52 protein-coding genes (1 of these 52 only partly in view) are annotated in these 57671 nt (G+C 62.5%); all 52 read left to right on the top strand.

Features of this window, described 5'->3' with window-relative positions; translation table 11 throughout:
- The first annotated feature begins 8 nt into the window (after positions 1-8).
- Positions 9-749, top strand: coding sequence for a flagellar basal-body rod protein FlgF (gene flgF, locus IF103_RS16875; protein ID WP_023381562.1), 741 nt, complete (start codon positions 9-11; stop codon positions 747-749).
- Positions 750-796: 47 nt separating this feature from the next.
- Complete coding sequence (flgG, locus tag IF103_RS16870; RefSeq protein ID WP_023381561.1) at positions 797-1582, top strand: flagellar basal-body rod protein FlgG; 786 nt, start codon at positions 797-799, stop codon at positions 1580-1582.
- Positions 1583-1635: 53 nt separating this feature from the next.
- Positions 1636-2331 carry a flagellar basal body L-ring protein FlgH gene (gene flgH / locus IF103_RS16865; RefSeq protein WP_023381560.1) on the top strand — a complete coding sequence of 232 codons (696 nt, stop codon included), beginning with the start codon at positions 1636-1638 and terminating at the stop codon, positions 2329-2331.
- Positions 2332-2343: 12 nt separating this feature from the next.
- Complete coding sequence (locus IF103_RS16860) at positions 2344-3453, top strand: flagellar basal body P-ring protein FlgI (protein ID WP_027908229.1); 1110 nt, start codon at positions 2344-2346, stop codon at positions 3451-3453.
- A 12-nt stretch (positions 3454-3465) separates the two neighbouring features.
- Positions 3466-4635 carry a flagellar assembly peptidoglycan hydrolase FlgJ gene (gene flgJ, locus IF103_RS16855; protein ID WP_023381558.1) on the top strand — a complete coding sequence of 390 codons (1170 nt, stop codon included), beginning with the start codon at positions 3466-3468 and terminating at the stop codon, positions 4633-4635.
- A 12-nt stretch (positions 4636-4647) separates the two neighbouring features.
- Positions 4648-6696 (top strand): flagellar hook-associated protein FlgK, encoded by a 2049-nt coding sequence (gene flgK / locus IF103_RS16850; RefSeq protein WP_023381557.1) that lies wholly within the window; start codon positions 4648-4650, stop codon positions 6694-6696.
- A 13-nt stretch (positions 6697-6709) separates the two neighbouring features.
- Entirely contained in the window at positions 6710-8284 is a 1575-nt protein-coding gene (locus IF103_RS16845; RefSeq protein ID WP_023381556.1) for a flagellar hook-associated protein 3, read from the top strand.
- A 119-nt stretch (positions 8285-8403) separates the two neighbouring features.
- Positions 8404-11985, top strand: a complete 3582-nt coding sequence (locus tag IF103_RS16840; protein WP_202675501.1) for a glycosyltransferase — start codon at positions 8404-8406, stop codon at positions 11983-11985.
- 316 nt (positions 11986-12301) lie between these two features.
- Positions 12302-13075, top strand: coding sequence for a glucose-1-phosphate cytidylyltransferase (rfbF, locus tag IF103_RS16835; protein ID WP_023381554.1), 774 nt, complete (start codon positions 12302-12304; stop codon positions 13073-13075).
- Positions 13057-14139: a CDP-glucose 4,6-dehydratase gene (gene rfbG, locus IF103_RS16830; protein WP_023381553.1), complete on the top strand. Its 1083-nt coding sequence runs from the start codon at positions 13057-13059 to the stop codon at positions 14137-14139. The genes rfbF and rfbG overlap by 19 nt, the downstream gene beginning before the upstream one ends.
- On the top strand, positions 14136-14696 hold the full coding sequence (locus IF103_RS16825; RefSeq protein ID WP_023381552.1) for a dTDP-4-dehydrorhamnose 3,5-epimerase family protein: 561 nt from the start codon (positions 14136-14138) through the stop codon (positions 14694-14696). The genes rfbG and IF103_RS16825 overlap by 4 nt, the downstream gene beginning before the upstream one ends.
- Positions 14693-15916 carry a class I SAM-dependent methyltransferase gene (locus IF103_RS16820; protein WP_027908231.1) on the top strand — a complete coding sequence of 408 codons (1224 nt, stop codon included), beginning with the start codon at positions 14693-14695 and terminating at the stop codon, positions 15914-15916. The genes IF103_RS16825 and IF103_RS16820 overlap by 4 nt, the downstream gene beginning before the upstream one ends.
- Before the next feature lie 5 nt (positions 15917-15921).
- A complete protein-coding gene (locus tag IF103_RS16815) occupies positions 15922-16779 on the top strand; it encodes an NAD-dependent epimerase/dehydratase family protein (protein ID WP_202676175.1) in 858 nt (285 codons plus the stop codon).
- Positions 16769-17854 carry a class I SAM-dependent methyltransferase gene (locus IF103_RS16810; protein ID WP_023381549.1) on the top strand — a complete coding sequence of 362 codons (1086 nt, stop codon included), beginning with the start codon at positions 16769-16771 and terminating at the stop codon, positions 17852-17854. Before IF103_RS16815 ends, IF103_RS16810 begins: the two co-directional genes overlap by 11 nt.
- Before the next feature lie 6 nt (positions 17855-17860).
- Positions 17861-18595, top strand: a complete 735-nt coding sequence (locus IF103_RS16805; protein WP_023381548.1) for a cephalosporin hydroxylase family protein — start codon at positions 17861-17863, stop codon at positions 18593-18595.
- Positions 18596-18649: 54 nt separating this feature from the next.
- Positions 18650-21553 carry a TIGR00180 family glycosyltransferase gene (locus IF103_RS16800; protein WP_202675500.1) on the top strand — a complete coding sequence of 968 codons (2904 nt, stop codon included), beginning with the start codon at positions 18650-18652 and terminating at the stop codon, positions 21551-21553.
- A 146-nt stretch (positions 21554-21699) separates the two neighbouring features.
- On the top strand, positions 21700-22701 hold the full coding sequence (pseB, locus tag IF103_RS16795; protein WP_023381546.1) for a UDP-N-acetylglucosamine 4,6-dehydratase (inverting): 1002 nt from the start codon (positions 21700-21702) through the stop codon (positions 22699-22701).
- Complete coding sequence (pseC, locus tag IF103_RS16790) at positions 22698-23879, top strand: UDP-4-amino-4,6-dideoxy-N-acetyl-beta-L-altrosamine transaminase (RefSeq protein WP_023381545.1); 1182 nt, start codon at positions 22698-22700, stop codon at positions 23877-23879. The genes pseB and pseC overlap by 4 nt, the downstream gene beginning before the upstream one ends.
- Positions 23872-24597: a pseudaminic acid cytidylyltransferase gene (gene pseF, locus IF103_RS16785; RefSeq protein ID WP_023381544.1), complete on the top strand. Its 726-nt coding sequence runs from the start codon at positions 23872-23874 to the stop codon at positions 24595-24597. The genes pseC and pseF overlap by 8 nt, the downstream gene beginning before the upstream one ends.
- Positions 24594-26069 (top strand): UDP-2,4-diacetamido-2,4,6-trideoxy-beta-L-altropyranose hydrolase, encoded by a 1476-nt coding sequence (gene pseG, locus IF103_RS16780; protein WP_027908236.1) that lies wholly within the window; start codon positions 24594-24596, stop codon positions 26067-26069. The genes pseF and pseG overlap by 4 nt, the downstream gene beginning before the upstream one ends.
- 3 nt (positions 26070-26072) lie before the next feature.
- On the top strand, positions 26073-27125 hold the full coding sequence (gene pseI, locus IF103_RS16775) for a pseudaminic acid synthase (RefSeq protein ID WP_023381542.1): 1053 nt from the start codon (positions 26073-26075) through the stop codon (positions 27123-27125).
- A gap of 278 nt (positions 27126-27403) precedes the next feature.
- Entirely contained in the window at positions 27404-28348 is a 945-nt protein-coding gene (locus IF103_RS16770; RefSeq protein WP_023381541.1) for a ketoacyl-ACP synthase III, read from the top strand.
- Between the two features lie 53 nt (positions 28349-28401).
- Positions 28402-29694: a motility associated factor glycosyltransferase family protein gene (locus tag IF103_RS16765; RefSeq protein WP_202675499.1), complete on the top strand. Its 1293-nt coding sequence runs from the start codon at positions 28402-28404 to the stop codon at positions 29692-29694.
- The gene (locus IF103_RS16760) at positions 29691-29939 is read left to right on the top strand and encodes a hypothetical protein (RefSeq protein ID WP_104881400.1); all 249 of its coding nucleotides are present in this window, start codon (positions 29691-29693) and stop codon (positions 29937-29939) included. The genes IF103_RS16765 and IF103_RS16760 overlap by 4 nt, the downstream gene beginning before the upstream one ends.
- A 217-nt stretch (positions 29940-30156) precedes the next feature.
- Positions 30157-31011 carry a flagellin domain-containing protein gene (locus IF103_RS16755; RefSeq protein WP_023381538.1) on the top strand — a complete coding sequence of 285 codons (855 nt, stop codon included), beginning with the start codon at positions 30157-30159 and terminating at the stop codon, positions 31009-31011.
- A gap of 70 nt (positions 31012-31081) precedes the next feature.
- Positions 31082-31435 (top strand): flagellar protein FlaG, encoded by a 354-nt coding sequence (locus IF103_RS16750; RefSeq protein ID WP_023381537.1) that lies wholly within the window; start codon positions 31082-31084, stop codon positions 31433-31435.
- An 83-nt stretch (positions 31436-31518) separates the two neighbouring features.
- Complete coding sequence (gene fliD, locus IF103_RS16745; RefSeq protein ID WP_023381536.1) at positions 31519-32934, top strand: flagellar filament capping protein FliD; 1416 nt, start codon at positions 31519-31521, stop codon at positions 32932-32934.
- Positions 32935-33134: 200 nt separating this feature from the next.
- Positions 33135-33530 carry a flagellar export chaperone FliS gene (fliS, locus tag IF103_RS16740; RefSeq protein WP_027908237.1) on the top strand — a complete coding sequence of 132 codons (396 nt, stop codon included), beginning with the start codon at positions 33135-33137 and terminating at the stop codon, positions 33528-33530.
- 13 nt (positions 33531-33543) lie between these two features.
- Entirely contained in the window at positions 33544-33840 is a 297-nt protein-coding gene (gene fliT / locus IF103_RS16735) for a flagellar protein FliT (protein ID WP_023381534.1), read from the top strand.
- Between the two features lie 166 nt (positions 33841-34006).
- Positions 34007-35482, top strand: a complete 1476-nt coding sequence (gene fleQ, locus IF103_RS16730) for a transcriptional regulator FleQ (RefSeq protein WP_023381533.1) — start codon at positions 34007-34009, stop codon at positions 35480-35482.
- Positions 35483-35803: 321 nt separating this feature from the next.
- Positions 35804-37021 (top strand): sensor histidine kinase, encoded by a 1218-nt coding sequence (locus IF103_RS16725; protein WP_104883418.1) that lies wholly within the window; start codon positions 35804-35806, stop codon positions 37019-37021.
- A complete protein-coding gene (locus IF103_RS16720; RefSeq protein ID WP_023381531.1) occupies positions 37021-38397 on the top strand; it encodes a sigma-54-dependent transcriptional regulator in 1377 nt (458 codons plus the stop codon). Before IF103_RS16725 ends, IF103_RS16720 begins: the two co-directional genes overlap by 1 nt.
- A 107-nt stretch (positions 38398-38504) precedes the next feature.
- The gene (gene fliE, locus IF103_RS16715; RefSeq protein WP_023381530.1) at positions 38505-38837 is read left to right on the top strand and encodes a flagellar hook-basal body complex protein FliE; all 333 of its coding nucleotides are present in this window, start codon (positions 38505-38507) and stop codon (positions 38835-38837) included.
- A 16-nt stretch (positions 38838-38853) separates the two neighbouring features.
- Entirely contained in the window at positions 38854-40632 is a 1779-nt protein-coding gene (gene fliF / locus IF103_RS16710; protein WP_027908240.1) for a flagellar basal-body MS-ring/collar protein FliF, read from the top strand.
- Complete coding sequence (gene fliG, locus IF103_RS16705) at positions 40625-41644, top strand: flagellar motor switch protein FliG (protein ID WP_023381528.1); 1020 nt, start codon at positions 40625-40627, stop codon at positions 41642-41644. Before fliF ends, fliG begins: the two co-directional genes overlap by 8 nt.
- Positions 41645-41805: 161 nt before the next feature.
- Entirely contained in the window at positions 41806-42567 is a 762-nt protein-coding gene (gene fliH / locus IF103_RS16700; protein WP_023381527.1) for a flagellar assembly protein FliH, read from the top strand.
- Positions 42557-43915 (top strand): flagellar protein export ATPase FliI, encoded by a 1359-nt coding sequence (fliI, locus tag IF103_RS16695; protein WP_023381526.1) that lies wholly within the window; start codon positions 42557-42559, stop codon positions 43913-43915. Before fliH ends, fliI begins: the two co-directional genes overlap by 11 nt.
- 6 nt (positions 43916-43921) lie before the next feature.
- Positions 43922-44374 carry a flagellar export protein FliJ gene (gene fliJ / locus IF103_RS16690; RefSeq protein ID WP_023381525.1) on the top strand — a complete coding sequence of 151 codons (453 nt, stop codon included), beginning with the start codon at positions 43922-43924 and terminating at the stop codon, positions 44372-44374.
- Between the two features lie 132 nt (positions 44375-44506).
- Positions 44507-44812, top strand: a complete 306-nt coding sequence (locus IF103_RS16685) for an STAS domain-containing protein (protein WP_104881402.1) — start codon at positions 44507-44509, stop codon at positions 44810-44812.
- An 8-nt stretch (positions 44813-44820) separates the two neighbouring features.
- Complete coding sequence (locus tag IF103_RS16680) at positions 44821-46512, top strand: fused response regulator/phosphatase (protein ID WP_023381523.1); 1692 nt, start codon at positions 44821-44823, stop codon at positions 46510-46512.
- A 60-nt stretch (positions 46513-46572) separates the two neighbouring features.
- Complete coding sequence (locus IF103_RS16675) at positions 46573-46920, top strand: Hpt domain-containing protein (RefSeq protein ID WP_027908243.1); 348 nt, start codon at positions 46573-46575, stop codon at positions 46918-46920.
- Positions 46921-46992: 72 nt separating this feature from the next.
- Positions 46993-48312, top strand: coding sequence for a flagellar hook-length control protein FliK (locus IF103_RS16670; protein ID WP_202675498.1), 1320 nt, complete (start codon positions 46993-46995; stop codon positions 48310-48312).
- A 298-nt stretch (positions 48313-48610) separates the two neighbouring features.
- Complete coding sequence (gene fliL, locus IF103_RS16665; RefSeq protein WP_023381520.1) at positions 48611-49108, top strand: flagellar basal body-associated protein FliL; 498 nt, start codon at positions 48611-48613, stop codon at positions 49106-49108.
- A 9-nt stretch (positions 49109-49117) separates the two neighbouring features.
- On the top strand, positions 49118-50086 hold the full coding sequence (fliM, locus tag IF103_RS16660) for a flagellar motor switch protein FliM (RefSeq protein ID WP_023381519.1): 969 nt from the start codon (positions 49118-49120) through the stop codon (positions 50084-50086).
- Between the two features lie 47 nt (positions 50087-50133).
- Entirely contained in the window at positions 50134-50598 is a 465-nt protein-coding gene (gene fliN / locus IF103_RS16655) for a flagellar motor switch protein FliN (RefSeq protein ID WP_023381518.1), read from the top strand.
- A gap of 12 nt (positions 50599-50610) precedes the next feature.
- Positions 50611-51051, top strand: coding sequence for a flagellar biosynthetic protein FliO (gene fliO, locus IF103_RS16650; RefSeq protein ID WP_041925711.1), 441 nt, complete (start codon positions 50611-50613; stop codon positions 51049-51051).
- Positions 51051-51818, top strand: coding sequence for a flagellar type III secretion system pore protein FliP (gene fliP, locus IF103_RS16645; RefSeq protein ID WP_023381516.1), 768 nt, complete (start codon positions 51051-51053; stop codon positions 51816-51818). Before fliO ends, fliP begins: the two co-directional genes overlap by 1 nt.
- Before the next feature lie 21 nt (positions 51819-51839).
- Positions 51840-52109 carry a flagellar biosynthesis protein FliQ gene (fliQ, locus tag IF103_RS16640; protein WP_023381515.1) on the top strand — a complete coding sequence of 90 codons (270 nt, stop codon included), beginning with the start codon at positions 51840-51842 and terminating at the stop codon, positions 52107-52109.
- A 7-nt stretch (positions 52110-52116) separates the two neighbouring features.
- A complete protein-coding gene (gene fliR / locus IF103_RS16635) occupies positions 52117-52893 on the top strand; it encodes a flagellar biosynthetic protein FliR (RefSeq protein ID WP_023381514.1) in 777 nt (258 codons plus the stop codon).
- Positions 52894-52895: 2 nt separating this feature from the next.
- On the top strand, positions 52896-54038 hold the full coding sequence (gene flhB / locus IF103_RS16630) for a flagellar biosynthesis protein FlhB (protein WP_023381513.1): 1143 nt from the start codon (positions 52896-52898) through the stop codon (positions 54036-54038).
- A gap of 219 nt (positions 54039-54257) precedes the next feature.
- On the top strand, positions 54258-56387 hold the full coding sequence (gene flhA, locus IF103_RS16625) for a flagellar biosynthesis protein FlhA (RefSeq protein WP_023381512.1): 2130 nt from the start codon (positions 54258-54260) through the stop codon (positions 56385-56387).
- Between the two features lie 11 nt (positions 56388-56398).
- On the top strand, positions 56399-57671 hold the 5' portion of the coding sequence (gene flhF, locus IF103_RS16620; RefSeq protein WP_023381511.1) for a flagellar biosynthesis GTPase FlhF. The gene runs 35 nt beyond the window's last position; the window shows 1273 of its 1308 coding nt (coding positions 1-1273); it begins with the start codon at positions 56399-56401; its stop codon lies off the right edge, out of view.

The following is a 57671-nucleotide window of genomic DNA, read 5'->3' as shown; positions in this document are numbered from 1 at the left end:
GGATGACTGTGGACAAGATGCTTTACGTGGCCATGACCGGCGCCAGCCAGAACGCGCTGGCGCAGAAGGCCCATGCCAACAACCTGGCGAACGTTTCCACCAACGGTTTCCAGCGTGACCTGGAGCAGGCGCGCTCGATGCCGGTGTTCGGTGACAGCTTTCCGGCGCGTGCGTTCGCGATGACCGAGCGTCCCGCGACCGACTTCAGCGAAGGACCGATGGTCGAGACTGGGCGTGAACTGGACGTGGCAGTCGCGGGGCAGGGCTTCATCGCCGTGCAGGCGCCAGATGGCAGCGAGGCTTACGTGCGCACCGGCAGCCTGAACATCGATGCGCTGGGCGTGCTGCGCGCCGGCAACGGTATGCCGGTGATCGGCAACGGTGGTCCGATCGCCATTCCGCCAGAGCAGAAGGTGGAAGTGGGCGCCGACGGCACCATCAGTATCCGTGCCATGGGTGAAGACCCCCGGGTGATGGCCGAGGTCGATCGCATCAAACTGGTCAACCCCGACACCAAGGGCCTGACCAAAGGCCTGGATGGCTTGATCCACACCCAGAATGGCCAGCCGGCCGACGCCGACGTCAATGTGCGCGTGGTGTCCGGTTTCCTGGAGGGCAGCAATGTCAATGCCGTCGAAGAAATGACTTCGGTGCTCGCGCTGTCCCGTCAATTCGAACTGCACGTCAAGATGATGAACGCGGCCAAGGAAGGCGATGAAGCCATGGCGCGTGTTTTGCAAATCGGCTAATCACATTTGAAAGGGTGCCGTAAAACAGGCGCACGAGGAGAACACTGATGCTTCCGGCTCTTTGGGTCGCTAAAACCGGCCTGTCCGCCCAGGACACCAACCTGACCGTCATTTCCAACAACCTGGCCAACGTCTCGACCACCGGCTTCAAGCGTGATCGCGCCGAGTTCCAGGACTTGCTCTACCAGATCAAGCGTCAGCCGGGCGCGCAGTCCACCCAGGACAGCGAACTGCCGTCGGGTCTGCAGGTCGGTACCGGTGTGCGCATCGTCGGCACCCAGAAGAACTTCCAGACCGGTAGTCTGCAGACCACCGAGAACCCGTTGGACATCGCCGTCAACGGCCGTGGTTTCTTCCAGATCCTGCAACCCGATGGCACCGTTTCCTATACCCGTGACGGTACCTTCCACCTGAACTCTGATGGTCAGGTCGTCAACGCCGATGGCCTGGCGCTGGAGCCGGCCATCGTCGTGCCAAACGACGCCCAGACCTTCACCGTCGGCCAGGACGGCACCGTGTCGATCACCACCGCCGGCAACCCGGCCGCCCAGGTCATCGGCAACATTCAGACCGCTGACTTCATCAACCCGGCCGGCCTGCAGGCGATGGGCAACAACCTGTTCCTGGAGACCGCCGCCAGTGGCGCCCCACAGGTGGGTACCCCAGGCCTGAACGGTTTCGGTACCACCTTGCAGCAGACCTTGGAGAACTCCAACGTCAGCACCGTGGAAGAGCTGGTGAACATGATCACCACCCAGCGCGCCTACGAGATGAACTCCAAGGTCATCTCCACTGCCGACCAGATGCTGTCGTTCGTCACTCAGCAGCTGTAACGCCGGCTTCTGGTTCCTAGCTCCTAGTTCAGTTGCAGCATGAGGTAAGTGTCATGAATCGTTTGTTGTCCGTTTTCGCCCTGGGGGGGGCGGTGTTGATGGCAGGTTGTGTCGCTCCGACACCCAAGCCCAACGACCCGTACTACGCGCCGGTCCTGCCGCGCACCCCGTTGCCGGCAGCGGCCAACAACGGTTCGATCTACCAGGCGGGCTTCGATCAGAACCTGTACAGCGACCGCAAGGCGTTCCGGGTCGGTGACATCATCACCATCACCCTCAACGAACGCACCTCGGCCAGCAAGAACGCAGGTTCCCAGATTCAGAAGAACAGCAATGCCAACATTGGCCTGACCTCGCTGTTCGGGACCACGCCCAATACCAACAACCCGTTCGGTGGTGGCGACCTTTCCCTCGAGGCGGGCTACAGCGGTGAGCGTGCCACCAAGGGCGATAGCAAGGCCACCCAGGGCAACACCCTGACCGGTTCGATCACTGTCACCGTCGCCGACGTGCTGCCCAATGGCATCATCGCCGTGCGCGGCGAGAAGTGGATGACCCTGAACACCGGCGAGGAACTGGTGCGCATTGCGGGCTTGGTCCGTGCTGACGATATCGCCACCGACAACACCGTGCCGTCGACCCGTGTGGCCGATGCGCGCATCACCTATTCGGGCACCGGCTCCTTCGCCGATGCCAGTCAGCCGGGCTGGCTGGATCGCTTCTTCGTCAGCCCGCTCTGGCCCTTCTGAGTGCGGATGACCATGTTCAACGTAAGGCAGCTGCTTGCCGCGACCCTGCTTCTGTCCTGCACCTTCGGTGCCCATGCCGAACGCCTGAAGGATATCGCCAGCATTTCTGGCGTGCGCTCCAACCAGTTGATCGGCTACGGCCTGGTGGTGGGGCTCAACGGTACGGGTGACCAGACCACCCAGACCCCGTTCACCCTGCAGACCTTCAACAACATGCTGTCGCAGTTCGGCATCAAGGTGCCGGCCGGTTCCGGCAACGTACAGCTCAAGAACGTTGCCGCGGTGTCGGTGCATGCCGACCTGCCGGCCTTCGCCAAGCCCGGCCAGGTAGTGGATATCACCGTCTCGTCCATTGGTAACTCCAAGAGCCTGCGTGGCGGAAGCCTGTTGATGACGCCGCTCAAGGGTATCGACGGCAACGTCTATGCCGTCGCCCAGGGCAATCTGGTGGTGGGCGGTTTCGATGCCGAAGGGCGTGATGGTTCGAAGATTACCGTCAACGTTCCGTCGGCCGGCCGTATTCCTGGTGGTGCTACCGTCGAGCGGGCGGTACCCAGTGGTTTCAACCAGGGCAACAGCCTTACCTTGAACCTCAATCGCCCGGACTTCACTACGGCCAAGCACATCGTCGACAAGGTCAACGACCTGCTCGGCCCAGGCGTGGCCCAGGCAATCGATGGCGGCTCGGTGCGGGTCACCGCGCCGATGGACCCGAGCCAGCGTGTCGATTACCTGTCGATTCTAGAGAACCTTGAGATCGACCCAGGCCAGGCCGTGGCCAAGGTCATCATCAATTCGCGTACCGGTACCATCGTCATCGGCCAGAACGTGAAGGTTTCACCTGCCGCCGTGACCCACGGCAGCCTCACCGTGACCATTACCGAAGACCCGATCGTCAGTCAGCCGGGGCCGTTCTCCAATGGCCAGACTGCCGTTGTGCCGCGCTCGAAGGTCAATGCGCAGCAGGAAGCCAAGCCGATGTTCAAGTTCGGCCCGGGTACCACGCTGGATGAAATCGTGCGTGCAGTGAATCAGGTGGGCGCTGCGCCCAGCGACCTGATGGCCATCCTCGAAGCACTGAAGCAGGCCGGCGCCTTGCAAGCCGACCTGATCGTCATCTGAGGACGCCGACTGATGAATACCAAAGTTTCCAGCGGTGCCGACAGCGGTGCGTACACCGACCTCAATCGTCTCAATTCGCTCAAGCATGGCGATCGTGACAGCGACGCCAACGTGCGCAAGGTGGCCCAGGAGTTCGAGTCGCTGTTCATCAGTGAGATGCTCAAAGCCTCGCGCAAGGCCAGCGATGTGCTGGCCGACGACAACCCGATGAATTCCGAGACGGTCAAGCAGTACCGTGACATGTACGACCAGCAGTTGGCCGTGAGCATGTCCCGCGAGGGTGGAGGTATCGGCCTGCAGGACGTGCTGGTTCGCCAGTTGTCGAAGAACAAGGCCGCGCCGGCCAACACCAGCCCATTCCCGCGCATCGACGGCCACGCCCCGGCCTTGTGGGGCAACAAAGTGGCCGAGCCTGTGCACGCGACCCAGTCGACCGCCACGCGCAATGATGTGGCCGCGCTCAATTCGCGGCGCCTGGCGCTACCGAGCAAGCTCACCGATCGCCTGCTGGCCGGTATCGTGCCATCGGCAGGCAACGCCGCGGCAACCACCAATACCGCTGCGGTGCCACCCCGTGAAGGGCAGGTGGTAGCAGGTGCTGCGCAGACCTTCGCCGCGCCCGAGCGTGGCATGCGCATCCTGGGCCGCGCCGTGGCGCAGCCGCCGCTTGCGCCGAAAAAAGCCTTCGCCGACAGCGACGCCTTCGTCGCCACCATGCTGCCGATGGCCGAGCAGGCTGCCAAGCGCATTGGCGTCGACCCCCGTTACCTGGTCGCCCAGGCAGCCTTGGAAACCGGTTGGGGCAAATCGGTCATGCGCAACAGTGACGGCACCAGCAGCCATAACCTGTTCGGCATCAAGGCGACCGGCAACTGGGAAGGTGGCGAGGCGAGGGCGATCACCAGCGAGTTCCGTGACGGCAAGTTCGTCAAGGAGACGGCAGCGTTCCGTTCCTACGACTCTTACCAGGACAGTTTCCATGATCTGGTCAGCTTGTTGCAGAACAATTCCCGCTATCAAGAAGCGGTGAAGTCTGCCGATAAGCCAGAACAGTTCGTGCGAGAGCTGCAGAAGGCCGGTTACGCCACCGACCCGGAATACGCCAGCAAGATCTCGCAGATCGCAAGACAGATGAAGTCGTACGAGAGCTATGCATCGCTCGGTAACACAACGAAACTTTAAGGGCAGGAAACCATGGCGAGTTTGATCAATATTGGCATGTCGGGGCTGTCGGCCTCCCAGGCGGGCCTGCATACCACCGGTAACAACATCGCCAACGCCGATGTCGCCGGCTACTCTCGCCAGCAGAATGTTCAGCGGTCCAAGGGTTCGCTCCAGGAAGGCCAGGTGTTCATGGGCACCGGGACAACACTGGCGGACGTGCGCCGGGTGTACAACGCCTTCCTCGATGCGCAACTGCAGACCGCCACGTCGCTCAACAGCGACAGCACTGCCTACCTGAATCAGGTCACGCCGCTCAACAACCTGTTGTCCGACAGCAACACCGGTATTACCGGAGCGCTGACCAACTTCTTCTCCGCCCTGCAGAGCGCTGCCAACAAGCCGACCGAAGACGCTTCCCGCCAGCTGTTGCTGAGCAATGCCGACGCGCTCGCCAACCGCTTCAACAGCCTGGCCGCGCAGTTCAAGGAGCAGAATACCAACATCAACGGCAGCCTCAGCTCGATGACGGCGCGGATCAACGAGCTGACCTCCAGCATTGCCCAGTACAACGAGCAGATTTCCAAGGTCTCGGCGGTCACCGGCCAGCCGAACGACCTGCTCGACCAGCGTAACGAAGCCGTCCGCCAGCTCAACGAATTGGTGGGTGTGCAAGCTGTCGAGCGTGACGGCAGCATCGACGTTTACCTGAAGAACGGCCAGTCGCTGGTGTTGGGCAAGACCACCAACAAGATGAGCGCCGAGCCAAGCGCCACCGACCCGACCCAGTATTCGATCAAGCTCGACCGTGGTAGCACCACCATGGACGTCACCAGTAGCATCACGGGCGGCGAAATGGGCGGTCTGCTGCGTTATCGCAGCGAGACCCTGGCGCCGGCCATGAACGAACTGGGCCGCATCGCGCTGGTGGTGTCGCAGCAAATCAACTCGCAGCTCGGCCAGGGTATCGACAAGAACGGAGAGTTCGGTGCCGCGCTGTTCAACGACCTGAACAGCGACAAGGCGATGTCCGCACGCAGCACGCCCAAGGTGGGCAACTCGGGCTCCGCCGACCTGAACGTGGTCATCCGCGATACTGGCAAGCTGAGCACCAGCGATTACCAGGTGACCTTCGTCGGGCCGACCGCCGACAAGTACCAGGTCAAGAAGCTGCCCGATGGCACCGACATGGGCACCTACAGCACCAACGACGACCCGGCCCCTGTGATCGATGGCTTCAGCATCGACCTCAAGAGCGGTACCGCGGCGGTGGGCGATAGCTTCAAGATCACCCCGACCCGCAATGCTGCGGCGGAAATCGACGTGGTGCTTACCGACGCCAAGCGCCTGGCCCTGGCCGCGCCGCTGACCGCGACGTCCGGTAGCGGCAATACCGGTACCGGTGTGATCGCTCAACCTGTCCTGACCTCGGTGCTGGATATCGCCGACCCGACCCAGCGCCTTGAGTTGCAGACCGGCATCAAGTATTCCACGCCGGTGCGCCTGGTGTTCGGTGATGAAACCACCTCGCCGCAAACCTATGAAGCGTTCGATGCCAAGGGCAACAGCATCGGCACCGGCACCTTCGTTCCGGGGCAGAACAACACCCTGAAGTTCGATGTGCCGATGATCGACTCCGCGGGCAACCCGATCACCGACGGCAGTGGTGTGCAGAAAACCTTCAGCTTCGAGATGGATGTCGCCGGTTCGCCCAAGCAAGGCGACAGCTACACCGTCTCGCTGACCGGCGCAGGTTCTTCGGACAACCGCAATGCGCTGTCCCTGCAGGAGCTGCAGACCAAGCAGACCATGGACATCGGTTCGACCAAGGGCATCAGCATCACCGACGCCTACGGCAAACTGGTGGAAAGCGTCGGTGCCCAGGCCAAGCAAGGCCAGATGGACAGCGAGGCAACCGGTGTCATCCTGACCCAGGCGACCGGTGCCCGTGATTCCTTGTCTGGTGTGCAGCTCGACGAAGAGGCCGGCAACCTGGTCAAGTACCAGCAGTACTACACGGCCTCTTCGCAGATCATCAAAGCTGCTCAGGAAATCTTCAACACCTTGATCGCCGCGCTTTAAGGAGTATTGATCCATGCGTATTTCCACGGCCCAGTTCTACCAGTCCAGCGCGGCGAACTACCAGCGCAACTATGCCAACCTGATCAAGACCAACGAGGAGGCCAGCTCCTTCGTTCGAGTCAACACCGCCGCCGATGACCCGGTGGGTGCCGCACGTCTGCTGCAACTGGGCAACCAGGCGGACATGCTGGCGCAGTACAAGACCAACGCGACCAACATCACCAACTCGTTGAACCAGGCCGAAACCACGCTCAACTCGATCAACACGATCCTGACGCGGGTCAACGAGCTGGCGCTCGAGTCGGGGAACGCCGGCTACACCGATACCGAGCGCAAGGCCAAGGCAGCCGAGCTGAGTCAGCTGGAAGACCAGCTGTTGAGTTTGATGAACAGCCGTGACGAGAACGGTCAGTACCTGTTCGCTGGCTCCAAGACCGACACCGCGCCATTCGTACGCAATGCCGATGGCACCTACAGCTACCAGGGCGACCAGACCCAGCTTGAACTGCAGGTCGGCGACATGCTCAAGATGGCTGGCAACAGCACCGGCTACAGCGTGTTCGAACAGGCGCTCAATACCAGTCGTACCCAGACCACCATGACCAACCCGGTGGTGGATGATGGGCGTGTGAAGCTGTCCAACGGCCAGGTGTCCGGCAGCGTGACCTACAATGACCGTTTCCGTAGCGGCCAGCCGTATACCATCACCATGCTCAGCAGTACGCAGTACAGCATCACTGACAGTCTGGGCAACGACGTGACCGCCGAAGCCACCCAGGGCGGCACCTTCGATCCGAACACCGCAGGTGGTTCGATGATCAGCTTCCGTGGGGTCGACTTGCGCCTGAACATCAATCTTCAGGACGGCGACGTTCCGGACACGGCGGTGGCGGGTCATACCTTCACCTTGCAGAGCAAGCCTGACACCATCACGGCCACTCGCAGCCCGGGCAACTCTTCCAGCGCCCAGGTGTCTTCCGTCAGCGTCACCGACCCGGCCAAGTACCAGGCCATGTTCCCCAGCGGCGGCGCGGTGATCAAGTTCACCAGCGCCACGGATTTCGAGCTGTATGCCCAGCCGCTGACCGCCGACAGCCGCCCGGTGGCCAGTGGCACCATGGCGGGTAACGTCGCCTCGGCCGCGGGGGTCGATTTCACCTTCACCACGACGCCGCCGCAGCAGTCCGGCGACCAGTACATGGTGAATGTCGACAACCACCAGACCCAGAACGTGCTGGACACCGTTGCCCAGCTGCGCACGGCCTTGAGCAAGCCGATCGACGGCGACAACGCGGCCTACCAGCAACTGCGTGCCGACCTGGACTCGGCCATTGCCAACATCCAGAGTGGTCAGGATCAGCTGAACCGCTCGGTCACCGATATCGGTGCGCGGGGCAAGGCGCTGGAAATCCAGCAGAACACCAACGAGAGCCTGGGTATCGCCAATACCACCACGCAATCGTCGATCCGCGATTCCGACCCTGCCACCGTGCTGGTTCGCCTGACCCAACAGAAGACCATGCTCGAAGCGTCCCAGGCAGCCTTCGCGCGTATCAGCCAACTGAGCCTGTTCAACGCTATCGGTTGATCAAGCCCGCCGCCTGCTGCGCCACCCGCCAGGGGTGAGCGCAGCAGGCGCGCTGTTTTTCCCGTGTTGTCGACTGTTCTGAATTCCCTGCGGGCAGTCATCGGTCGAGAGATTCCCCCGTGAACCCAGTCCCTCTAGTCAGCCTCGTCATCCCTGCCTGCAATCCTGATTACTTCCGAGCGGCCTTGGTCAGTGCCTTGGCTCAGGACTACGACAACCTCGAGGTCATTGTCTGCGACGACAGCCGTGGGGCGCAGATCGAGGCGGTGGTCGAGGAGATGCGCAGCCTGGCGCGTCACCCGCTGGTCTATGTACGCAACCGGCAGCCACTGGGTTTTGCCGGGAACCTGCAGCTTGGGCTAGAGCAAAGTCAGGGGCAGTACATCAAGTTCCTCTGTGACGATGACCGCCTGATGGCCGATTGCGTGTCCAACCAGGTACGCCTGTTCGAAGCTCATGACGATGTCAGTCTGGTCGCGGCCAGACGTTATCTGGTGGATGCCGAAGATCACATCTTGCCGCAGCGTCTGGAGACCAGCCCGGTTACCTTTGGCGATACCCTGTTCAATGGCGACGACCTGCTGGATTTTTTCGAGACCCGTCAACTCAATTTCATCGGCGGACTGAGCAGCGTGCTGCTGCGCGCCAGTGATCTGCGCGAACTGCTGCCGGCGCTGGCACCGGGCTTCGTGGCCCTGCTCGACTTCGTCCTGTTCGTGTGCCTGCTGCGCCGAGGGCACCTGGGCGTCACCGCCGGGGTACATTGTGTGGAGCGGGTTCATCCCGACCAGCTGCGTCGCCAGGATCATGTGAAGGCCGCGGCTGTTCAGGAAGCGCAGCACCTGCGTGACATGTTCGCGGCACGCACCGCCGAGCGCGAGCCGTTCTCCGGTTGGGTACGGGTGCAGATCCTGCACCCGGACGAACGTGCTGGTCAGCGTACCTGGGAAAACCTGTTCCTTGTCCACACCTTGCGCTGTCTTCAGGCAATTCACGAGTCCCATGTCGGCAGTGACAGCGACAGTTTTGCCGAGCTTTATGGCAAATGGTTGGCCTGCCGCCAGGACCCTCTGGTGCTGGCGCGGCTGATGCGCCTGAGCGAGCACTGGCCGACGCGCCCGCGCATCGTGCCGGTGGTGATCGACCGCGAGGGCGATGCCCAGGCCCTGCAAGTGACCCTGGACAGTATCGCGCATCAGTCCTATGGCGCCGATACCACCCTGGTTCTGTCCAGCGCGCCTACGGCGGTACTGCAGGATGGCCGGGTGATCGGCCAGCTGTTGCAGGCTGATTGGGCCGAGCAGTTGAACGGCCTGGTCGACCAGCTGGAGGGCGTGGACTGGATCTACCTGCTGCGCGCCGGTGATCGGCTCAATGCGTTCAGTCTGATGCTGCTGGCCGAACGGATCGTCGCTCGTCCACAAATGGCCTGCTGCTACGGCGATGAGGGTAGTCTTCGGGAGGGGGTCTCAGCGGAACCTGTATTCAAGCCCGACTTCAACCTCGACCTGATGCGCGGCTACCCCTACACCGGTCGCATGCTGGCGTACTCCCGTGAGGCCATTCGAACGCTGGGTGGTTTTGCCGCGGGTTACCGCGAGCTGGCGCCCCACGATTTGCTCTGGCGCCTGGTGGAAAGCCGTGGCCCGCAGACCATCGAGCACATTCCAGAAGTCCTGGCTGAAACCACGTTGAGCTATGCCGCCTGGTTGTCCTCGACGGACGTGATCGAGGAAAATCCTCGCCTGCTCGATGCGCACCTCAAGCGATTGGGCGTGGCCTATCGGTTACAGAATGACGGCGGCGCGATCAACCATGTGCGTTACCTGCATGCCACGCAGCCATTGGTGAGCCTGGTGATCAGTGCCCGGGATCAATTGCCAGCGCTCGAGCGTTGCCTGGAGAGCGTGCTGGAGAAGACCGCCTACAGCCACTACGAAGTGCTGATCGTCGATAATGCCAGCCAGGGCGCCGACACCCATGCCTGGCTGGCAGCCCTGCAGCAGATGGGCCGCGACAAGTTACGGGTGCTGAAGCTGGAAGAGGAAACCAGCTTCGCGACTGTGCAGAACCTGGCCGCGCAACATGCCCGTGGCGACTACCTGCTGATGTTGAGTCCGTTCGTCGTTGCCACCGAGCCAGACTGGCTCGATGCGTTGCTCAGTCACGGGCAGCGCCATGAAGTCGGCGCGGTGGGTGCCAAGTTGTGCAATGGCCACGGCCTTGTCGTCCATGCCGGTGGCGTGCTTGGCCTGCGTGGAGCGGTGGGTTCGCCATTCGTCGGTGAGCCGATGGAGGCGGGCGGTTACATGCAGCGCTTGCAGGTGGCGCAGAATTATTCAGTTGTCGGCGCCGATTGCCTGCTGGTGCGCAAGCAGCTCTTTATCGAACTGGGAGGGCTCGACGACAGCGTCTTCGACCTGGCGTTCAGCGATGTCGACCTGGGGCTGCGGTTGGGCAAGGCTGGTTACCTGGTGGTCTGGGCGCCGGATGCCCGGCTGGTGCTCGACCCTCCGCCAGCGGCGGCGGTCGACCCGCAGCGCGAAGCTGAGCGCCAGGCTCGGCTGGCGGAACAGCATGATGCCTTCTTCCGCGCCTGGATGCCGGTCGTGGCGCGCGACCCGGCCTACAACATCAACCTGTCACTCAATGGTTCGAGCTTCTGCCTGGACCCGGGCCTCAAGGCGGCCTGGACGCCCTTCGTCGGTCGCCCATTGCCCCATGTGCTGGCCTTGCCGATGAACAAGACGGCGGTTGGGCATTATCGGGTAATCCAGCCGGTGGTAGAGCTGGAGAAGGCCGGCTGGGTCACCCAGCAGCAGTATTTCGAGATCCCGACCAACGTCGAGTTGGAGCGCTGCTCGCCAGATGTCGCGATTCTGCAAGGGCGTTACACGGAAGGTTTCGTCAAGGAAATCGAACGGCTCAAGACCTTCTCCAAGGGCTTCTGCATCTATGAACTGGACGACTACGTGATCAACGTGCCGAAGAAGAATGGTCACCTCAAGCACACGCCCAAGGATCTGGAAAGATCGCTGCGTCGAGGTATCGAGCGTTGTGACCGCCTCGTGGTGTCGACCCAGGCCCTGGCGGATGCGCTGCATGACACCCACAGTGATATCCGGGTGATGCCGAACATGCTTGCCGAGCAGCTCTGGACCGGCTTGCGCAGCCACCGTCGCACCTCGCGCAAGCCGCGGGTAGGTTGGGGTGGTGGCACCAGCCACACAGGTGACCTGGAGGTGATTGCCGATGTGGTCAAGACCTTGGCGAACGAGGTCGACTGGGTGTTCTTCGGCATGTGTCCGCCCGCGTTGCGGCCGTACATCAGCGAGTTCCATCCGCCGGTACCGCTGGAGCTGTACCCGGCCAAGCTCGCCAGCCTGAACCTGGACCTGGCCCTGGCGCCGTTGGAGTACCACATTTTCAACGACTGCAAGAGCAACCTGCGCCTGCTTGAGTACGGCGCCTGTGGGTACCCGGTGATCGTCACCGACACCCGCGCCTACGAAGGCTACCTGCCGTGCACGCGAATCAAGACCAACAGCACGGCGGAATGGCTGGAGGCGATTCGCATGCACCTGGCCGACCCGGACGAGAGTTTCCGCATGGGTGACCGACTGAAGCAGGAAGTGCTGCGTGACTATGTGCTGCGTGAAGAGCATGTGCAGCATTGGTACAGCGGGTGGATGCCAGGCTGATCGAGGCTTTCCAGGGCTGTTCGCGGATGGCGTGGCGTCTGCGAACAGCTCGCCATCTGCGCAGGTTAGGCTCTGTACGAAAAGCCTAGATACTCGGTGATGCTGCGTTGAAGACAGCCTCGGAATGCTCATTTACAACCCGTAAACTCCGCTTCCTCGGCTGTTTTCGCCTTGCCTGGGCTTCGTCTCAAGACTTTCCACACGGAGCCTAGGGTGAAAGACGCCATTTGGCGCGTTTCCTGCAAGTCCCCCGTCATATCGCCATAAATCGTGCAGCCACACGACCCATGGCCGGTGACGAACAAGAGGGGACTACATGAAGGCGGTAATTCTGGCGGGTGGACTGGGCACGCGTATCAGCGAAGAGTCCCACCTCAAGCCAAAGCCCATGATCGAGATCGGTGGAAAGCCAATTCTCTGGCACATCATGAAGCAGTACTCGGCCCACGGCATCCACGATTTCGTGATCTGCCTGGGCTACAAGGGGTACGCGATCAAGGATTTCTTCGCCAACTACTTCCTGCACACCTCGGACGTCACCTTCGACATGCGCGCCAACCGCATGGACGTACACCAGAACTACAGCGAGCCATGGCGGGTCACCCTGGTCGACACCGGTGAGGAGACCATGACCGGTGGTCGCCTGCGCCGCGCAGCGCGCTACCTGGAGGGCGAAGAAGCGTTCTGCTTCACCTATGGTGACGGCGTCTCGGACCTGAATATCGGCGCCCTGGTCGATTTCCACCTGGCCCACGGCAAGCTGGCCACCGTCACCGCCGTACAGCCCCCAGGACGCTATGGTGCACTGGCGCGCGATGGCGACCGGGTCAGCGGTTTCGTCGAGAAGCCCCGTGGCGACGGCGGCTGGATCAACGGTGGCTTCTTCGTGCTCTCGCCCAAGGTGCTTGGCTACATCGCCGATGACCAGACCTCCTGGGAATCCGAACCGCTCGCGCGGCTGGCTGCCGAGTCGCAGTTGCACGCCTTCCAGCACGATGGCTTTTGGCATCCGATGGATACGTTGCGCGACAAGAACCACTTGGAACACCTCTGGCAGAACGGGGAGGCACCATGGAAACAGTGGGCCTGAACCCAGCGTTCTGGCAGGGCAAGCGTGTCCTGCTGACCGGTCACACCGGCTTCAAGGGCAGTTGGCTTGCGCTCTGGCTGCGTGAGCTGGGCGCGCAGGTCACGGGTTTCGCCCTGGACCCTGGCAGCGAACCCAGTCTGTTCGAGTTGGCCCGGGTCGGCAGCGATATCACTGATGTGCGCGGCGACCTGCGTGACTTGGCGGCGTTGCTTGAAGTCGTGGCCGAAGTGCAGCCTGAAATCGTCCTGCATCTGGCGGCGCAGCCGCTGGTGCGCGAAGCCTACCGGGACCCGCTGGGCACCTATTCCAGCAATGTCATGGGCACCCTCAACCTGCTGGAAGCCGTGCGCCAGGTTGGTGGAGTGCGCGCCTGCGTGCTGGTGACCACCGACAAGGTCTACGCCAACCAGGAATGGCCGTGGCCGTACCGCGAGAACGAAGCCCTCGGCGGGCACGACCCCTACAGCAGCAGCAAAGCCTGCTGCGAGCTGCTGGCACAATCCTATGCCGCCTCGTTCTTCCCGGCGGCCAAGCACGCCGAACACGGCCTGGCCCTGGCGACCGCCCGCGCCGGTAACGTGTTGGGCGGTGGCGATTTCGCCGCCGACCGCTTGGTCCCCGATGTGCTGAAGGCTTGGTCAGCAGGTGAGCCGGTAACCCTGCGCTATCCCCACGCCGTGCGCCCCTGGCAGCACGCGCTGGAGCCACTGGCCGGCTACCTGCTTCTGGCCGAGCGCCTGTACCAGGAAGGCCCGGCCTATGCTGGCGCCTGGAACTTCGGGCCAGGCGAGCAGGACATGTGCAGCGTTGGCGAAGTGGTCAATTACCTTGCCCGCCAATGGCCCGAAGCGCCTGGGCTGCAGGTGGAGCCGAGCGAGCTGCACGAGGCCGGCCTGCTGCGCCTGGACAGCTCCCGCGCCCGCCAGGTGCTGGGGTGGCGCACGCGCTGGACGTTGCGCGAGTGCCTTGGTCACACCCTCGACTGGCACCTTGCCTGGCAGCGCGGCGAAAACATGCGTGCCTTCACCCTCGACCAGCTGAACCTGTATGCGGAGCTGTCGTGACTGATCTGCGACTGCAAGCCTTGCCCCTCGACGGCCTGTTCAGCGTCCAGCACAAGCGTCATGGCGACGCGCGTGGCCAGTTCGCCAGGCTGTTCTGCGAAACCAGCCTGGGCGAGCTGGGCACACCGTTCCAGGTGCGTCAGATCAACCACTCGCACACCCTCGGTCAGGGCAGCGTACGTGGCCTCCACTACCAGCTTGGCGATACCCCGGAAGCCAAACTGATCACCTGCCTGCGCGGTGAAGTCTGGGACGTGGCCGTGGACCTGCGCCAGGGTTCGCCCACCTTCCTGCAGTGGCACGCCGAGCACCTGCGTGCCGGCGATGGCCGCAGCCTGTTGATCCCAGCGGGCTTTGCCCATGGCTTCCAGGTGCTGAGCGAGGAAGCCGAACTGCTTTACCTGCACAGCGCCGACTATGCGCCAGGACGCGAAGGCGGGTTGTCGGTGCACGATCCGAAACTGGCCATCGCCTGGCCGCTGCCTGTCAAGAATCTGTCAGCCAGGGATGCCGAGCACCCCTGGCTGACCCCATCGTTCACCGGAGTATGTCCATGAACTGCCGTGGCTGTGGTACCTGCCTGAGCCTGCCCCTGATCGACCTTGGCACCGCGCCGCCGTCCAATGCCTACCTGCGCGCCGAGCAGTTGGCCGCGGCCGAGGCCTGGGTGCCGTTGAAAGTGGCGGTGTGCGAGCAGTGCTGGCTGGTGCAGACCGAGGATTACACACGCGCCGATGCATTGTTCGATGCCGACTACGCCTATTTCAGCTCCTATTCGAGCTCCTGGCTTGCTCATGCCCGCGACTACGTGGGGCAGATGGTCGAGCGCTTTGGGCTGACCACGCACAGCCGTGTAGTGGAAATCGCCGCCAACGATGGTTATCTGCTGCAATATGTAGCCGAGCGCGGCATTCCTTGCCTGGGTGTGGAACCCACCCGCAGCACTGCCCAGGCAGCACGCGACAAGGGGCTGGAGATCCGTGAAGTGTTCTTCGGCCAGCAAGCCGCCCGCGAGCTGGTCAAGGAAGGCTGGTCGGCCGACCTCATGGCAGCCAACAACGTGTTGGCCCATGTGCCGGACATCAACGATTTCCTGAGCGGTTTCGCCACCCTGCTCAAGCCAGGCGGCGTGGCCACTTTCGAGTTTCCACACCTGCTCTGCCTGATGGCCGAGCATCAGTTCGACACCCTGTACCACGAGCACTATTCGTACCTGTCGCTGACTGCGGTGAATACCTTGTGCGCGCGCAACGGCCTTGAGATCTTCGATGTCAGCGAACTGCCCACCCATGGCGGTTCGCTGCGCGTGTTCGCGCAGCGCGCTGGTGGCCCGCAGGTGCGCCAGCCCAGCGTCGATGACCTGCTCGGCATCGAGGCGGGTGTGGGTGTGAGTACGGCGGCGTTCTACAGCACCCTGGCGCCTGCGGCCGAACGCATCAAGCACCAGCTGTTGCGCTTCCTGCTGCAGGCCAAGGCCGAAGGCAAGCGCGTGGTCGGCTATGGCGCAGCTGCCAAGGGCAATACCTTGTTCAACTACGCCGGGGTCAAGCCTGATCTGCTGGCCTGGGTCGCCGACGCCAACCCGCACAAGCAGGGCAAGTTCCTGCCAGGTAGTCGGATTCCAGTGGTTGCCCCTGAGCGCCTGGCCATCGAACAGCCCGATTACGTGCTGGTACTGCCCTGGAACCTGCTCAAGGAGATCAGCGAGCAGCAGGCGCAAGTCCATGAATGGGGTGGGCGGTTTGTCATCGCCGTGCCGGAGCTGACCATCCTGTGAGTGCCTTGAACGTGCTTGTCACAGGGGCCACCGGTTTCGTTGGCCGGCATCTGGTCAGTGCACTTCTGGCTCGCGGGCATCAGGTGCGCGCCGTCGCGCGCAGACCGGAAATCGCCCGGACGATGGCGTGGTTCGACCAAGTCGAGTTCGTCAGCGCCGATATCCATGACCCGCAACTGCCGATCGACGCGCTGTGCGACGGTGTCGACGCATTGGTGCACCTGGCTTGGCCTGGGTTGCCTAATTACCAGGGGTTGTTTCACTTCGAGCACAACCTGATGGCTGACTATGGCTTTATCCAGCGCGTGGTTCAGCGCGGGGTTGCCCGGGTCCAGGTCACGGGTACCTGTTTTGAATACGGCCTGCAAAACGGTGCGCTGCATGAGTCGCTGCCGTGCCAGCCGGCCAACCCCTACGGGCTGGCCAAGCACAGCCTGCGCCTGTTCCTGGAAAGCCTGGCCCGGCAGCAGCCCTTCGCTTTGCAGTGGGTTCGGCTGTTCTACCTGTTCGGCGAAGGGCAGAACCCCAGCAGCCTGCTGGCGGCGCTGGACCGGGCCATCGATGACGGGCTTGCGCGCTTCGATATGTCGGGCGGTGAGCAGTTGCGCGATTTCCTGCCCATCGAGACCGCCGTCGGCTACATGGCCGAGTTGCTTGGCCAGAGTGATTTCAGCGGTGTGGTCAATTGCTGTAGTGGTCAGCCGATATCGGTTCGCACGCTGGTCGAGACCCATATCGCCCGCCGTGGTGCACACATGGCGCTGAACCTGGGGCACTACCCTTATCCGGCCCACGAACCGATGGCGTTCTGGGGCGATGCCCGTCGGTTGCGGGCCCAGCTGGGAGCTTGTGATGAAGCATGAGTTGTACCGCGCCACTGGCCTGCCGGTGCTGCAGAACCGCACCTTCGCCGATGCCGAGTCGGCACGCGCCTCGGCCAGTGCCGACATGCGCCTCGTGCAGGACAGCCGTACGGGTTTGGTCTATAACGACGCCTTCGAGGCAGACCGGCTCAGCTACGACAGTGACTACCAGAACGAGCAGGCTCACTCGGCGCGTTTCCAGCGCCACCTGGACGACGTGGAAGGCGTCATCGCCCGCTACTTCAAGGGCCAGAGCCTGATCGAAGTCGGTTGCGGCAAGGGCTGGTTCCTGGAGTTGCTGCGCGAACGCGGCTATGCCGTCACCGGCATTGACCCAGCCTACGAAGGCGACAACCCGGACGTGGTCAAGGCCCCGTTCACCCGTGAGCTGAACCGCTCGGCCGACGCCATCGTGCTGCGCCATGTGCTCGAACACATCGAAGACCCAGTGTCCTTCCTCGTGGCGATTGCCGAGGCCAATGGCGGGGCGGGACAGATCTACATCGAAGTGCCGTGCCTGGACTGGATCATCGAGCACAAGGCCTGGTTCGACCTGTTCTACGAGCACGTCAACTATTTCCGCCTAAGCGATCTGCGCCGTCTGTTCGGTAACGTCGCCGAAGCCGGCCACCTGTTCGACGGCCAGTACCTGTACATCGTGGCCGACCTTGCCAGCCTGCGTACCGATCTTGAACCGGTGCCCAGGCTGACGCTGCCTGCCGACTTCAGCGCCAGCCTGGAGCGCGCCGTGCACATCGTGCAGCGCGATGGCCAGCGTGGCTCGGCGATCTGGGGCGCCTCGTCCAAGGGCGTGATCTATTCGCTGTTCCTGCAGCGCGCCGGCGCGCCGGTGGACTGGGTGATCGACATCAACCCGGCCAAGCAAGGCCGCTATCTGCCCCTGAGCGGGGCGCGGGTGTCCTCGCCGCAGGAGGCGCTCGCGGCCCTGCCGCAGGGCGCGCAGCTGTTCGTGATGAATTCCAACTACCTCGAAGAAATCCGCCGCATGACCGACGATCGTTTCGTCTATCACGCCGTCGACAGCGCCGATTTCACTGACCTGCCAACCGAGTGAAGCACAATGACCGACACGCCTATCCAAGCCTTCGAAGCCGAATGCAACGCGCAAATTGCCGCCCAGGGTGAAGACAAGGAGCTGCAGCAGCTGTCCCGCGACTTCTTTAACAAGTCTGCCGCGCACAAGTACAGCTACCACTTTTCGTGGATGGGCCGGCCCATCATCCAGTTGCCCCAGGACATGATGGCGATGCAGGAGATTGTCTGGCAGGTGAAGCCTGACCTGATCATCGAATGCGGTATCGCCCACGGTGGTTCGATTCTCTACTACGCCTCGCTGCTGGAACTGCAGGGCCACGGTGAGGTGCTGGGCATCGACATCGATATCCGCCCGCACAACCGCGAGGCTATCGAGGCGCACCCGATGAGCAAGCGCGTGCGCATGATCGAAGGGTCCAGCATCGATGCTGCCATCGCCGAGCAGGTCAAGGCCATTGCCGAAGGCAAGAAGGTGATCCTGGTGCTCGACTCCAACCACACCCACGAACACGTGCTCAAGGAGCTTGAGCTGTACGCGCCACTGGTGGCCGTGGGCAGCTACTGCGTGGTGATGGACACCGTGGTCGAGGACATGCCGGCCGATTTCTTCCCCGATCGCCCATGGGGCCACGGTGATAACCCCAAGACCGCGGTCTGGGAATACCTCAAGGGCAACGACAGCTTCGAGATCGACTATCAGCTGCAGAACAAGCTGTTGGTGACCGTGGCGCCGGACGGCTACCTGCGCCGGGTTCGCTGAGACATTCAACAGGGTTCGATTTCTTCGGCGGCAACGCCAATGGTGGTGAAGACTATGCAAGGCAATTTCGCAGCAGACCAGGCAGCCACGCTGCGCGAGCGATTCACACTGGTGCTGATGACCCACAACCGTCCGGTATTCCTGCACCGCACGTTGCAGTACTACAGCAGCTATCCGTGCTCGATCCTCGTGCTCGATTCCTCTACCGAGTCTGCCGCGGCTATCGCTGCACAGTTCCCGGGTGTCGAGTACCTGCACCTGCCGCAGTACTCGTACCTGGGCTTCCAGGCCAAGCTGACCCATGGCGTGAGCCTGGTACGCACGCCTTACATGGCCTTCGCCGCCGACGACGACTTCCTGCTACAGGACGGCCTGAACCAATCGCTAGATTTTCTCGACGCCAACCCGGACTACGGGATGTGCCATGGCTACAGCATGATGTACCTGGCAGAGGCCACCCGCATCAATTACTTCCGCCGGGACAAGAAGGTCAGCGAGGACTACGGCCACCCGCGTGCGGAACAGCGGGTGATGGACTACATGGACGAGTTCATTCCGCCGTTCTTTGCCGTGACCCGCACCGAGCTGCTGCGCCGCTGGTTCGAACTGCTGCCCGAGGGCACCAGCTTCGAATGGCAGGAGATCGGTCATGTGTACTTCTTGCTGGCCAACGCCAAGGCGCGGATCCTTCCGGTTCCCTATGCCGTGCGCGAGGCCAACTACGGCAGCTCCGAGCACAAGACCGAAGTGATCCACGTGCTCAGTTTCACCGACGCCAAGTCGGTGGCTGGGCGTGAAGCATTCGCCGACTTCCTCGCCGGTCTGCCGACGGCCATTGAAGGACTGAGCCGCGAGGCGTTGCGCCAGCACGCCCTGGACAGCTTCGCGGCCATGGCCCAGAGCCTGTTCCAGCGCCGGGCGCTGACTTTGGAAAAGGTGTGGACCTCCAGCTGGGCCGATCCGCTGAAGCCGCCAGTGCGTAGCTTCCTGCCATCGCAATATGTGGAGATGCCTTTCTACAACCAGGCGTTCTTCGATCGCCTGACCGAGCTGGAATTCCTGGTTCACGCCATGCCTGCCGGGCGTCTGCAATTGGAGCAGCTCGAGGGCTTGTTGTTGCGTCAGGAATATCTGCTCCAAGTGCAGGACGGCGATACCCAGGCCACCCTCAAGGGGCGCTTGTGGCAGGCGCTGGAATGCAACGGATTTAACCGCAAGGTCATTCAGAGACTGGTCGAGCAGCTGCGAGCGTCCGGTGAGGTCGAAGAGGCGGAGCTGTTCGCGGCCTGGCTGATGCGTCTTTTGCAGGTGTCGAAGCAGTCAGGGCGAGAGTTGCTTGGCAACATGCGCTCGGGGCGCCTGCTCGATTGGCTGGAGGCGCGCAAGCCCGACGCAGCGGCGCTGAGGGCAATCAACGAGCATTTGGCGCTGCACCAGGGCGGGCCGCAGTTCGGCATTCTGCTGCTGGACCTGGAAAACGATATGTCCAGGCTGCAGGAAACCTTCGACAGCTTGCTGGGGGGCTTGAGCAACGCATTCCGGATCATGGTGTTCACCACCGGCGAACCACCGATGGTCACCTCGCTGCACAACACCCTGCATTTCATCAAGGTCAGCCGTGAAGACTATGTCGAGCGGATCAACCAGATCGCCCGACAGACCGCCTGCGAATGGCTGCTGCTGGCCGAGGCTGGTGATCGTTTCACCGCCACTGGCCTCTTGCGCGCGAGCCTCGAACTATTGAACGCGCCGGATTGCCGTGCTGTCGCGGTGGACGAGATCCAGCAACAGGCCAATGGAGCCTGGCGTGAACTGCGGCGCCCTGGGGTCAACCTTGACCTGCTGCAGACAAATCCTGCGCTGATGGCGCGTCACTGGTTGCTGCGCCGCGAAGCGTTGGTGGAAGCCGGTGGCTTTGACAACCAGTACCGAGACGCCCTGGAGTTCGACCTGCTGTTGCGCTTGATCGAGCAGGGCGGCCTCAATGGCCTGGCCCACCTCGACGAGCCACTGCTGATCACCCCGGTGCCGAATGCCAGCGACAACGAACATGCGCGCCAGACTCTGGTCCGGCATCTGGCGACCCGTGGCTACAAGGCCCAGGTCAGCACTCCGAGCGTGGGTACCCTGCGTATCGATTACCGTCACATCGAGCGACCGCTGGTGAGCATCGTGCTGCAGAGCCAGGACAACTTTGCCGAGCTCCAGCGTTGCCTGGAAAGCATCCTGCAGCGTACCCGGTACCTGCGTTACGAAGTGCTGATCGCCGACAACGCCAGCCAATCGCCAGGGTTGCTGGATTGGCTGGCGCAGCTTCAGCAAGGCGGTGGCAAGGTGCGCGTGCTGCAAAGTGCCGAGCGCCTGAGCCCCGCCGCCCTGTGCAATGCGGCCTGTGCCGAGGCCAAGGGCGAGTACCTGGTGCTGCTGGCGGCCGATGCCGAGGTGGTAAACGCCAACTGGATCGAGGCCCTGCTGAACCAGGCGCAGCGTCCGGAAGTGGGCGTGGTCGGCGGCAAATTGCTCGATGCTTCTGGCAAGCTCAGCCAGGCCGGCCTGCGGCTGGAGGCTGAAGGTAGGGTTGTGCCAGCCTTCGCCGGCGAGTCCGCAGAGGCCGGTGGCTACCTGAACCGGCTGTCGGTCGAGCAGAACTGTCCGGCAGTCTCGGCGAGCTGCCTGATGATTCGTAGCGAAGTCTTTCGCGCCCTGGAAGGCCTGGACGAGGCGGTCTTCGCCCACGCTCACGGTGATGTCGACCTGTGTCTGAAAGCCGCCGCAGCCGGCCTGCTGACGGTGTGGACACCGCAGGTCCAGGTGATCCACCCAGGCACGCTCGTAGAGGATGAGGTGGCACTGGCGGCCTTGCGCGCCAAATGGTCGGCGCAATGGCAGGGTGGTATCCAAGGCACGGACCTTGCCCTGGATAAGGCGGCGCTGGACTGGGCTGGCTTGGTCGGCTGATCTCGCGCCCCCATGGGGCTGGCCTGCATCTTGCTTCGGGCTGGATCATAGGGGGCGCGAGTCAGAAATATGTACGCTGTGCGCCTGGCCTGACACTGCAACCGGGTGACCTCGTCAGACGAGGGCGCCCAACCTAGGATCCAGGTATGTTCGACGACAAGTCCATTTTCATTTCCGGGGGAACCGGTTCGTTCGGGCGTCGCTTCATCGAACGGCTGCTTGAGCGTTACCGGCCGCGACGCGTCGTGGTGTTCTCCCGGGACGAACTGAAGCAGTACGAGATGCAGCAGCGCTTCAATGCGCCGTGCATGCGTTACTTCCTGGGCGATGTGCGCGATGCCGAGCGTGTGCGTCAGGCCATGCGCGGCATCGACTATGTCGTTCATGCCGCGGCGCTCAAGCATGTACCTGCTGCCGAGTACAACCCCACCGAGTGCATCCGTACCAACGTCAATGGTGCCGAGAACATCATCGCCGCCGCGATCGAGAACGGTGTTCAGAAAGTCGTCGCGCTGTCCACCGACAAGGCCGCTAGCCCTATCAACCTGTATGGCGCGACCAAGCTGCTGTCGGACAAACTGTTCGTGGCCGCCAACAATTTCGCTGGGCAGCAGGACACCCGTTTCGCGGTGGTTCGCTACGGCAACGTCGCCGGCTCGCGGGGCTCGGTGGTGCCGTTCTTCAAGCGTTTGATCGAGGAGGGCGCCCGCGAGCTGCCGATCACCGACCCTCGCATGACGCGTTTCTGGATCACGCTGGACCATGGCGTGCAATTCGTGCTCGACAGCTTTGCCCGCATGCACGGCGGCGAAGTGTTCGTGCCCAAGATTCCCTCCATTCGCATCGTCGACCTGGCCAGCGGCATGGCCGGGCACCTGCCGCAGAATGTGGTTGGCATCCGTCCGGGCGAGAAGCTGCACGAATTGATGATCCCCTTGGACGATGCGCGGATGACCCTCGAATTTGGCGATCATTTCACCATCGTGCCGTCGATTCGCTTCAACCATATGGATGTCGATTTCGCTGTCGACCGCGTCGGTGAAACCGGTCGCTGGGTTGCTGAAGACTTCGAGTATCGCTCCGACACCAACCCCGCTTTCCTGACCGTGGAGCAACTGACCGACCTGCATGCCGGATTGCCAGCATGATTCCCTATGGCCGGCAGAACATCGACCAGGCGGATGTTGCCGCGGTCGTCGAGGTGCTGCAGTCCGACTGGCTGACCCAAGGCCCGCTGATCGAGCGCTTCGAGCAGGCTATCGCGCAGCGCTGTGCTGCGGGCTACGCGGTGGCGGTGTGCAACGCCACCGCCGGCTTGCACCTGGCCTGTCTCGCCGCAGGTCTGGGAGACGGTGACTATTTGTGGACCAGCCCCATCAGTTTCGTCGCGTCGGCGAACTGTGGTCGCTATTGCGGGGCCAGCGTCGACTTCGTCGACATCGACCCGTACACCTGGACGATCGATGCCGGAGCACTGGCGGTCAAGCTCGAGCAGGCTGCCCGGGAACGGCGCTTGCCCAAGGTCGTGGTCGCGGTGGCGTTCGCCGGGCAAAGCGCCGACATGCGTGCGATCGCGGCGCTGGCCCGGCAGTATGGTTTCACCCTGATCGAGGATGCGGCCCATGCAGTCGGTGCGCGCTATGCGGGGGCGCCGGTTGGCTGCGGCGAATTTGCCGACATGACGGTGTTTAGTTTTCACCCGGTGAAGATCATCACCACGGCCGAAGGCGGCATGGTCCTTACCAATCGAGCCGACCTGGGCCAGCGCTTGCGCTTGCTGCGCAGCCATGGGATCACCCGTGACGCCAGCCAGATGACCGAGGAGAGCCACGGCAGTTGGTACTACCAGCAACTGGAGCTGGGGTTCAATTACCGCATTACCGACCTACAAGCCGCTCTGGGGCTTTCCCAGCTGACGCGACTCGATGCGTTCCTTGCCCGTCGCCGCGAGCTGGCGTCTCGCTATCAGCGTCTGCTGGCGCACTTGCCGGTGACTGTCCAGGCGCCCCAGGCGGAAGCCGAGTCCGCCTGGCACCTGTTCGTGATTCGTCTGAAGAGTGATCGTCTGCAGTGTTCGCATCGAGCGGTGTTCGAGGGCATGCGGGCCGCGGGGGTTGGGGTCAACCTGCATTACATCCCCATTCACTTGCAGCCGTATTACCGCGATTTGGGTTTCAGCCTGGGGGACTTCCCGCAGGCCGAACGCTATTACGCGGAGGCCCTTAGCCTGCCGATGTACCCGGACCTGACCGATGCTCAGCAGGACCATGTGGTCGACAGCCTGTACAGGCTGCTTGACGCGTCCAGGGCCAATGCGTATGACTGAGCGTCCGCAAGGTAATGTCGCGATCATTCCCGCTCGCGGTGGCAGCAAGCGGATCCCGCGCAAGAACCTCAAGACCTTCGCCGGGTTGCCGATCATTGCCCACTCGATCCGGGCAGCACTGTCCAGTGGCCTGTTCGAACAAGTAGTGGTCAGTACCGACGATCCGGAAATCGAAGCGGTGGCACGGGAATTTGGCGCACAGGTGCCGTTTCGGCGGCCGGCTTCCCTGGCCGACGACCATGCGACTACCCATGCCGTGGTCAGCCATGCCCTACAGACCCTGGCAAGCCAGGGGCACGTCCTGACCCATGCGTGTTGCATCTACGCCACCGCACCTTTCGTGCAGCAGCGCTACCTGCAAGAGGGGCTGGCATTGCTGCGGCAGCACCCCGAGCGCTCCTTCGCCTTTTCAGTATGCAATTTCGGCTTTCCCGTCCAACGGGCGCTGACCCTGGACGATCAGGGGGCGCTGGTGCCGTTGTACCCGCAGTTCCGTGAAACCCGATCGCAGGACCTGACGCCGGCTTACCAGGATGCCGGACAGTTCTACTGGGGGCGTGTGGATGCCTGGTTGCGGCACGAGGTGCTGTATTCCGAGCGCAGCTTGCCGGTGATCATTCCGCGGCATCTGGTTCAAGACATCGATACCGAGGATGACTGGCTGCGCGCGCAATACCTCTATGCGGCGCTGAAGGCCGGCGGGGAGCTGGCCCCATGAGGGTGCTGGTGAGGGCGGACGCCTCCTCGACGATGGGTGTCGGTCACATAGCACGTTGCCTGACCTTGGCCAACGCCCTGCGTGAGCGGGGAGCGCAGGTCAGTTTTGCCTGCTGCCTGCTCGACGGTCATCGGCGGGAGGCCATTGAACAGGAAGGCTTCGAGGTCTTTGCCTGGGAGCAGCCTCCGCAACAGCCTGGCGTCGAGCCTTGGGCGGCGGATATCGCCGCGCTGCGCGAGGTGTTGCCGGAGCGCGCTGGATTCGATTGGGTGGTTGTCGACCACTATGCCCTGGATGCGCGGTGGGAGCAGGCTGCCCGGGTAGTGGCCCAGCGCGTCGCGGTGATCGACGACCTGGCCGACCGCGCCCACGTGGCCGACCTGCTGCTGGATCAGAATTTCAACGCTAGCGAGGCGCTTTACGCTCCCTTGTTGACACCGACCTGCCGACGTTTGCTGGGGCCACGGTACGCACTGGTACGGCCAGCCTTGCAGCAGCCGGCGATTACGATCGCGCCCCAGGCCCGGCGAGTGTTGGTCAGCTTCGGCGGATTCGATGTGGCGGGTATGCTGCCCAAGACCTTGCAGGCGCTGTCCTGCATCGAAGACGTGCAAGTGACGTGTATCGCCGGGCTCGGGCACCCGCAGCGCGGGATGCTTGCCCAGCTGTGCAGCATGCGCCCCGGTTGGGAGCTGCACGCCTACGTCGACGATCTGCCGGCGCGGATGGCCGCGTCGGACGTATTCATCGGCGCCGGTGGTGGTACGACCTGGGAGCGCGCCGCGTTGGGCTTGCCGAGCCTGTGCGTGAGCGTGGCGGACAATCAGCGAGCCAATGCACAGGCGATGGCTCGGGCGGGCATGCACTTGTATCTGGGCGACGCCGCGCACGTCGATGTGCCGGCGCTGCGTCAAGCGATTGGCTTACTGCTGGATAATCAGGCCCTGCGCCAGAGCTTCGCTGAACGCAGTCGCGCATTGGTCGATGGGCGGGGGGCGCAGCGAATGGCTGTGGCCTTGCTGGGTGAGGGGCTGGTGTTGCGTCAGGGCCGGATCGAAGATGCTCGGGTGTTGTTCGACGGGCGTAACGCCCCCGAGGTGCGGCGCCGTTCGCAGCAGGGACAGGCATTGGACTGGCCAGGTCATCAGGCCTGGCTGGCCGCGACGCTGGCCGATCCGCAACGCCTGCTGTTGATCGCAGAGGCAGCCGACGGGCCAGTGGGAAGTGTGCGCTACGACCGCTTGCCGGGGCGACGCGCACGGGTATCGCTGTACCTGTTCGCAGGGCGTTTCGGCCTGGGCTGGGGCAGGGCGCTGCTCGCCCGTGGCGAGGCTTTCGTGCGTGAACGGTGGCCAGACTTGAAGGCGATAGACGCTCAGGTGTTGCCCGACAATCAGGCATCATTGCAATTATTCATCGATGCTGGCTACGTGCAGTCTCCCTGCGCGTTCGAGCGGGTTTTCCAGGAGTAACCCATGAACAGTTTCACTATCGGGCACCGTTGTGTCGGTCTGGACCAGCCGCCGCTGGTGATCGCGGAAATGAGCGGCAATCACAATCAGTCGCTGGCGCGCGCGCTGGAGATCGTCGAGGCGGCGGCGGCGGCGGGTGCCCATGCGCTGAAACTGCAGACCTACACTGCCGACACCATGACCCTGGACCTGGCCCATGGCGAGTTCTTCATCGCCGACCCGAACAGCCTGTGGGATGGCTCTTCGCTCTATGCGCTGTACGAAAAGGCCCATACCCCCTGGGAGTGGCACCGGCCGATCTTCGAGCGCGCTCGTGAACTGGGATTGCTGGTCTTCTCCACGCCGTTCGACGAAACCTCGGTGGATTTTCTGGAAGGCCTCGAGGTGCCGGCCTACAAGATCGCCAGCTTCGAGAACACTGACCTGCCGCTGATCCGCAAGGTGGCGGCCACCGGCAAACCGATGATCATCTCCACAGGCATGGCCAGCCTGGCGGAGCTCGAGCGCACCGTGCAGGTGGCGCGAGAGGCGGGCTGCCGTGACCTGGTATTGCTCAAATGCACCAGTACCTATCCGGCTAGCCCGCAGAACAGCAACGTGCTGACCATCCCACACATGCGCGAGCTGTTCGGCTGCCAGGTTGGTTTGTCGGACCACTCCATGGGCGTCGGCGTGGCGGTGGCGGCGGTGGCGCTGGGGGCTACGGTGGTGGAGAAGCACTTTACCCTCGACCGTGCCGACGGCGGTGTGGACGCGGCGTTTTCCCTGGAGCCTCGGGAAATGGCGGCGCTGGTGCTGGAAACCGAACGTGCCTGGCAGTCGCTTGGGCGGGTGCACTATGGCGCGACAGCGGCCGAGGAAGCTTCGCGGCGATTCCGGCGTTCGCTGTACGTGGTGCGCGACATGGCCGCTGGCGAGGTGTTCGATCGCAGCAATGTCCGGGCCATCCGTCCGGGTCTCGGGCTGGCGCCTGGCCATCTCGATGCGGTGCTCGGGCGCAAGGCCCGGCAACCCCTCAAGCGGGGCACCGCGCTGGACTGGTCGCTGCTCGACTGAGGTCCGCCCTCACTGCGACTGGTTTGCCTTGCACCGGACGCGCCTCACCTCATCGTCGAGGTGACGAGTCCTGGCAAAATATGCGATTGTCTTGAAATATTCGTGACCTATCGGTCAGAGCGGGCATCTCTCTCTGTAACCGTTAATGGGCCAGGCCTGCATTTGTTGCACGCCTGCCCCGCCTGCCGCCCAGTCCACCGGGTGGTGGATCCCGTTTTCAGGCGCCGTTCGAGTCATGCGGACGGTGGTATTGAGCTGTTATTTATTGGGAAGCCATGATGATCGGCATTAAAAGCATCGCGAGCTATGTGCCCGCTGCCGGCCTGGACAACTATGTACAAGGCGCTAAATTCGGCAAGGACGAAGCGTTCATGTTCGGCAAGATCGGCGCGAGCTTCCTGCCCCGCAAGGACGATGAACAGGAAACCTCCGATCTGTGCGTCGAAGCGGTCAACAACCTGTTCGCCGCCAATCCGCAACTCAAGCGCGAGTCGATCGACGCGCTGATCGTCGTCACCCAGAACGGTGACGAGGAAGGCCTGCCCCACACGGCGGCCATCGTCCAGCACAAGCTCGGCTTGCCGACCCATGTCGCGGCCTTCGACATCTCCCTGGGCTGCTCGGGCTACGTCTATGGCATCTATGCGCTCAAAGGCTTCATGGAGGCCGCAGGCCTGAAGAACGGCCTGTTGGTGACCGCCGACCCGTACTCGAAGATCGTCAACCCGGAAGATCGCAACACCACCATGCTGTTCGGCGATGCCGCCACCGCTACCTGGATGGGCGAGAGCGCCACCTGGCAGCTGGGCAAGGCGAAGTTCGGCACCGACGGTGGCGGCGCGCCGCACCTGAAGGTCACCGATGGCGAGTTCTACATGAATGGTCGTCAGGTCTTCAACTTCGCTTTGATCAAGGTGCCGGCGCACCTGCATGAACTGCTGGGCGAGTCAGGTCTGGAGAACAGCGACATCGACGCTTTCTGCATTCACCAGGGCAGCGCTGCGATCGTCGATGCCGTGGCGCGACGCTTCGAGGAAGATCCCGAGAAGTCCCAGGCCGACAAGTTCATCAAGGACATGCTCGAGACCGGCAACACCGTGTCCTCGAGCGTTCCGCTGCTGTTGCAGAAGCACATGTTCGACAGCACCTGGAAGCGCGTTGCCATCAGCGGCTTCGGCGTCGGCCTGTCGTGGGGTTCGGCGATTCTCTACAAGGCTGAATAAGCGCTGCCAGTAGGTTACTCTTCGGCGTTTCGCAGGTAAGGGAAGCTCAACCCATGAGCGAGTTTTTCCAGCGTAATGCTGAAGTGCTGCAGGCCCGCTGGCCAGCGCTGTTCGAGCGCTTGCAAGGCGAGGCGGACAGCGCGCTCGAAGTCGAACTGGTGGAGGGCCTGGGCTCGACCTTGAGCGTGTCCGGCGTTCAGCTCACCAGTCGGCACGACCGGCTCGCCGAAGCACGTCTGCAGGCGGCGAGCTTGCCGCTCGACAGTGCCATCCTCCATCTCTACGGTACCGGTCTGGGTGACCTGCAGCGCGTGCTGCTGGAGCGGCCGGAGCTGGTCCGGCTGCAGGTGTACCTGCTCAATGGCGCCTTGTTCAAGCTGGTGCTGCAACTGCTCGATCAGTCCGACTGGCTGGCAGACCCTCGGGTCGAACTGGCTTACGCCGGTGACAGTGCGGAAATTGCCCTGCCATTCTTTGCTTTGCCATCCGAGCGTGTGCTGGCCGATGACTTCAACGCGAAGATTCGCGACCGGCTGATCAGTGAGGCGCACCTGGCGGACAACAATCGCGCCTTCGATGCGGCTGACCCGCGCTTGCAGAAGCTGCTCGAAGACAGTTTGCCGTTGCTGCGTCAGGACCCTGATGTGGCCGGCCTGTTCGGCACCCAGGCCGGACGAGACTGCTATGTGATCGCCACTGGGCCGTCCCTGGCTGGGCACCTGCCAGCCCTGGCGCGGGTGCGTGCCCAGGCTGAGCGGCCACTGTTCATCTGTGTCGACACTGCCTACCTGCCGCTGCTGCGGGCCGGCATCCAGCCTGACATCGTGGTCAGTGTCGATCACAAGATCCGCTTGCACCACTTGCCGCCGGACGACTCGGCGACAACCGCACTGGTGTACATGCCGATGTTGGACGTCGAGTTGCTGGGCAACTGGCGTGGGCCGCGCTACGCCGGCTATTCCGCCAGCGCGCTGTATGCCCAGGTGCGACACGAGATACCGCGCGCCGAGTTGTTCGTCGGCGGCAGCGTGATTCACCCGGCAACGGACCTGGCGGTGAAGATGGGGGCGGCGTGCATTACTTTGTTCGGCGCCGATTTCGCCTTCCCGGGTAACCGCACCCATACCGGTTGGGACGACGGCGTGCTCGGTCCGTCTCTTGCGGCTGCGCAGCATTGGGTGCTCGATGGCCATGGTCAGCGGGTACGCACCCAGCTGAACTTCCGTGGCTACCTGATCGAGCTGGAGCGATTCATCGCGCGCCATCCTCAGGTGCGGTTCCACAATACCAGCCGGGCCGGCGCGCACATCGCCGGCACCACCTTCGACCCGGAGTTCTGTCCATGACTGCTGCCAATCAGGTGGGGGCCGCCCGTGAGTGTGCCGCGTTGTTGCGTCTCGGGCGGGACGTGGAGGGGGCGGTGCGCATGGTCGAGTTGTTCGATGCAGTGCTGGCGCAGGTCGACGCTGAGGCGGGGGCGGTGGTTCTGCAGGCCATGCTCGATGCGCAGCAGCGCCAGGACTGGTTGGCGCTGGCTGATTACCTCGAATACGAGCTGGTGCACCTGATCGAGCAGGGCGCCTCGCGCTGAAATGTGACGTGGTTCACGGGGGAATGGTGAGCGGGATGCCGGAGTGCGGGGCTGAAAGGCCCGATTTGCAAGGGGTGGCGCGGTGATGGCATTTTTTTTTGGAAAACCGCTAAAGCAACTTGCAAACCCGACGATAACCATTACGAAGGTTCTCTAGGCCACACCCGGCGGATGCCAGGGCCGGAAGCCGTAGTATCCATCCAACGAGGAATTCGTCATGGCATTAACCGTAAACACCAACACCACTTCGCTGGGCGTGCAGAAGAACCTGAACAAAGCTTCCGACGCTCTGAGCACCTCGATGACCCGTCTGTCTTCCGGCCTGCGTATCAACAGCGCCAAGGACGACGCCGCTGGTCAGCAGATCGCCAACAAGCTGCAGACCATGGTTACCGGTACCACCGTTGCCATCAAGAACGCCAACGACGGTAACTCGATCACTCAGACCGCTGAAGGCGCGCTGTCGGAAATCACCAACATCCTGCAGCGTATGCGTGAGCTGGCTCTGCAGGCACGTAACGACTCCAACGGCACCACTGAACGCGCTGCTCTGAACAAAGAGTTCGCTGCCAAGTCCGACGAGATCACTCGTATCGCCACCTCCACCACCTTCGGTACCAGCAAGCAACTGCTGAACGGCACCGCTGGCACCATGGAGTTCCAGGTCGGCGCAATGACTGGTACCAGCCAGATCCTGAGCGTTTCGATGACCTCCTCGTTCGCTGCATCGACCCTGGCTGTCGGCACCGGCACCCTGGCGATCTCGGGTACTTCCGACTCCGCTGTTCACACCTCGGTTGACGCCGCCATCACCGCGATCGACGCCGCTCTGCAAACCGTTGACAACAAGAAGTCGGACCTGGGTGCTATCCAGAACCGCTTCCAGTCCACCATCAACAACCTGCAAAGCATGAACGAGAACTCGGCTGCCGCCATGGGCCGTGTTCAGGACACCGACTTCGCCGCAGAAACCGCTCAGCTGACCAAGCAGCAAACCCTGCAGCAAGCTTCGACCGCAGTTCTGGCTCAGGCCAACCAGCTGCCGTCCGCCGTACTGAAACTGCTTCAGTAATAGCGCGATGAAGTTTGGCGAGGGAGTGCCTGGGCACTCTCTCGCTTTTTACTTTTAGAGGTGAAGTGCGATGGACATAAGCGTCAAGTCGAGCCCGTCGTATCCGGTGTCGCCGCTGGCCGGCAATACCCACAAGGATGATGCGGCCGAGAAAGCCTACGGGCAGGTTCGCAAGACATCGCAAGAAGACGCTCCCAAGAGCGAGGCCGAGTTGCATTCGGCTGTGAAGGAAATACAGGATTTTGTCCAGTCGTTGCAGCGCAACCTGGAATTTTCGGTGGATGATTCCACCGGTACGTGGGTCGTCAAGGTTGTCGCCCGCGACAGTGGCGAGGTGATTCGTCAGATCCCATCGGAAACTGCACTGGAACTGGCTCGGAGCTTGCACGACGTCAACAGTCTGCTCTTCGATGAGAAAGCCTGAAGGCTGGCAGGTCATTTGAATTTTTGCACCGATACTGACGAGGCAGCTCAGCTTTTCGGCGTTAACCAGAGAAGGAGGATGTAATGGCAAGTCCAATTCTACCGAGTTTGGGACTGGGTTCCGGTCTCGATACCGCGTCCATTGTGAAGGCCCTGGTTGATGCTGAGAAAACCCCCAAGCAGAGTCAGCTCGATCGTCGAACCACGGCGAACACGGCATCCATTTCGGCGGTCGGCAGCCTCAAGAGCGCGCTGACTGCCTACAAGACGGCGCTGGAAAAGCTCAACGACAGTGCCAACCCGGCGTTCCTTGGTTCCGTGGCATCGACCTCCAATGACAAGTACGTCAAGGCCACCGCTGGCAGTTCGGCGGTCAATGGTAGCTATTCGATCCAGGTCAATCAGTTGGCAACGGCATCGCGCGTGGCCAGCCAGCGCTTTACCGATAGCAGCTCGGTGGTGTCTGCCAGCGGCGGTACGCTGACCATCACCCAGAACGGCACTAATGTCGATGTCACCATTCCTGCCAACGCCACGCTGCAGCAGGCGCGTGACGCGATCAATGCCCAGGCGACGTCGAAAGGCTTCACTGCCAACATCGTCAATGACGGAACCGGTTCGCGTCTGGTGTTGAGCTCCGACACCATGGGTGCAGGCTCGGATATTTCCACCTCGGGCATTGCCGAGCTGACCATCGACCCCGCTACGCAGATGACCGACGCGGGTGGTGCTGGCCGCATCGGTAACCTGGCAGTGGATGCCCAGTTCACTATCGATGGCATGAGCCTCACCAGCAAGTCGAACAAGGTCGACAATGCGATCAGTGGCATGACGTTCGAACTGGTGTCCAAGACTGACGCGCTTTCTCCGGTGACCATCACCGTGGCCGCGAACACCGATGGCCTGAAGAAGTCTGTGCAGTCGTTCGTCGACGCCTATAACGCCTTGGTCACCACCATCAATACCGTGAGTGTGTCGGTCAAAGGGTCGGACGGTACCTGGACCTCTCCGGCGCTGGCGGGCGATTCGGCGATTCGCAGTATGCAGTCGGCCCTGCGCAACGAGCTGGTGGTGCCGGGTACGGGTGGCTCGGGCCAGCTGACCGTTCTCTCGCAGTTGGGGATCAACACCGTTCAGGGTACCGGCCTACTCGAGTTCGATAGCACCAAGTTCACCAAGGCGATCAATGATCAGAAGCTCGGTGGCGAGGTGCAGAACCTGTTCAATGGTGATGGTGGTCTGCTCGACCGCATGACCAAGGCGATGGAGCCGTTCTCGGCCTCCGGTGGCGTGCTGGACGAGCGCAACAAGTCGCTCGAGGCGGCCAAGAAGAGCCTGAGCCTGGAGCAGAGTTCCCTCGACGCTCGCATCAAGGATCTCGAGGCCTCGCTGACCAAGAAGTACAACACCATGGACACCTTGGTGGGTCAGCTCAACGCCCAGCGCGACAGCGTGCTTTCGATTTTCGAAGCGATGTCGGCCCAGCAGAAGAACTCCTGACGCACCCGGCACTTCATGGCAAGGACCTGGCATCTTCCTTCGAGTTGTCCGGTTGATGATGCGATGGGGTGTGGTAGAGCCGACGCCAAAAGCCCGACGAAGCGTGACGCTTCGTTGGGCTTTTTGTATTCTCCCTAAAGTTTTTTGACGCCGCGCCGATAGCCCGGTCATACAGCAACCCCGTGGTGACGAGGTACCCCATGAATCCAATGTTAGCCCTTCGGCAATATCAAAAGATCGGCGCCCAGGCGCAGACCTCCGAGGCGAGCCCGCATCGTCTGGTGCAGATGCTGATGGAAGGCGGCCTGGACCGTATCGCTCAGGCCAGTGGTGCGATGCAGCGCAAGGACATCGCCGGCAAAGGCATCGCGATCGGCAAGGCTATCGGCATCATTGGCGGGCTGCGTGAAGGCCTGGATCGGGACAACATGACCGACGACCTCAATCGTCTCGACAACCTGTACCTGTACATGACTCGCCGTCTGAGCGAGGCCAATATCCATAATGATCCGGCAATCCTCGACGAGGTCAGGGACTTGCTGACCACAGTCAAGGAAGGCTGGGACGCGATCGGCGATCAGTCGACGGCACCCTGAGCCGGGAGGTTGTATGAGCGAGGTGATCGAACGTATCGAGCGAACCCGCGATGCATTGCAGGCAGCTTTGGCCAGCCGTGACTGGAATGTGGTCAGCGAGCTCGACCTTGAGTGCCGTATTTGTGTCGAGGATGTGCTGGCCGAGGCGCTCAGCAATGAGGCAGCGGTACGTTCGAGCCTGGAAAGTCTGCTGGGCGTTTATCAGCAGCTAATCGAGGTTGCAAGTGGCGAGCGTCAATCAATAGTCGACGAGATGACGCAAATCCGTCAGGCGAAAAGTGCCGCCAAGGTATACCATCTGTTCAGTTGACCACAGATGTGCAAAAAAGCCGTGCGCCATTAATTTGACTACGTGCTGTTTTTTGACTTTACTAGTGGCTGTTTTCGAATTTCAGACGTCCGAACACTGACCATTCAGTCGGAATGATCTCGAGCACGCCTAAGGGCGCCGATATGACTAGGGAAGTTGCTATTGCATGTGGCGTGAAACCAAAATTCTCCTGATCGATGACGACAGCGAGCGCCGCCGCGATCTGGCGGTGGTTCTGAACTTCCTCGGCGAAGAAAACCTCCCATGTTCCAGCCAGGACTGGCAGCGGGTGGTCGAGCCATTGTCGTCGAGTCGCGAAGTACTGTGCGTGCTGATCGGTACTGTAAAAGCTCCTGGTGGAGTGCTCGGGCTCCTTAAGACCGTGGCAGGTTGGGATGAGTTCCTTCCTGTTTTGCTTTTAGGTGAAATTTCTTCCGCGGAGTTCCCGGAAGACCTGCGCCGTCGAGTCCTGTCCAACCTGGAAATGCCGCCAAGCTACAGTCAGTTGCTCGATTCCCTGCACCGTGCCCAGGTCTATCGCGAGATGTACGACCAGGCGCGCGAGCGTGGTCGGCAGCGTGAGCCGAACCTGTTCCGCAGCCTGGTGGGTACCAGCCGGGCGATCCAGCATGTGCGGCAGATGATGCAGCAGGTGGCTGACACCGATGCCAGCGTGCTGATCCTGGGTGAGTCCGGCACCGGCAAGGAAGTGGTGGCGCGCAACCTGCACTACCACTCCAAGCGTCGCGAAGCGCCTTTCGTGCCGGTCAACTGCGGCGCGATCCCAGCCGAGCTGCTCGAAAGCGAGCTGTTCGGCCACGAGAAGGGCGCCTTCACTGGGGCCATCACCAGCCGCGCCGGGCGCTTCGAGCTCGCCAATGGTGGTACGTTGTTCCTCGACGAAATCGGTGACATGCCGTTGCCGATGCAGGTCAAGCTGCTGCGCGTGCTGCAGGAGCGTACCTTCGAACGCGTTGGCAGCAACAAGACCCAGAGCATCGATGTACGCATCATCGCGGCAACCCACAAGAACCTCGAGACCATGATCGAGGACGGGACCTTCCGCGAGGACCTGTACTACCGACTCAATGTATTCCCCATCGAAATGGCGCCGCTGCGTGAGCGTGTGGAAGACATCCCGCTGCTGATGAACGAGCTGATTTCGCGCATGGAGCACGAAAAGCGTGGCTCGATCCGCTTCAACTCGGCCTCGATCATGTCGCTGTGCCGTCACGGCTGGCCGGGTAACGTCCGCGAACTGGCCAACTTGGTCGAGCGCATGGCGATCATGCATCCGTACGGGGTGATTGGCGTCTCGGAGTTGCCGAAGAAGTTCCGTTACGTCGACGATGAAGACGAGCAGTTGGTCGACAGCTTGCGCAGCGACCTCGAAGAGCGCGTCGCCATCAATGGCCATACGCCGAACTTCGCCAACCATGCCATGTTGCCGCCTGAAGGGCTGGATCTGAAGGACTACCTGGGTAGCCTCGAACAAGGGCTTATCCAGCAGGCATTGGACGATGCCAACGGTATCGTTGCGCGAGCGGCTGAACGTTTGCGTATTCGTCGGACCACCTTGGTGGAGAAGATGCGCAAGTACGGCATGAGTCGCCAGGGGGGCGAGGATCAGGCTGAGGATTGATTGGGGTAAGGCTTGCGTAAGGCTGGCGTAAGCCTTGCGCTGTGCGGTGTGGCGAACATCGAGCGCCGCCCGCGCGGCGCATCGCGAGCAAGGCTCGCTCCTACGTCTGTTTCGAGCCAGTAACGTCAGTGACAGGCGCGCGCGACCGCCTTGTTCGTGGGACTCGCTATCGCGCAGGCATAATTGCGTGTCTTGCTTGTGATGCGCCGCACCGCAAATCCCAAGGGCGTACACTGCACAAACCCCCATCTCCGGCACGGCTATTGCTACACCGCTGGCACCATACCGTTTTTATGACGGTCAGCCACGCGAGAGAGCACGATGCCCCAGGCCGCCCACTTTTCCCGAACCCCGAATCCGCAAGGGGGTGCCTCGGTCGAACAGGAGAGTCGACAGGGGCTTGAGCAGGCCTTCGCTCTGTTCAATCAGGTATCCACTCAGCTCAACGAGTCCTACAACATGCTCGAGGCGCGCGTCAGCGAGCTGCGTGGCGAGTTGGCGGTCGTCAGTGCGCAGCGCATGGACGAGTTGGGAGAGAAGGAACGCTTGGCCAATCGTTTGCAGAATCTGCTGGACTTGCTGCCGGGCGGGATCATCGTGATCGATGGGCAGGGGCTGGTGAGCGAGGCCAATCCGGCCGCGTGCGACCTGTTGGGTGAGCCGCTGGTGGGACAATTGTGGCGCGAAGTGATCGCTCGCAGTTTCGCCCCGCGCAAGGATGACGGCCACGAGGTGTCCCTGCGCGATGGGCGGCGCTTGTCCATCGCCACGCGCTCGCTGGACGCTGAGCCCGGTCAGTTGGTACTGCTCAATGACCTGACCGAAACTCGGCGCCTGCAGGACCAGTTGGCCCGTCACGAGCGCCTGTCGTCCCTCGGGCGCATGGTCGCTTCTCTGGCTCATCAGATTCGTACGCCGTTGTCGGCGGCCATGCTCTACGCCAGTCATTTGGCGGACGAAAGCCAAACCCTTGCGCCGCAGACGCGGCATCGCTTCGCCAGCAATCTCAAGGAGCGCTTGCACGAACTGGAGCACCAGGTGCGCGACATGCTGGTGTTTGCCCGTGGCGAGTTGCCGTTGGGGGATCGCATCACGCCCAAGGGGTTGTTCCAGGCGCTGCAGCAGGCGGCGCAGTCGCATGTCCAGGGGCATGCCGTGCGTTGGCAGTGTGACAGTCATCTGGGGGAGTTGCTGTGCAATCGCGACACCTTGGTCGGCGCGTTGCTCAACCTTCTTGAAAATGCCTTGCAGGCCAGTGGTGGCCAGGCTCGGATCAAGGTGCACCTGTATCGGCGAGAGCAGGTGCTGCACCTGTGTGTCAGCGATGCCGGCTGCGGTATCGCGGCTGATGTGCTCGAACGTCTGGGTGAGCCGTTCGTGACCACCAAGGCCACTGGCACCGGGCTGGGCCTGGCGGTGGTAAAGGCGGTCGTGCGTGCGCACCAAGGGCGCGTGTGCCTGCGTTCGAAAGTGGGGCGAGGCACCTGTGTCAGGGTAGAGCTGCCATTGATCGATGGGCAGCCAGTGGAGGTCATGTAATGCAGATCAAGGTGCTGCTGGTCGAGGATGACCGCGTGTTGCGCCAGGCGCTGGGCGACACCCTGGAAATCGGCGGCTATGGCTACCGCGCGGTCGGTAGTGCCGAAGAGGCGCTCGAAGCGGCAAGCGGCGAGGCGTTCAGCCTGGTGGTCAGTGATGTGAACATGCCGGGCATGGACGGTCACCAACTCTTGGCGCAGTTGCGCCGTCATCACCCCCATTTGCCGGTGCTGCTGATGACCGCTCATGCTGCGGTGGAGCGCGCCGTCGATGCGATGCGCCAGGGCGCTGTCGATTACCTGGTCAAGCCGTTCGAGCCCAAGGCGTTGCTAAGCCTGGTGGAGCGCCATGCCGCAGGGCGGGTGGGGCCGGCTGACGAAGACGGGCCAGTGGCTTGCGAGCCGGCCAGCCGGCAATTGCTGGAGTTGGCGGCGCGGGTTGCGCGCAGCGACTCCACGGTGTTGATCTCGGGTGAGTCGGGCACCGGCAAGGAAGTGCTGGCGCGTTACATTCACCAGCAGTCGTTGCGTGCGGCGCAGCCATTCGTGGCAATCAATTGCGCGGCGATTCCGGACAACATGCTCGAAGCGACCTTGTTCGGTCACGAGAAAGGCGCTTTCACCGGTGCGATCGCCGCCCAGGAGGGCAAGTTCGAGCAGGCCAACGGCGGCACCTTGCTGCTCGATGAGATTTCCGAGATGCCGCTGGGGTTGCAAGCCAAGTTGCTGCGCGTGCTGCAAGAGCGCGAGGTGGAGCGGGTAGGTGGGCGCAAGCCGGTCACGCTGGATATTCGGGTACTGGCCACTACCAACCGTGATCTGGCGGGTGAAGTGTCTGCGGGGCGATTCCGCGAGGACCTTTACTACCGTCTTTCGGTATTCCCCTTGGCGTGGCAGCCGCTGCGCGAACGCAGTGGCGATATCCTGCCGCTGGCCGAGCGTCTGCTGGCGCGCCATGTGGCGAAGATGAAGCATGCGCCGGTGCGGCTGTCCGCCGATGCGCGGGCTTGCCTGCAGGGTTATGCCTGGCCCGGCAACGTCCGAGAGTTGGACAATGCGCTGCAGCGGGCTTTGATCCTGCAGCAAGGCGGGGTCATCGAGGCGGCGGATTTCTGCCTGGCTGGCGCCATACCCTTGGCGACTTCGGGCGGTGCCATTACTGCGCCATTATCTGAAGATTTGACGGTCGAGGGCTCTGGGTTGGGTGATGACATGCGTCGTCACGAATTCCAGATGATCATCGACACCCTGCGCGCCGAACGTGGGCGCCGCAAGGAAGCTGCCGAGCGGCTGGGGATCAGCCCACGCACCTTGCGCTACAAGCTGGCGCAGATGCGGGATGCCGGGCTCGATGTAGAAGCCAGTCTGTACGGTTGAAAACCACGAATTAGCAGGATGGTGTGCGGGCTGGCACTCTTGTTGCTAGCTCCAGGCTATCCGCTGCATCAGTGTCAAAAAAATGCGGCCGCCGGAGAGAGAAGTCCATGAGCCAAGGTGTTGAATTCAATCGTCTGATGTTGGACATGCGTGCCATGCAGGCCGAAGCCATGTCCGCGCCCAAGGCGTCGGTCGCCGCAGAGCTGGCGCCAGGCCAAAGCAGCTTCGCCGACATGCTCGGCCAGGCCATCAACAAGGTGCATGAGACCCAGCAGGCGTCCACCCAGCTGGCCAATGCCTTCGAGATCGGCAAGAGCGGCGTCGACCTGACCGACGTGATGATTGCTTCGCAGAAAGCCTCGGTGTCCTTCCAGGCCCTGACGCAGGTACGTAACAAGCTGGTTCAGTCGTACCAGGACATCATGCAGATGCCAGTTTAAGGACGGAAGTTAAGTCATGGCCGAAGCAGTCGTCGATAACGCCCCCGCCAAAAGTGGCCCGCCAGTGGCCAAGCCGCCGCTGTTCGGCATGGCGTTCCTGGAAAACATCTCGCAGATGCCCATGCTGCGTCAGGTCGGCCTGTTGGTCGGGCTGGCAGCCAGCGTGGCGATCGGCTTCGCCGTGGTGCTCTGGTCGCAACAGCCTGACTATCGTCCGTTGTACGGCAGCCTGGCCGGCATGGACACCAAGCAGGTCATGGACGTGCTGGCGGCTGCCGACATTCCCTACAACGTCGAGCCTAACTCCGGTGCGCTACTGGTCAAGGCCGACGACCTCTCCCGTGCGCGCCTGAAACTGGCTGCTGCCGGCGTGGCGCCAAGCGACGGTAATGTAGGCTTCGAGATTCTCGACAAAGAGCAAGGCCTGGGCACCAGCCAGTTCATGGAGGCCACTCGCTACCGCCGTGGCCTGGAAGGTGAGCTGGCGCGGACCATCTCCAGCCTGAACAATGTCAAAGCGGCGCGTGTGCACCTGGCGATCCCTAAAAGCTCGGTGTTCGTCCGTGACGAGCGCAAGCCAAGTGCGTCGGTACTGGTCGAGTTGTATCCAGGCCGTGCCCTGGAGGCGGGTCAGGTGATGGCCATCGTCAACCTGGTCGCCACTAGCGTACCGGAACTGGAAAAGTCGCAGGTCACCGTGGTCGACCAGAAGGGTAACCTGCTGTCCGACCAGTTGCAGGACACCGCCCTGACCATGGCCGGCAAGCAGTTCGACTACAGCCGCCGCATGGAAAGCATGCTGACCCAGCGCGTGCACAATATCCTGCAGCCGGTCCTGGGCAACGACCGCTACAAGGCCGAAGTGTCCGCTGACCTTGACTTCAGCGCGGTGGAGTCCACCTCCGAGCAGTTCAACCCGGACCAACCGGCGCTGCGCAGCGAGCAGTCGGTCAACGAGCAGCGCAGCAGCAGCCAGGGCCCGCAGGGTGTGCCGGGTGCGCTGAGCAATCAGCCGCCGGCAGGCGCCTCGGCGCCCGAGAATGCCACCGCTGCCGCACCCGCTGCCGGCGCCATCCAGCCGGGCCAGCCCCTGGTGGATGCCAATGGTCAGCAGATCATGGACCCGGCCACCGGCCAGCCGATGCTTGCGCCGTACCCGGCCGACAAGCGGCAGCAGACCACCAAGAACTTCGAACTTGACCGCTCCATCAGCCACACCCGTCAACAACAAGGTCGCCTGACCCGCCTGTCGGTGGCCGTGGTGGTCGACGACCAGGTCAAGGTCGACGCCGCCAGCGGCGAGAGCACCCGCACCCCCTGGGGGGCCGAGGACCTGGCGCGGTTCACCCGCCTGGTGCAGGACGCGGTAGGCTTCGACGCCAGCCGTGGCGACAGCGTGACCGTGATCAACGTACCGTTCGCTGCCGACCGTGGCGAAGAGATCGCCGACATCGCGTTCTACCAGCAGCCGTGGTTCTGGGACATCGTCAAGCAGGTCCTGGGTGTACTGTTCATCCTGGTGCTGGTGTTCGGCGTGCTGCGTCCGGTGCTCAACAATATTACCGGCGGCGGCAAGCAGGCTGCCACGGACAGCGACATGGAGCTGGGCGGCATGATCGGTCTGGATGGCGAGTTGGCCAACGACCGCGTCAGCTTGGGTGGCCCGAGCAGCATTCTGTTGCCAAGCCCTTCCGAAGGGTATGAGGCACAGCTCAACGCAATCAAGGGCCTGGTGGCCGAAGATCCGGGCCGTGTGGCTCAGGTCGTGAAAGAGTGGATTAACGCCGATGAGTGATAACCGAGCCGTTGCCGCCAAGCTGAGCCGCGTCGACAAAGCGGCCATTCTCCTGCTGTCCCTGGGCGAAACCGATGCCGCCCAGGTCCTGCGACACATGGGGCCCAAGGAAGTGCAGCGGGTCGGTGTGGCCATGGCGCAGATGGGCAATGTGCATCGCGAGCAGGTCGAGCAGGTGATGAGCGAGTTCGTCGACATCGTCGGCGACCAGACCAGCCTGGGGGTTGGCTCTGATGGCTACATCCGCAAGATGCTCAACCAGGCGCTGGGCGAAGACAAGGCCAACGGCCTGATCGACCGCATCCTGCTCGGTGGCAACACCAGCGGCCTGGACAGCCTCAAGTGGATGGAGCCGCGAGCCGTGGCCGACGTCATCCGCTACGAGCACCCGCAGATCCAGGCGATCGTGGTGGCCTACCTCGACCCCGACCAGGCTGGCGAAGTGCTGAGCAACTTCGACCACAAGGTGCGTCTGGACATCATCCTGCGTGTGTCGTCGCTCAACACCGTGCAGCCGGCGGCGCTTAAAGAGCTGAACCAGATCCTCGAGAAGCAGTTCTCGGGCAACTCCAACGCCGCGCGGACCACCTTGGGCGGTATCAAGCGTGCAGCCGACATCATGAACTTCCTCGACAGCTCCGTGGAAGGTGCACTGATGGACTCGATCCGCGAAATCGACAACGACCTGTCGGAGCAGATCGAAGACTTGATGTTCGTCTTCAACAACCTGGCCGATGTCGACGACCGGGGCATCCAGGCACTGTTGCGCGAGGTATCCTCCGACGTGCTGGTGGTGTCGCTCAAAGGCGCCGACGAGCGGGTCAAGGACAAGATCTTCAAGAACATGTCCAAGCGTGCGTCGGAGCTGCTGCGCGACGACCTGGAGGCCAAGGGCCCGGTGCGCGTCAGCGACGTGGAAACGGCGCAGAAGGAAATCCTCACCATTGCCCGTCGTATGGCCGAAGCCGGCGAGATCGTGCTTGGCGGCAAGGGCGCCGAGGAAATGATTTAAAAGGTTGCCGGTTCATGCTGGCTGGTGCTGCCCCTGTGGCGCGGGTTTATCCGCGAATGCACCAGGCCAGCCGATGAGGTTGCCCTTGCCGACGCATTCGCGGGTGAACCCGCGCCTGCAGCGAATGCATCGGCCGAACATGTTTTTGAGAATCTGACGGCATGTCCACCACTGAACACCCCAGCGACCTGATCCGCGCCCGCGACCTCGAGGGCGTCGATGTCTGGGCGTTGCCCAGCTTCGATCCGCAGCCCGAGCCAGAACCTGAACCCGAGCCAGAAATCATCGAGGAAGAGGTCGAAGAGGTGCCGCTGGAAGAAGTCCAGCCACTGACGCTCGAAGAACTCGAAGCGATCCGCCAGGAAGCCTACAACGAAGGTTTCGCCACCGGCGAGCGCGAAGGTTTTCACAGCACCCAGCTGAAGGTGCGCCAGGAGGCCGAAGAAGCCTTGTCGGCCAAGCTGGCGACCCTGGAGCAGTTGATGAGCAACCTGCTCGAGCCGATTGCCGAGCAGGACACGCAGATCGAAAAAAGCCTGGTGCACCTGGTCGCGCACATGACCCGGCAGGTGATCGGGCGCGAGCTGCACACCGACTCCAGCCAGATCACCCACGTGCTGCGCGAGGCGCTCAAACTGCTGCCCATGGGCGCCGACAACATCCGTATTCACCTCAATCCCCAGGACTTCGAGCTGGCCAAGGCCCTGCGCGAGCGACACGAGGAAAGCTGGAAGCTGCTGGAGGATGAGGGTCTGCTGCCGGGCGGCTGTCGTATCGAGACGGCCCACAGTCGCATCGACGCGACCATGGAGACTCGCATCGAGAAAGCGGTAGCGCAGCTGTTCGACCAGTTGCATGACCAGTCGCTGCATCCGGCGACGCCGGACCTCAGCATCGAGCTGGGCGACAACGATGCGCCTTGATCGCACCAGTTTCGGCAAGCGCATGGGCAGCTATGCCGAGGCGATCAAGCTGCCTGCCCAGCCGGTGGTCGAGGGCCGCCTGCTGCGAATGGTGGGGCTGACCCTGGAGGCCGAAGGCCTGCGCACTGCCGTGGGCAGTCGTTGCCTGGTGATCAATGACGACAGCTACCACCCGGTGCAGGTCGAAGCCGAGGTCATGGGCTTTGCCGGTAACAAGGTTTTCCTGATGCCAGTGGGCAGCATCGCGGGTATCGCCCCGGGGGCGCGGGTGGTGCCGCTGGATGACAGCGGACGGCTGCCCATGGGCATGAGCATGCTCGGCCGGGTGCTTGACGGCGCCGGTCGTGCGCTCGATGGCAAGGGCGGCATGAAGGCCGAAGACTGGGTGCCGATGGATGGCCCGGTGATCAACCCGCTGAACCGCGACCCCATCAGCCAGCCGCTGGATGTCGGTATCCGCAGCATCAACGGTCTGCTCACGGTCGGCCGTGGCCAGCGTCTTGGCTTGTTTGCCGGTACCGGTGTCGGTAAGTCGGTGCTGTTGGGCATGATGACCCGCTTTACCGAGGCCGAAATCATCGTGGTCGGGCTGATCGGCGAGCGGGGCCGCGAGGTGAAGGAGTTCATCGAGCACATCCTGGGCGAAGAAGGCCTCAAGCGCTCGGTAGTGGTGGCGTCACCCGCCGACGATGCCCCCCTGATGCGGTTGCGCGCCGCCATGTATTGCACCCGGATCGCCGAATACTTCCGTGACAAGGGCAAGAACGTCCTGTTGCTCATGGATTCGCTGACTCGCTTTGCCCAGGCCCAGCGGGAAATCGCCTTGGCCATCGGTGAGCCGCCGGCGACTCGCGGCTACCCGCCATCGGTATTCGCCAAGCTGCCCAAGTTAGTGGAACGGGCGGGTAACGGTGAGCCGGGTGGTGGCTCCATCACCGCGTTCTATACAGTGCTTTCCGAAGGCGATGACCAGCAGGATCCGATCGCCGACTCGGCGCGCGGCGTGCTGGACGGTCACTTCGTGCTATCGCGGCGCCTGGCGGAGGAGGGGCATTACCCGGCCATCGATATCGAAGCGTCCATCAGCCGGGTCATGCCCCAGGTGGTCGATGCTAACCATTTGCGCCAGGCGCAGAAGTTCAAGCAGTTGTGGTCGCGCCTGTCGCAAAGTCGCGACCTGATAAGCGTGGGCGCCTACGTGGCTGGCGGTGATCCTGAGACGGACCTGGCCATTGCCTTGCAGCCCAAGCTGGTGGATTTCCTGCGCCAGGGGCTGGACGAAAACGTCGGCATGACCCAGAGCCGCGAACAGCTGGGGATGATTTTCACGCCCCCGGCGGCCGGTTGATAGACCATGGCCTCCCCTAGCCGAGCCGCGCGCCTGGCGCCGGTGGTGGAAATGGCCGAAGAGGCCGAGCGCAAGGCTGCCCAGCGCCTTGGGCACTTCCAGCAACAAGTGGCCCAGGCCCAGGCCAAGCTGGCCGAGCTCGAAAGTTTCCGTGAGGGCTACCAGGCGCAGTGGATCAATCGCGGTGGCCAGGGTGTCAACGGCAGTTGGCTGGTGAACTATCAACGCTTCCTGGGGCAGCTTGAAACGGCCATGACCCAGCAGCGCCAGAGTCTCAACTGGCATCAGACCAACCTCAACAATGCCCGTGGTACCTGGCAGCAGGCCTATGCCCGAGTGGAAGGGCTGCGCAAGCTGGTCCAGCGGTACATGGACGAGGCGCGGCGGGCCGAGGACAAGCGTGAGCAGAGGCTGTTGGATGAGTTGTCGCAGCGGCTGCCAAGGCAGGGGCATTCGTAGGTGGTACCGGTCTTGTCGCCAGCAGGTCGGTGCCGGCGTGGGGCGCTGAAAAGACCGGGCGCCTTGCACCCCTTGCCAGTGGCTGCTAAACATTGAAGAGTTGCATTCGCCATCATCGAAGGAATCGCTAGCATGGCAGTCGAGAGTGATTTTTCGCAGGACGGAAAAAAACTGACGATCAAGATCAAGGGGCGCTTCGATTTCGGCAAGCATCAGGAATTCAGGGATGCTTACGAGCGCCAGGATCGTCGACCCGACTCGGTGGTCGTCGATCTCAAGGACGCTACCTACCTGGACAGTTCCGCGCTCGGCATGCTGCTGTTGCTGCGTGACCACGCCGGCGGCGACGAATCGGACGTGAGAGTAGTGCACGCCAGCGATGATGTGCGCAAGATTCTGGCGATCTCCAATTTCGAAAAACTGTTCAACATCAGTTGAGTGTCGCGATGGCGACTGATCAGGCGTTGACCGTGCTGGTGGCGGAGGACGGCGCGGCCGATCGTCTGCTGCTCGCGCAAATCGTCCGGCGCCAGGGGCACCAGGTGTTTACCGCTGAAAACGGAGAGCAGGCGGTGGCGCTGTTCATCGAGCGGCGACCGCAACTGGTGTTGCTCGATGCACTCATGCCGGTGATGGATGGCTTCGAGGCCGCGCGGCAGATCAAGGCCCTGGCGGGAGAGGCGTTGGTGCCGATCATCTTTCTCACCTCGTTGAGTGAGGAGGATGCCTTGGTGCGCTGCCTGGAGGCCGGGGGCGACGACTTCATGGCCAAACCGTACAGCGCGGTGATTCTCGGCGCCAAGATCCGAGCGATGGACCGCCTGCGTCGCCTGCAGGCCACGGTGCTTGAACAGCGCGACCAGATCGCCCGCCATCACCATCACCTGCTGAACGAACAGCGGGTCGCCAAGGCGGTGTTCGACAAGGTGGCGCACTCCGGCTGCCTGTCCGCTTCCAACATTCGCTACCTGCAATCGCCCTACGCTTTGTTCAATGGCGATTTGTTGCTGGCGGCCTTCACGCCTTCCGGTGACATGCATGTATTGCTGGGGGACTTCACCGGCCATGGCCTGCCCGCTGCCGTCGGCGCCATGCCACTGGCGGAGGTGTTCTATGGCATGACCGCCAAGGGCTATGGGCTGGCGCAGACCCTGCGCGAAATGAACGCCAAGCTCAAGCGTATCCTGCCAGTGGACATGTTCGCGTGCGTGCTGTTGCTCAGTCTCAGCGTGCAGCGCGGTTTGGTGGAAGTCTGGAACGGCGGTATGCCTGACGGTTACCGGTTGTCGGCCAGTGGCGAGGTGCTATCGGTGCTCAGCTCGCGTCACCTGCCGCTCGGCATTCTGGCTCCAGAGCGTTTCGACGACAGTACCGAAGTGCTTCCGCTAGCGCCGGGCGAGCGCTTGTTGCTGCTCTCCGATGGCGTGGTCGATACGGCCGATGACCAAGAGCGTCTGTTCGGTGTGCAGCGCCTGCGTCAGGTGCTGGCCGACAACCGTGACCCCAGCCTGCTGTTCGAAGAGGTCATGCAGGCGCTCAAACGCTTTGGCGGACGGCCCAGGGATGACATCAGTCTGTGCGACATCCGCATGTTCGCCCCAGGCGAGAAGGTGCCTGCGCCGACGTTGTACTCTGACAGCGGGCGTTCCAGTCCTTTGGACTGGTCGTTGGGGTTCGAGCTGCGGGGTGAAAGCCTCAAGCGGTTCAATCCGGTGCCATACCTGGTCCAATTGCTGCAAGAGATCCATGGCCTTCGGCCCAGTACCGGTCGTTTGCACAGCGTGCTCAGTGAGCTGTATTCGAATGCCCTGGAACATGGTGTGCTGGGCCTGGATTCGCGGCTCAAACGTGATGTTCAGGGTTTTGCCAACTATTATCAGGAACGCGCCCGGCGATTGGCTTCGTTGGTCGAAGGCCATGTGCGGATCGACCTGCGGGTTGAACCGCTGGAGCGTGGCGGGCGTCTGACCATTGAAGTGCGTGACACTGGCGCGGGCTTCGATGTTTGCCAGGTGTTGTCCCGCACGCCCCAGGAGCAGGGGCTCAGCGGTCGCGGCCTGGGGCTGGTGCAGCGGCTGGGTGACAGTGCCCAATGGATCGAGGGTGGGCGTTGCGCGCGGGTCTGCTTCGACTGGTAAGCCCAATGGTGGGTCGTGGGACGGCTCAGGCATAATCCAGCTTGATCAAGGAGTGAACAAGTGACTGACATGCATATTGACTTCAAGGTGCTCAGCGATTTGCAGGAGGTCATGGAAGATGGCTACCTGCAATTGCTGGAGACTTTCCTGGAAGACTCCGAACGACGGTTGAGCCAGCTGCACGAGGCCAAGAATGCCCATGAGCTCGGTATTGCAGCTCACAGCTTCAAGGGCAGTAGCAGCAACATGGGCGCGGTCGGCCTGGCGAGCTTGTGCCATGAGCTGGAAGAGCGGGTCAGGCAGCAGCCGTTGTATGGCATCGAAGACCTGATCAATCGAATCGACCAGGAATACCTGGAGGTTCAACGCTTCTATCGTGGTGAGCGCGCGCGCGTTTCCGCCGGTTGAATTGCGACTTGGCGCGAGTTTTGCCTGTCTTTGCCCAGACGTTTTTTTTGTATTCGGCGCGGAGACCTCTCGATGCCTGTCGCATCCAATCCTTTGTTGCAAGCCAACGCCGTGGGCAAGCCGTCGCGCGGGGTCGACAAGTCGCCGCAGGCGGCGGGCGGGCAGGGCGGCGGCTTTGACCAGGTGATGGCCAAGCAGGGCCGTGACACCGTGCCTGCCCGAGATGACAAGGCTGCGGCAGCCAAGCCGAAGGACAAGCCTGAGGCGACCCAGGACGGCAAGAAAGAAACTGCCGACAAGCCAGGTGTTGCCGATGGCGGCAATAAATTGCCAGCGGACGATCAAAGCCAGGCCGGTGCTAATGTCGATGCCGAGGCGAATGCTGCGCCAGTCAATGATTTGAGCGTGCTGGACGCGAGCCTGGTCGCTGGCCAGGTCACCGACGCACAGCCAGGCGCGCAACTGATCCAGGCCCAGGCAGAAGCGGTGGCACCGGTGCTGCAGGCTGCGGCGCAGCCTGTCAAACCGCAGCTGGTCAGCCCATTGCCGGAAGAACCAGAGATGCAAGCGTTCGATCCAGAGGTCGACCCGCTGGCCAACTTGCCGACCCTGCGCCTGGCCCTTGAGCAGAGCGCGCAGGCCAAAGGCACGGTGTCGGCACATGCCGCCCCGGCTGCCGATGCGTCTCAGGCGCAGAGTGATGATGGTCAGGTGGCCGTCAATACCTTGGCGAACATGGTCGAGAAGCCGGAGGCTGACAGCGGGCAGTCGGAAACCGGTGAGAAGGCATTCAGTGCACTGCTCGAAGACGGGTTGAAAGACACCAAGGGCGCCAGCAGTGATACCCGTGTGGACGATTTTGCCAACCGCCTGGCCAACCTGACCCAGGCCGCCACGGCCAAGACCGCCAATGCGGTGCCGGTGACCAGCAGCCCGCTGCACCAGCCGCTGGCCATGCACCAGAGCGCCTGGACCGAAGGTTTGGTGAACCGGGTCATGTACCTGTCCAGCCAGAATCTCAAGTCGGCGGATATCCAGCTGGAACCTGCTGAGCTGGGGCGCTTGGACATTCGCGTCAATGTGGCGGCGGACCAGTCGACCCAGGTGACCTTCATCAGTGGCCATGCCGGCGTGCGTGATGCATTGGACAGTCAGGTGCACCGTTTGCGCGAGCTGTTCGCCCAGCAGGGGCTGGCGCAACCGGATGTGAACGTGGCCGACCAGTCGCGTGGGCAGCAGCAACAGCAGGCTCAGCAGCAGGGGTCGCAGTTGTCCGGGGTCGCGGCGCGGCGTGGCCAGGGTGGCGCTGAGCAAGGTGAGATTGCCGAGGCTTCACGCCCGGTTGAGCAGCAGGTTGTCATCGGCGACAGTGCGGTCGACTACTACGCCTGAGGGTTGTGGTGGGGTGAGGTCGAGCGCCGCCCGCGCGGCGCATCGTGAGCAAGGCTCGCTCCTGCAGACGCACGCGTTATCGCGCCGAGTACCAAAGCGGTCGCGCGCACATCCCACAGGAATCATGGGTCCGAAACAAACGTAGGGGCGAGCCTTGCTGGCGATGCGCCGCGCGGGCGGCGCTCGATCTCCATCCCCCGTCTGGCATCCGTCATGCCCGCTATGTCAAATCTGGCATAACACTTGCTCAAGCCACGTCATCCTCATTTGAAACCCTGATGGACGACGGATTATTGGCATGGCGAAGAGCGACGCAGTGAAAGACCCCGCCTCTAAAGGCAAACTCAAGTTGATCTTGCTGCTGGTGCTGGCCTTGCTGCTGGCGGTTGGCCTGTCTGTAGGTGCCACCTGGTTCATCATGCACAAGAGCGAACCCGCACCGGCCGCCGAGCCGACCGCGAGCAACATCAAGCCTGCCGCGATCTACGAGCCACTGGCCCCTGCCTTTGTCGTCAACTTCAACCAGAACGGCCGCCAGCGCTACATGCAGGTGAGCATCACCATGCAAGGTCGCAACCAGGCAGACCTGGATGCACTGAAGGTGCACATGCCGGTGATCCGCAACAACCTGGTGATGATGTTCTCCGGACAGGGCTTCGACACGTTGGCCGGCAGCCCCGTGGGGCAGGAGATGCTGCGCCAGAAAGCCACCGCGGTGGTGCAGGAAGTTGCCCAGAAGGAAGTCGGCAAACCGGTCGTCGACCAGTTGCTGTTCACCAATTTCGTATTGCAGTAGGAGTCCGCAATGGCCGTACAGGACCTGCTGTCCCAGGATGAAATCGACGCCCTGTTGCATGGCGTCGACGATGGGCTGGTACAGACCGAGAGCGCTGCCGAGCCCGGCAGCATCAAGAGCTACGATCTGACCAGCCAGGATCGGATCGTCCGTGGTCGCATGCCGACCCTGGAAATGATCAACGAGCGCTTTGCCCGCTACACCCGCATCAGCATGTTCAACCTGCTGCGCCGCTCGGCTGACGTGGCCGTCGGTGGCGTGCAGGTGATGAAGTTCGGCGAGTACGTGCATTCGCTGTACGTGCCTACCAGCCTGAACCTGGTGAAGATCAAGCCGTTGCGTGGCACCTCGTTGTTCATTCTCGACGCCAAGCTGGTATTCAAGCTGGTGGACAACTTCTTCGGTGGTGACGGTCGTCACGCCAAGATCGAGGGCCGTGAATTCACGCCGACCGAGCTGCGCGTGGTCCGCATGGTGCTGGACCAGTGCTTCGTCGACCTCAAGGAAGCCTGGCAGGCGATCATGCCGGTCAACTTCGAGTACATCAACTCGGAGGTCAACCCGGCCATGGCCAACATCGTCGGCCCGAGCGAGGCGGTGGTGGTGTCGACCTTCCATATCGAACTGGACGGTGGCGGCGGCGATTTGCACGTGACCATGCCTTATTCGATGATCGAGCCGGTGCGCGAGATGCTCGACGCCGGTTTCCAATCCGATCTGGACGACCAGGACGAGCGCTGGGTCAAGGCCTTGCGCGAAGACGTGCTCGATGTGTCCGTGCCATTGAGCGCCACGGTTGCCCGTCGCCAGTTGAAGTTGCGCGATGTGCTGCACATGCAGCCCGGTGACGTCATTCCGGTGGAACTGCCTGAACACCTGGTGCTGCGTGCCAATGGCGTGCCGTCGTTCAAGGCCCGCTTGGGCTCGCACAAAGGCAACCTGGCACTGCAGATCATCGACCCGATCGAGCGCCGCTGAAGGCGCGTCGGTCGCTCTCCACGAATTGAATGCCTGTCGAGGACATCATGGCTAACGAAAACGAGATCACCTCCCCAGAAGATCAGGCCCTGGCCGATGAGTGGGCTGCTGCCCTGGAGCAGTCCGGCGACGCCGGTCAGGCCGACATCGACGCCTTGCTCGGCGGCGACAGCGGCAACGGTGGCGCCGGTCGCCTGCCGATGGAGGAGTTCGCCAGCTCGCCCAAACCCAAGGAGAACGTCAGCCTGGACGGCCCGAACCTGGATGTGATCCTGGATATTCCGGTGAGCATTTCGATGGAAGTGGGCAGCACCGAAATCAACATCCGCAACCTGCTGCAGCTCAACCAGGGGTCTGTGATCGAACTCGACCGCCTGGCCGGTGAGCCGCTCGACGTGCTGGTCAATGGCACGCTGATCGCCCATGGCGAGGTGGTCGTGGTCAACGAGAAGTTCGGCATTCGCCTGACCGACGTGATCAGCCCCAGCGAACGTATCAAGAAGCTGCGCTGAGTGAAGGGCATGATGCGGGCTGTCATGGCCCTAGCCACCTTGCTCGCCAGCGAGGTGGCGATTGCCGCGGCAACGCCGACCCCTGTATCGCCAGCGGCTGCCGCGCCCGGTAGCCTGGGTGGTCAACTGGCACAGATGGTATTCGGCCTGTTGCTGGTGGTTGGCCTGATCTTCTTTCTGGCCTGGCTGCTGCGACGCCTGCAGGGCGCTGCGCCCAGGGGCGGGCAGGTGATCGAGATCGTCGGCAGTCGTTCCATCGGTCCGCGTGACCGGCTGTTGTTGGTGCAGATTGGCAAGGAACAGGTGCTGATCGGCCACAGCCCCGGCAGCATCGAAACCTTGCATGTCATGGCCGAACCTGTGGATGTGCCCGCTGACGCACGTGCGGCGGCACCCGAGTTTGCCCAGCGCCTTCTGGAGCTGATGGGCAAGGATCAGAAGGACAAGAAGTGATGACCGGCGCACTGCGCTTACTGTTGAGCATTCTGTTGCCAGTGGCGCTGCTGCTGGCTGCGCCATTGGCCGTGGCAGCCGACCCGCTGTCGATTCCGGCCATCACCCTGTCCAACACCCCTGACGGGCAGCAGGAGTATTCGGTCAGCCTGCAGATCCTGCTGATCATGACGGCGCTGAGCTTCATTCCAGCGTTCGTCATCCTGATGACCAGCTTCACCCGGATCATCATCGTCTTCTCCATCTTGCGCCAGGCCCTGGGCCTGCAGCAGACGCCGTCCAACCAGGTGCTGACGGGCATGGCGCTGTTCTTGACCCTGTTCATCATGGCGCCCGTGTTCGACCGGGTGAACAAGGATGCCCTGCAGCCTTACCTGGCCGAGCAGATGACTGCTCAGCAGGCCATCGACAAGGCCCAGGGGCCGCTCAAGGACTTCATGCTGGCACAGACCCGGCAGAGCGACCTGGACCTGTTCATGCGCCTGTCCAAGCGGACCGACATCGCAGGCCCCGACCAGGTGCCGCTGACCATTTTGGTGCCAGCCTTCGTCACCTCCGAGCTCAAGACCGCGTTCCAGATCGGCTTCATGATCTTCATCCCGTTCCTGATCATCGACATGGTGGTCGCCAGCGTGCTGATGGCCATGGGTATGATGATGCTGTCGCCGCTGATCATTTCGTTGCCGTTCAAGATCATGCTGTTCGTGCTGGTCGACGGCTGGGCGCTGATCATGGGCACACTGGCCGGCAGTTTCGGCGGCGTCTGACGCTGTCAAGGAGAGTCTTGCATGACCCCAGAAGTAGCCGTCGACCTGTTTCGCGATGCCCTCTGGCTAACCACGCTGATGGTTGCCGTGTTGGTGGTGCCGAGCCTGTTGGTCGGCCTGGTGGTGGCGATGTTCCAGGCTGCCACCCAGATCAACGAACAGACCCTGAGCTTCCTGCCGCGCCTGCTGGTGATGCTGGTGACGCTGATCGTCGCCGGGCCATGGCTGGTGCAGAAGTTCATGGAGTACATCACCGGCCTGTACTCCAGCATTCCGCAACTGATCGGGTGAGGCAGGCATGCTGGAGCTGACCGACGCGCAGATCGGCACTTGGGTCGCCACCTTCGTCCTGCCACTGTTTCGCGTGACGGCCGTGCTGATGACCATGCCGATCTTCGGCACGCGGATGCTGCCGGCGCGGGTGCGTCTTTACGCTGCCTTGGCCATCACCGTGGTGATCGTCCCGGGTCTGCCGCCGCTGCCTGAATTCGACCCTTTGAGCCTTCGTGGCCTGCTGCTGTGTGGCGAGCAGATCATTGTCGGTGCGTTGTTCGGTTTCTCATTGCAGTTGTTGTTCCAGGCATTCGTGATCGCCGGTCAGATCATTGCGATCCAGATGGGTATGGCCTTCGCGTCGATGGTGGACCCGGCCAACGGCGTCAACGTAGCGGTGGTCAGCCAGTTCATGACCATGCTGGTGAGTGTGTTGTTCCTGGTGATGAACGGCCACCTGGTGGTGTTCGAGGTCTTGACCGAGAGCTTCACCACCTTGCCGGTGGGCAACGCGCTGGTCGTCACTCATTTCTGGGAAATGGCTGGCCGGCTGGGCTGGGTGTTCGGTGCGGGTTTGTTGCTGATCCTGCCGGCAATCGCCGCCTTGTTGGTGGTGAACATCGCCTTCGGCGTGATGACCCGTGCCGCGCCGCAGTTGAACATCTTTTCCATCGGCTTCCCACTCACCTTGGTGCTGGGTATGGGTATTTTCTGGGTGGGTCTAGCCGATATTCTTTCCCACTACCAGGCATTGGCCAGCGAAGCGCTGCAATGGCTGCGTGAGCTGGCAAGGGCGCGCTGAGCATGGCTGAGAGCGAGAGCGGTCAGGACAAGACAGAAGAACCCACCGACAAGCGCAAGCGCGACGCGCGCGAAAAAGGTGAGATTGCCCGTTCCAAGGAACTGAACACCGTGGCCGTGACCCTGGCCGGGGCCGGCGGATTGTTGGCGTTCGGCGGCTACATGGCCGAGACCTTGCTCGAAATGATGCGCCTGAACTTCAGCCTGACCCGCGAGGTGATCGTCGATGAGCGTTCGATGGGCGCGTTTCTGCTGGCCTCGGGCAAGATGGCGATCTGGGCGAGCCAGCCGGTGTTGATTCTGTTGTTCGTCATCTCGTTCGTCGCGCCCATTGCCCTGGGCGGGTTCCTGTTCTCCGGCAGCCTGCTGCAACCCAAGTTCAGCCGAATGAACCCGTTGGCGGGGATCAAGCGGATGTTCTCGATGCATGCGCTTACCGAATTACTCAAGGCGATTGCCAAGTTTTTCGTGATCCTGGTCGTGGCGCTGCTGGTATTGGCGTCTGACCGCCAGGCCTTGCTGTCGATTGCCAACGAGCCGCTGGACCAGGCGATCATCCATAGCGTTCAGGTGGTGGGGTGGAGTGCCTTGTGGATGGCGGCGGGGTTATTGCTGATCGCCGCGGTCGACGTGCCGTTCCAGCTGTACCAGACGCACAAGAAATTGAAGATGACCAAGCAGGAAGTGCGGGACGAGTACAAGGACACCGAAGGCAAGCCGGAGGTGAAGCAGCGTATCCGTCAGCTGCAGCGGGAGATATCGCAGCGGCGCATGATGGCGGCGGTGCCAGAGGCTGACGTGATCATCACCAACCCGACGCACTATGCGGTGGCCTTGCAGTACGACCCCGAGAAGGGTGGAGTAGCGCCCTTGCTGGTGGCCAAGGGTACTGATTTCGTTGCCTTGAAGATTCGTGAGATCGGTATCGAGCACAAGGTGCAGATCCTTGAGTCGCCCGCTCTGGCCCGAGCCATTTACTACTCTACCGAGCTTGAGCAGGAGATCCCTGCAGGGTTGTACCTGGCGGTCGCGCAGGTGTTGGCCTATGTATTCCAGATCCGCCAGTACCGTGCGGGCAAGGGCAAGCGGCCGGATCCGCTCAAGGACGACCTGCCGATTCCGCCGGACCTGCGGCGCGATAGCTGAGCTGGGATTGGTGATGGGACTGGGAGTGAGGTCGAGCGCTGTCCCGCCCCTGCGTTTCTAGGCACCGTGCTCCGCGATGCACCGCGCGGGCGGCGCTGGGTCCTAAAAACGCTGAATTCCCCGAGCCATAGGCAAAACCCGCAAAGTTGGAAAGCTTCTTGCAAAGCCACGCCCAAGCGCCCCCTTGGGCGTCAAAGTTTTGCTTGAAGAGGAATCGCGGTGGATCGCACTCAGTTAATCAGCAACGCCCGCAACAACCTGGCCGGTCTCGGTCGGGGCAACCTGGGCGTGCCGCTGCTGTTGCTGGTGATGTTGGCAATGATGATGTTGCCGATCCCGCCGTTCCTGCTCGACGTGTTCTTCACCTTCAACATCGCATTGTCGATCGTCGTGCTGCTGGTCTGCGTCTACGCCCTGCGCCCGCTCGACTTTGCCGCGTTCCCCACCATTCTGCTGGTCGCCACGCTGCTGCGCCTGGCGCTCAACGTCGCTTCCACCCGGGTGGTCATGCTCCACGGCCAGGAGGGACATGGCGCTGCCGGTAAGGTGATCCAGGCCTTCGGCGAAGTGGTGATCGGTGGTAACTATGTGGTCGGTGCGGTGGTGTTCGCCATCCTCATGATCATCAACTTCGTGGTGGTGACCAAGGGTGCCGGGCGTATCTCCGAAGTCAGCGCGCGTTTTACCCTGGACGCGATGCCCGGCAAACAGATGGCCATCGACGCCGACCTCAACGCCGGCCTGATCGACCAGGCCCAGGCCAAGGCGCGCCGCGCCGAGGTGGCGCAGGAGGCCGAGTTCTATGGCTCGATGGACGGTGCCAGCAAGTTCGTGCGCGGCGACGCCATCGCCGGTCTGCTGATCCTGTTCATCAACCTGATCGGCGGCATGCTGATCGGTATGCTGCAGCATGGCATGTCGTTCGGCGACGCCGGCAAGGTGTACGCCCTGCTGACCATCGGTGACGGTTTGGTGGCGCAGCTGCCATCACTGCTGCTGTCCACGGCGGCGGCGATCATGGTTACCCGTGCCTCGGGCTCCGAGGACATGGGCAAGTTGATCAACCGGCAGATGTTCGATTCGCCCAAGGCCCTGGCGGTTTCCGGTGCGTTGATGATCGTCATGGGCCTGGTCCCGGGCATGCCGCACATCGCCTTCCTCAGCCTCGGGCTGCTGGCAGGCGGGGGTGCCTATCTGGTGTGGAAGAAGCAGCAGAAGGCCAAGATCAAGGCCCAGGAAGAGGTGCAGCGTCAACAGGACCTGCTGCCGTCGCCGCAGCGTGCACTGGAGACCAAGGAACTGGGCTGGGACGATGTCACGCCCATCGACATGATCGGCCTGGAAGTCGGCTATCGGTTGATTCCGCTGGTCGACCGCAACCAGGGTGGCCAGTTGTTGGCGCGGATCAAGGGCGTGCGCAAGAAGCTCTCCCAGGACCTGGGCTTTCTCATGCCTACCGTGCATATTCGCGACAACCTGGACCTGCAGCCCAGCGCCTACCGCCTGACGCTGATGGGGGTGATCCTGGCCGAAGCCGAGATCTACCCGGACCGCGAACTGGCCATCAACCCCGGTCAGGTGTTCGGGACGCTCAATGGTATCGCCGCACGTGACCCGGCATTCGGCCTGGAAGCGGTGTGGATCGACATCGGCCAGCGTGCCCAGGCGCAGTCGCTGGGCTACACCGTGGTGGACGCCAGTACCGTGGTCGCCACCCATCTCAACCAGATCCTGCAGAAACATTGCCACGAGCTGATCGGCCACGAGGAAGTCCAGCAGCTCTTGCAGGTGTTGGCCAAGGCATCGCCTAAACTTGCCGAGGAGTTGGTCCCGGGTGTCATTTCCTTGTCGGGGTTGCTCAAGGTCCTGCAGGCATTACTTTCCGAGCAGGTGCCGGTGCGTGACATTCGCAGTATTGCCGAGGCCATCGCCAACAATGCCAGCAAGAGTCAAGATACCGCCGCATTGGTGGCTGCAGTGCGCGTCGGATTGTGTCGCGCCATCGTGCAAAGCATTGTCGGCGTTGAGTCCGAGCTGCCTGTCATCACCCTTGAGCCAAGGTTGGAACAGATTTTGCTCAATAGTCTGCAAAGGGCCGGACAAGGTCAGGAAGACGGTGTTCTTCTGGAACCGAGCATGGCCGAAAAGCTGCAGCGTTCGTTGATCGAAGCTGCCCAGCGCCAAGAGATGCAAGGCCTGCCGGCCATCCTCCTGGTAGCGGGCCCGATCCGAGCCATGCTGTCGCGCTTCGGTCGTCTGGCTGTACCGAATTTGCATGTTCTGGCGTATCAGGAAATACCGGATAACAAGCAAGTCACCATCGTTGCCACTGTGGGCCCTAACGGCTGAGGTAGTGGGTTATGCAAGTTAAGCGTTTTTTCGCCGCCGATATGCGTCAGGCCATGAAGCTGGTCCGGGATGAGCTTGGCTCCGATGCCGCCATCATCGGTAACCGCCGTATTGCCGGTGGTGTCGAACTGACGGCTGCGCTGGACTACAAACTGTCGGCCCTGGCTCCGCGTGTGCCCAATGCCGAGCTTGAGCAAGAGCTGCGCAAGACGCAGTCGCGCATTGCCAACGTCCAGGCTGAGCTGGACAACCGTGATGACACAGCCGAAGGCAATCGCCAATTGTTCGCCGGGCAGTCGTTGACTGCCTCGGAGCCTTTGATCGAGCCTCACGTCGACATGCCGGCCCCTGCCGCGGCACCTGCGCCGGCGCCGGTCGACCCGCGTTTGTTCGATGCCATGCGCTCGGAGCTGTCGGGGCTGCGCGAGCTGCTGGAAGTGCAGCTTGGCTCGCTGGCCTGGAGCCAGTTGCAGGGCAGCAAGCCGCAGCAGGCCAACCTCTGGCGTCGACTGCAGCGTATTGGCCTGTCCGGTCCGATCGCTCGCGAGCTGCTGGATCTGACGGGCGAAATCGAAGAGCCGCGCCAGGCTTGGCGCATGCTGCTGGCGCACTTGGCACGGATGATCGAAGTGCCCGAGGTCGAGCCGATTGAGGAGGGCGGTGTCATCGCCATGGTCGGCCCGGCCGGCATGGGCAAGACCACCACCCTGGCCAAGCTGGCCGCCCGCTACGTGCTCAAGTACGGCCCGCAGAACCTGGCGCTGGTGAGCATGGACAGCTTCCGTATCGGCGCGCAGGAGCAGCTCAAGACCTTGGGTCGTATCCTCAATGTACCGGTGACCTACGTCGATCCAGGCCAGTCGCTGGCCCAGGCGCTGGAGCCGCTGTTGCGCAAGCGCGTGGTGTTGATCGACACCGCCGGCCTGCAAGCCAGCGACCCGGCCCTGCGCATGCAACTGGAAACCCTGGCCGGTCGTGGCATTGCCGCCAAGAACTACCTGGTATTGGCAACCACCAGCCAGAAGCAGGTGCTGACCGCCGCCTACCACAGCTACAAGCGCTGCGGGCTGGCCGGTTGTATCCTGACCAAACTCGATGAAACGGCCAGCCTCGGTGATGTGCTGAGCCTTGCCATCAGTCATGAACTGCCCGTGGCCTACCTTACCGATGGCCCGCGCATTCCTGACGACCTGCACCTGCCGCGCGCGCACCAGTTGGTCAGCCGCGCGGTCAGTGTGCAGTTGCAGGACGAGCCCAGCGAAGAGGCCATGGCCGACATGTTCG

The sequence above is a fragment of the Pseudomonas sp. SK2 genome (assembly GCF_016772395.1).
In the GTDB taxonomy this organism is placed as follows: Bacteria; Pseudomonadota; Gammaproteobacteria; order Pseudomonadales; family Pseudomonadaceae; genus Aquipseudomonas; species Aquipseudomonas taiwanensis.
Note: the sequence above shows the minus strand (reverse complement) of the source record. Positions and strands in the feature narration are given on the sequence as shown.

Coding starts and splice junctions, on each gene's coding strand:
- flgG (WP_023381561.1), top strand. CDS start 797: ATGCTTCCGGCTCTTTGGGTCGCTAAAACCGGCCTGTCCGCCCAGGAC.
- flgH (WP_023381560.1), top strand. CDS start 1,636: ATGAATCGTTTGTTGTCCGTTTTCGCCCTGGGGGGGGCGGTGTTGATG.
- IF103_RS16860 (WP_027908229.1), top strand. CDS start 2,344: ATGTTCAACGTAAGGCAGCTGCTTGCCGCGACCCTGCTTCTGTCCTGC.
- flgJ (WP_023381558.1), top strand. CDS start 3,466: ATGAATACCAAAGTTTCCAGCGGTGCCGACAGCGGTGCGTACACCGAC.
- flgK (WP_023381557.1), top strand. CDS start 4,648: ATGGCGAGTTTGATCAATATTGGCATGTCGGGGCTGTCGGCCTCCCAG.
- IF103_RS16845 (WP_023381556.1), top strand. CDS start 6,710: ATGCGTATTTCCACGGCCCAGTTCTACCAGTCCAGCGCGGCGAACTAC.
- rfbF (WP_023381554.1), top strand. CDS start 12,302: ATGAAGGCGGTAATTCTGGCGGGTGGACTGGGCACGCGTATCAGCGAA.
- rfbG (WP_023381553.1), top strand. CDS start 13,057: ATGGAAACAGTGGGCCTGAACCCAGCGTTCTGGCAGGGCAAGCGTGTC.
- IF103_RS16820 (WP_027908231.1), top strand. CDS start 14,693: ATGAACTGCCGTGGCTGTGGTACCTGCCTGAGCCTGCCCCTGATCGAC.
- IF103_RS16810 (WP_023381549.1), top strand. CDS start 16,769: ATGAAGCATGAGTTGTACCGCGCCACTGGCCTGCCGGTGCTGCAGAAC.
- IF103_RS16805 (WP_023381548.1), top strand. CDS start 17,861: ATGACCGACACGCCTATCCAAGCCTTCGAAGCCGAATGCAACGCGCAA.
- IF103_RS16800 (WP_202675500.1), top strand. CDS start 18,650: ATGCAAGGCAATTTCGCAGCAGACCAGGCAGCCACGCTGCGCGAGCGA.
- pseB (WP_023381546.1), top strand. CDS start 21,700: ATGTTCGACGACAAGTCCATTTTCATTTCCGGGGGAACCGGTTCGTTC.
- pseC (WP_023381545.1), top strand. CDS start 22,698: ATGATTCCCTATGGCCGGCAGAACATCGACCAGGCGGATGTTGCCGCG.
- pseF (WP_023381544.1), top strand. CDS start 23,872: ATGACTGAGCGTCCGCAAGGTAATGTCGCGATCATTCCCGCTCGCGGT.
- pseG (WP_027908236.1), top strand. CDS start 24,594: ATGAGGGTGCTGGTGAGGGCGGACGCCTCCTCGACGATGGGTGTCGGT.
- pseI (WP_023381542.1), top strand. CDS start 26,073: ATGAACAGTTTCACTATCGGGCACCGTTGTGTCGGTCTGGACCAGCCG.
- IF103_RS16770 (WP_023381541.1), top strand. CDS start 27,404: ATGATCGGCATTAAAAGCATCGCGAGCTATGTGCCCGCTGCCGGCCTG.
- IF103_RS16765 (WP_202675499.1), top strand. CDS start 28,402: ATGAGCGAGTTTTTCCAGCGTAATGCTGAAGTGCTGCAGGCCCGCTGG.
- IF103_RS16760 (WP_104881400.1), top strand. CDS start 29,691: ATGACTGCTGCCAATCAGGTGGGGGCCGCCCGTGAGTGTGCCGCGTTG.
- IF103_RS16755 (WP_023381538.1), top strand. CDS start 30,157: ATGGCATTAACCGTAAACACCAACACCACTTCGCTGGGCGTGCAGAAG.
- IF103_RS16750 (WP_023381537.1), top strand. CDS start 31,082: ATGGACATAAGCGTCAAGTCGAGCCCGTCGTATCCGGTGTCGCCGCTG.
- fliD (WP_023381536.1), top strand. CDS start 31,519: ATGGCAAGTCCAATTCTACCGAGTTTGGGACTGGGTTCCGGTCTCGAT.
- fliS (WP_027908237.1), top strand. CDS start 33,135: ATGAATCCAATGTTAGCCCTTCGGCAATATCAAAAGATCGGCGCCCAG.
- fliT (WP_023381534.1), top strand. CDS start 33,544: ATGAGCGAGGTGATCGAACGTATCGAGCGAACCCGCGATGCATTGCAG.
- fleQ (WP_023381533.1), top strand. CDS start 34,007: ATGTGGCGTGAAACCAAAATTCTCCTGATCGATGACGACAGCGAGCGC.
- IF103_RS16725 (WP_104883418.1), top strand. CDS start 35,804: ATGCCCCAGGCCGCCCACTTTTCCCGAACCCCGAATCCGCAAGGGGGT.
- IF103_RS16720 (WP_023381531.1), top strand. CDS start 37,021: ATGCAGATCAAGGTGCTGCTGGTCGAGGATGACCGCGTGTTGCGCCAG.
- fliE (WP_023381530.1), top strand. CDS start 38,505: ATGAGCCAAGGTGTTGAATTCAATCGTCTGATGTTGGACATGCGTGCC.
- fliF (WP_027908240.1), top strand. CDS start 38,854: ATGGCCGAAGCAGTCGTCGATAACGCCCCCGCCAAAAGTGGCCCGCCA.
- fliG (WP_023381528.1), top strand. CDS start 40,625: ATGAGTGATAACCGAGCCGTTGCCGCCAAGCTGAGCCGCGTCGACAAA.
- fliH (WP_023381527.1), top strand. CDS start 41,806: ATGTCCACCACTGAACACCCCAGCGACCTGATCCGCGCCCGCGACCTC.
- fliI (WP_023381526.1), top strand. CDS start 42,557: ATGCGCCTTGATCGCACCAGTTTCGGCAAGCGCATGGGCAGCTATGCC.
- fliJ (WP_023381525.1), top strand. CDS start 43,922: ATGGCCTCCCCTAGCCGAGCCGCGCGCCTGGCGCCGGTGGTGGAAATG.
- IF103_RS16685 (WP_104881402.1), top strand. CDS start 44,507: ATGGCAGTCGAGAGTGATTTTTCGCAGGACGGAAAAAAACTGACGATC.
- IF103_RS16680 (WP_023381523.1), top strand. CDS start 44,821: ATGGCGACTGATCAGGCGTTGACCGTGCTGGTGGCGGAGGACGGCGCG.
- IF103_RS16670 (WP_202675498.1), top strand. CDS start 46,993: ATGCCTGTCGCATCCAATCCTTTGTTGCAAGCCAACGCCGTGGGCAAG.
- fliL (WP_023381520.1), top strand. CDS start 48,611: ATGGCGAAGAGCGACGCAGTGAAAGACCCCGCCTCTAAAGGCAAACTC.
- fliM (WP_023381519.1), top strand. CDS start 49,118: ATGGCCGTACAGGACCTGCTGTCCCAGGATGAAATCGACGCCCTGTTG.
- fliN (WP_023381518.1), top strand. CDS start 50,134: ATGGCTAACGAAAACGAGATCACCTCCCCAGAAGATCAGGCCCTGGCC.
- fliO (WP_041925711.1), top strand. CDS start 50,611: ATGCGGGCTGTCATGGCCCTAGCCACCTTGCTCGCCAGCGAGGTGGCG.
- fliP (WP_023381516.1), top strand. CDS start 51,051: ATGACCGGCGCACTGCGCTTACTGTTGAGCATTCTGTTGCCAGTGGCG.
- fliQ (WP_023381515.1), top strand. CDS start 51,840: ATGACCCCAGAAGTAGCCGTCGACCTGTTTCGCGATGCCCTCTGGCTA.
- fliR (WP_023381514.1), top strand. CDS start 52,117: ATGCTGGAGCTGACCGACGCGCAGATCGGCACTTGGGTCGCCACCTTC.
- flhB (WP_023381513.1), top strand. CDS start 52,896: ATGGCTGAGAGCGAGAGCGGTCAGGACAAGACAGAAGAACCCACCGAC.